This window comes from Tunturiibacter gelidiferens, from assembly GCF_013410115.1.
Classification (GTDB): Bacteria; Acidobacteriota; Terriglobia; order Terriglobales; family Acidobacteriaceae; genus Edaphobacter; species Edaphobacter gelidiferens.
On the sequence record NZ_JACCCV010000001.1, the window covers coordinates 1,263,317 to 1,320,987 of the forward strand.

The 57,671-nt window shown below is 56.9% G+C and carries 43 protein-coding genes (1 of these 43 cut by a window edge); 20 read left to right on the forward strand and 23 right to left on the reverse strand.

Annotated features, from left to right (window positions below):
- Together HDF12_RS05310 and rlmB are read right to left on the reverse strand one after the other, a co-directional pair.
- A protein-coding gene (locus tag HDF12_RS05310; RefSeq protein WP_179581548.1) for a M1 family aminopeptidase crosses the window boundary here: on the reverse strand, positions 1-1,366 show its 5' portion. It extends 581 nt beyond the left edge of the window; only the first 1,366 of its 1,947 coding nucleotides appear in the window; its start codon is at positions 1,364-1,366; its stop codon lies off the left edge, out of view.
- Entirely contained in the window at positions 1,363-2,151 is a 789-nt protein-coding gene (gene rlmB / locus HDF12_RS05315) for a 23S rRNA (guanosine(2251)-2'-O)-methyltransferase RlmB (RefSeq protein ID WP_179581549.1), read from the reverse strand. The genes HDF12_RS05310 and rlmB overlap by 4 nt, the downstream gene beginning before the upstream one ends.
- A 174-nt stretch (positions 2,152-2,325) precedes the next feature.
- Between rlmB and HDF12_RS05320 the strand changes: the two genes are divergently transcribed.
- From HDF12_RS05320 to HDF12_RS05335, 4 genes are all read left to right on the forward strand, one after another.
- Positions 2,326-2,961: an RNA polymerase sigma factor gene (locus HDF12_RS05320; RefSeq protein WP_373563845.1), complete on the forward strand. Its 636-nt coding sequence runs from the start codon at positions 2,326-2,328 to the stop codon at positions 2,959-2,961.
- Complete coding sequence (locus HDF12_RS05325; RefSeq protein WP_179581551.1) at positions 2,958-3,341, forward strand: hypothetical protein; 384 nt, start codon at positions 2,958-2,960, stop codon at positions 3,339-3,341. Before HDF12_RS05320 ends, HDF12_RS05325 begins: the two co-directional genes overlap by 4 nt.
- Before the next feature lie 68 nt (positions 3,342-3,409).
- The gene (locus HDF12_RS05330) at positions 3,410-3,886 is read left to right on the forward strand and encodes a zinc ribbon domain-containing protein (RefSeq protein ID WP_373563846.1); all 477 of its coding nucleotides are present in this window, start codon (positions 3,410-3,412) and stop codon (positions 3,884-3,886) included.
- 8 nt (positions 3,887-3,894) lie between these two features.
- Positions 3,895-4,698, forward strand: a complete 804-nt coding sequence (locus HDF12_RS05335; RefSeq protein WP_179581553.1) for a LytR/AlgR family response regulator transcription factor — start codon at positions 3,895-3,897, stop codon at positions 4,696-4,698.
- Between the two features lie 662 nt (positions 4,699-5,360).
- On the opposite strand, the gene HDF12_RS05340 is transcribed toward HDF12_RS05335, so the two are convergent.
- Positions 5,361-6,029, reverse strand: a complete 669-nt coding sequence (locus tag HDF12_RS05340; RefSeq protein WP_179581554.1) for a BON domain-containing protein — start codon at positions 6,027-6,029, stop codon at positions 5,361-5,363.
- Between the two features lie 113 nt (positions 6,030-6,142).
- Positions 6,143-6,757: an outer membrane beta-barrel protein gene (locus HDF12_RS05345; protein ID WP_179581555.1), complete on the reverse strand. Its 615-nt coding sequence runs from the start codon at positions 6,755-6,757 to the stop codon at positions 6,143-6,145.
- A 168-nt stretch (positions 6,758-6,925) separates the two neighbouring features.
- Between HDF12_RS05345 and HDF12_RS05350 the strand changes: the two genes are divergently transcribed.
- Positions 6,926-7,210: a hypothetical protein gene (locus HDF12_RS05350; RefSeq protein ID WP_179581556.1), complete on the forward strand. Its 285-nt coding sequence runs from the start codon at positions 6,926-6,928 to the stop codon at positions 7,208-7,210.
- A 20-nt stretch (positions 7,211-7,230) separates the two neighbouring features.
- Here HDF12_RS05350 and HDF12_RS05355 read toward each other — a convergent pair whose 3' ends face one another.
- The gene (locus HDF12_RS05355; RefSeq protein ID WP_179581557.1) at positions 7,231-7,722 is read right to left on the reverse strand and encodes a hypothetical protein; all 492 of its coding nucleotides are present in this window, start codon (positions 7,720-7,722) and stop codon (positions 7,231-7,233) included.
- Positions 7,723-7,849: 127 nt separating this feature from the next.
- On the opposite strand from HDF12_RS05355, the gene HDF12_RS05360 reads away from it, so the two are divergent.
- The 3 genes from HDF12_RS05360 (at position 7,850) to HDF12_RS05370 (ending at position 15,888) form a co-directional block, all read left to right on the forward strand.
- The gene (locus HDF12_RS05360) at positions 7,850-8,179 is read left to right on the forward strand and encodes an Mpo1-like protein (RefSeq protein WP_257025565.1); all 330 of its coding nucleotides are present in this window, start codon (positions 7,850-7,852) and stop codon (positions 8,177-8,179) included.
- Positions 8,180-8,749: 570 nt separating this feature from the next.
- A complete protein-coding gene (locus HDF12_RS05365; protein WP_179581558.1) occupies positions 8,750-15,319 on the forward strand; it encodes an Ig-like domain repeat protein in 6,570 nt (2,189 codons plus the stop codon).
- 38 nt (positions 15,320-15,357) lie between these two features.
- The gene (locus tag HDF12_RS05370) at positions 15,358-15,888 is read left to right on the forward strand and encodes a hypothetical protein (protein ID WP_179581559.1); all 531 of its coding nucleotides are present in this window, start codon (positions 15,358-15,360) and stop codon (positions 15,886-15,888) included.
- A 115-nt stretch (positions 15,889-16,003) separates the two neighbouring features.
- Here HDF12_RS05370 and HDF12_RS05375 read toward each other — a convergent pair whose 3' ends face one another.
- From HDF12_RS05375 to HDF12_RS05420, 10 genes are all read right to left on the reverse strand, one after another.
- Complete coding sequence (locus tag HDF12_RS05375) at positions 16,004-16,372, reverse strand: hypothetical protein (protein ID WP_257025364.1); 369 nt, start codon at positions 16,370-16,372, stop codon at positions 16,004-16,006.
- A gap of 167 nt (positions 16,373-16,539) precedes the next feature.
- A complete protein-coding gene (locus HDF12_RS05380; protein ID WP_179581561.1) occupies positions 16,540-17,166 on the reverse strand; it encodes a response regulator in 627 nt (208 codons plus the stop codon).
- Positions 17,159-20,125, reverse strand: coding sequence for a sensor histidine kinase (locus tag HDF12_RS05385; protein ID WP_179581562.1), 2,967 nt, complete (start codon positions 20,123-20,125; stop codon positions 17,159-17,161). Before HDF12_RS05385 ends, HDF12_RS05380 begins: the two co-directional genes overlap by 8 nt.
- Positions 20,126-20,217: 92 nt before the next feature.
- Entirely contained in the window at positions 20,218-20,529 is a 312-nt protein-coding gene (locus HDF12_RS22800; protein ID WP_179581563.1) for a c-type cytochrome, read from the reverse strand.
- Complete coding sequence (locus tag HDF12_RS05395) at positions 20,526-22,739, reverse strand: tetratricopeptide repeat protein (protein WP_179581564.1); 2,214 nt, start codon at positions 22,737-22,739, stop codon at positions 20,526-20,528. The genes HDF12_RS22800 and HDF12_RS05395 overlap by 4 nt, the downstream gene beginning before the upstream one ends.
- Positions 22,740-22,847: 108 nt before the next feature.
- Complete coding sequence (locus tag HDF12_RS05400; RefSeq protein ID WP_257025566.1) at positions 22,848-24,566, reverse strand: CRTAC1 family protein; 1,719 nt, start codon at positions 24,564-24,566, stop codon at positions 22,848-22,850.
- 309 nt (positions 24,567-24,875) lie between these two features.
- Positions 24,876-26,615: a CRTAC1 family protein gene (locus HDF12_RS05405; RefSeq protein WP_179581565.1), complete on the reverse strand. Its 1,740-nt coding sequence runs from the start codon at positions 26,613-26,615 to the stop codon at positions 24,876-24,878.
- On the reverse strand, positions 26,612-28,387 hold the full coding sequence (locus HDF12_RS05410; protein ID WP_373563908.1) for a CRTAC1 family protein: 1,776 nt from the start codon (positions 28,385-28,387) through the stop codon (positions 26,612-26,614). The genes HDF12_RS05405 and HDF12_RS05410 overlap by 4 nt, the downstream gene beginning before the upstream one ends.
- A 282-nt stretch (positions 28,388-28,669) precedes the next feature.
- Entirely contained in the window at positions 28,670-30,499 is a 1,830-nt protein-coding gene (locus tag HDF12_RS05415) for a tetratricopeptide repeat protein (protein WP_179581567.1), read from the reverse strand.
- A 16-nt stretch (positions 30,500-30,515) separates the two neighbouring features.
- Positions 30,516-31,154 carry a hypothetical protein gene (locus HDF12_RS05420; protein ID WP_179581568.1) on the reverse strand — a complete coding sequence of 213 codons (639 nt, stop codon included), beginning with the start codon at positions 31,152-31,154 and terminating at the stop codon, positions 30,516-30,518.
- A 33-nt stretch (positions 31,155-31,187) separates the two neighbouring features.
- On the opposite strand from HDF12_RS05420, the gene HDF12_RS05425 reads away from it, so the two are divergent.
- Positions 31,188-33,704, forward strand: coding sequence for an MGH1-like glycoside hydrolase domain-containing protein (locus HDF12_RS05425; protein WP_179581569.1), 2,517 nt, complete (start codon positions 31,188-31,190; stop codon positions 33,702-33,704).
- Positions 33,705-34,055: 351 nt separating this feature from the next.
- Here HDF12_RS05425 and HDF12_RS05430 read toward each other — a convergent pair whose 3' ends face one another.
- Positions 34,056-34,928, reverse strand: a complete 873-nt coding sequence (locus tag HDF12_RS05430; protein ID WP_179581570.1) for a GNAT family N-acetyltransferase — start codon at positions 34,926-34,928, stop codon at positions 34,056-34,058.
- Positions 34,929-35,119: 191 nt separating this feature from the next.
- Between HDF12_RS05430 and HDF12_RS05435 the strand changes: the two genes are divergently transcribed.
- On the forward strand, positions 35,120-35,926 hold the full coding sequence (locus HDF12_RS05435) for a class I SAM-dependent methyltransferase (protein ID WP_179581571.1): 807 nt from the start codon (positions 35,120-35,122) through the stop codon (positions 35,924-35,926).
- A gap of 20 nt (positions 35,927-35,946) precedes the next feature.
- Here the strand turns inward: HDF12_RS05435 and HDF12_RS05440 are convergent, their stop codons facing one another.
- The 3 genes from HDF12_RS05440 to HDF12_RS05450 all read right to left on the reverse strand — a co-directional run bounded on the left by HDF12_RS05440 (position 35,947) and on the right by HDF12_RS05450 (position 40,966).
- A complete protein-coding gene (locus HDF12_RS05440) occupies positions 35,947-37,746 on the reverse strand; it encodes an alpha-glucosidase (protein ID WP_373563847.1) in 1,800 nt (599 codons plus the stop codon).
- Between the two features lie 26 nt (positions 37,747-37,772).
- On the reverse strand, positions 37,773-39,623 hold the full coding sequence (locus HDF12_RS05445) for a glycoside hydrolase family 13 protein (protein ID WP_257025365.1): 1,851 nt from the start codon (positions 39,621-39,623) through the stop codon (positions 37,773-37,775).
- 140 nt (positions 39,624-39,763) lie between these two features.
- Positions 39,764-40,966, reverse strand: coding sequence for a GntR family transcriptional regulator (locus HDF12_RS05450; RefSeq protein WP_179581574.1), 1,203 nt, complete (start codon positions 40,964-40,966; stop codon positions 39,764-39,766).
- A gap of 521 nt (positions 40,967-41,487) precedes the next feature.
- On the opposite strand from HDF12_RS05450, the gene HDF12_RS05455 reads away from it, so the two are divergent.
- The 6 genes from HDF12_RS05455 to HDF12_RS05480 all read left to right on the forward strand — a co-directional run bounded on the left by HDF12_RS05455 (position 41,488) and on the right by HDF12_RS05480 (position 51,957).
- The gene (locus HDF12_RS05455) at positions 41,488-45,132 is read left to right on the forward strand and encodes a carboxypeptidase-like regulatory domain-containing protein (protein WP_179581575.1); all 3,645 of its coding nucleotides are present in this window, start codon (positions 41,488-41,490) and stop codon (positions 45,130-45,132) included.
- A gap of 194 nt (positions 45,133-45,326) precedes the next feature.
- Entirely contained in the window at positions 45,327-46,304 is a 978-nt protein-coding gene (locus tag HDF12_RS05460) for a tetratricopeptide repeat protein (protein WP_373563848.1), read from the forward strand.
- Between the two features lie 226 nt (positions 46,305-46,530).
- Complete coding sequence (locus tag HDF12_RS05465) at positions 46,531-48,309, forward strand: tetratricopeptide repeat protein (protein WP_179581576.1); 1,779 nt, start codon at positions 46,531-46,533, stop codon at positions 48,307-48,309.
- A 356-nt stretch (positions 48,310-48,665) separates the two neighbouring features.
- Positions 48,666-50,348, forward strand: coding sequence for a CRTAC1 family protein (locus HDF12_RS05470; protein WP_433963410.1), 1,683 nt, complete (start codon positions 48,666-48,668; stop codon positions 50,346-50,348).
- Positions 50,349-50,418: 70 nt separating this feature from the next.
- Positions 50,419-51,000 carry a YceI family protein gene (locus HDF12_RS05475; RefSeq protein ID WP_179581577.1) on the forward strand — a complete coding sequence of 194 codons (582 nt, stop codon included), beginning with the start codon at positions 50,419-50,421 and terminating at the stop codon, positions 50,998-51,000.
- A gap of 186 nt (positions 51,001-51,186) precedes the next feature.
- Positions 51,187-51,957: a hypothetical protein gene (locus HDF12_RS05480; RefSeq protein ID WP_179581578.1), complete on the forward strand. Its 771-nt coding sequence runs from the start codon at positions 51,187-51,189 to the stop codon at positions 51,955-51,957.
- A gap of 57 nt (positions 51,958-52,014) precedes the next feature.
- Here the strand turns inward: HDF12_RS05480 and HDF12_RS05485 are convergent, their stop codons facing one another.
- From HDF12_RS05485 to HDF12_RS05500, 4 genes are all read right to left on the reverse strand, one after another.
- The gene (locus tag HDF12_RS05485; RefSeq protein ID WP_179581579.1) at positions 52,015-52,191 is read right to left on the reverse strand and encodes a hypothetical protein; all 177 of its coding nucleotides are present in this window, start codon (positions 52,189-52,191) and stop codon (positions 52,015-52,017) included.
- 42 nt (positions 52,192-52,233) lie between these two features.
- The gene (locus HDF12_RS05490) at positions 52,234-52,776 is read right to left on the reverse strand and encodes a hypothetical protein (protein ID WP_179581580.1); all 543 of its coding nucleotides are present in this window, start codon (positions 52,774-52,776) and stop codon (positions 52,234-52,236) included.
- Positions 52,777-52,931: 155 nt separating this feature from the next.
- Positions 52,932-53,192, reverse strand: coding sequence for a GlsB/YeaQ/YmgE family stress response membrane protein (locus HDF12_RS05495; protein ID WP_179581581.1), 261 nt, complete (start codon positions 53,190-53,192; stop codon positions 52,932-52,934).
- 318 nt (positions 53,193-53,510) lie between these two features.
- A complete protein-coding gene (locus HDF12_RS05500; protein WP_179581582.1) occupies positions 53,511-53,852 on the reverse strand; it encodes a hypothetical protein in 342 nt (113 codons plus the stop codon).
- A 138-nt stretch (positions 53,853-53,990) separates the two neighbouring features.
- Between HDF12_RS05500 and HDF12_RS05505 the strand changes: the two genes are divergently transcribed.
- From HDF12_RS05505 to creD, 4 genes are all read left to right on the forward strand, one after another.
- Positions 53,991-54,725: an MgtC/SapB family protein gene (locus tag HDF12_RS05505; RefSeq protein ID WP_218892305.1), complete on the forward strand. Its 735-nt coding sequence runs from the start codon at positions 53,991-53,993 to the stop codon at positions 54,723-54,725.
- 82 nt (positions 54,726-54,807) lie between these two features.
- Positions 54,808-55,422, forward strand: coding sequence for a hypothetical protein (locus HDF12_RS05510; protein ID WP_179581583.1), 615 nt, complete (start codon positions 54,808-54,810; stop codon positions 55,420-55,422).
- Positions 55,412-55,801 (forward strand): winged helix-turn-helix domain-containing protein, encoded by a 390-nt coding sequence (locus tag HDF12_RS05515; RefSeq protein WP_179581584.1) that lies wholly within the window; start codon positions 55,412-55,414, stop codon positions 55,799-55,801. Before HDF12_RS05510 ends, HDF12_RS05515 begins: the two co-directional genes overlap by 11 nt.
- Before the next feature lie 126 nt (positions 55,802-55,927).
- Entirely contained in the window at positions 55,928-57,283 is a 1,356-nt protein-coding gene (gene creD / locus HDF12_RS05520; RefSeq protein ID WP_179581585.1) for a cell envelope integrity protein CreD, read from the forward strand.
- Positions 57,284-57,671: the final 388 nt, after the last annotated feature.

The following is a 57,671-nucleotide window of genomic DNA, read 5'->3' on the forward strand; positions in this document are numbered from 1 at the left end:
AGCCGGAAGAAGGCCCCGGCTCCACAAGAGACAGTGTGTTCGCCTCCTGCTGCAGTCGCTTCACCGCCGCCTCCCGCCCCTGACTCTGCTCGATCCACAACAGCGACATCCACTGCGCCACGCCTTCATCCAGCCAGACGTGTGACGAGCCGAACCATGCATGGCTCAACGAATGCACCAGCGAAGGAGCCAGCACCTCTGCTGCCGCGGCACGCATCGGCACCACCAGCAGAGCATCGTCCTCAAACGGCTGCCCGTCGTGATCGAGGATGTTGAGCACGTTCAGCGGACCGGCTCCCAGCCACTCGACCAGCAGCGGCTGCACCTTCGTCGAAGCCGCGCCATAGCTCGGCAGTGCATCGTAGTGGTCGGTCACCGCGGAGATCAGGCTGTTGTCGGTCACAGTACCCGCCCGATCGGTGATAAAGAGACTCAAGGTACGAAATCCCAACGGCCGCGCGGAGAACTCAGCCGTCGCCACCCCCGGAGACTCAGCCACCGGCAGATTCTGGTTCTCACTCACCTTCACCAACTGCTCCCGACGCCCACAGAAGAACGCAGCATCCGGCGCATCGCCGACATACTCCACCGTCAGTCGCATATGCACCGTCGCCTCAGCCTGCTGCAGCTTGTTCAGCCCGACACTCTGGAACAGCTTCGCTCCATCACCCAGAAACACCGGTGCCGCAGCCGTCGGATACCACAGAACACTGCCGAACCCGCGCAGCGCCGTCCGTTCCGCGGTGATCTGATCCCAGTCCGCATTCGCAGCCTGGTCGAGCGGCGCACCAATTCGCTCCAGCCGCTCTGCCGACTGCACCACCTCGCCCGAGTAGAAGCCCGTCAGCGCAAGACTCGCCCCCGACTCCAATGGCTGGGGCAAAGAGACCACCGCCTCGGTCGCCTTCCCCGTGTGATCGGCGTCAGTATCGATCGCATGTTGCGTGAAAGTGAGAGGCACCACGCGCCCCTCAATCTGCGCTGCAAAACTCTCCCAGCTCAGTGCCGACGAGATCTGAAACACGAGCCTCGTCAGCGGAGCCTTCCCCGAGTTCTTCACGGAGAATCTCGAATGAACCCCCAGCAGCGACTGCGCCGGAGTCAGATGAACATCCAGATCGTACGAAGTGAAGGTGAGCGAGGTGCGCTCCGCATCGCTGACCTCGACCGCCGCCTGGCTTACCGGAGGCTTCTCCTTCTTCTCAACCTCTGGCGAATCCAGATTTCGATCGAACAGAACCTTACCCTGTGGTGGCGGAGGCAAATCGGCAGGAGGAGCCTCCTGCGCCCGCGCTAAACTAACTCCAAACACAGCCGCCAGAACCAGCCGGCGACCTACAACCGAAACAACATCAAAACTCTTCAAGATCCCAATCCCTTACGTTCCTTCGAAGGCTTTCGAGCAGCTGGCGGAGCCGCAGTTTGACGGCGCTGACGCATCGCCTCAAACATCACAACCGCGCCCGCAACCGACACATTGAGCGACGACACTTGTCCCGCCATCGGAATCCTCAGCAGATGATCGCAGGTCTTCTTCACCAGGTCATGCAACCCAGCGCCTTCACGCCCCAGCACCAGAACGCAGTCGCCCTTGAAGTCATACTCTGTGTAATCCGGTGTCCCGCGCTCATCCAGTCCAAGTACCCAGACATGCTTCTGCTTCATCTGCTCCAGCGCACGAACCAGGTTCGTGACGCGAGCGATCCGCACATGCTCTGACGCTCCAGCCGAGGTCTTCGCCACCGTCGCCGTCACCGGAGCAGAACGCCGCTCCGGCAGAATCACACCATCGACGCCAGCTCCATCCGCAGTCCGCAGCAGCGCCCCAAGGTTGTGCGGATCCTCGACGCCATCCAGCGCCAGGAAGAACCTGGATTGTCCCTCCGCCTTCGGAGCCAACAGGTCCTCGATCCCCAGGAACTTACGCTCCCGAACCACCGCAAGCACGCCCTGATGCGCATCCGTTCGCGCCAGCCTGGTCAGCTGGTCCCGAGACTCGAGCGACACCCGAACTCCAGCCGTCCGGCATAGCTCGATCAGCCTCTCCAGCCGCTCATCCCGACGCTCCCTCGCCACGCTGACGTGGTCAAGCTGCCGTCCCCCCGCCCGGATAGCCTCCTCAACAGGGTGCAGGCCATAAAGAACTTCCATCCCTCAAGTCTACCGCCCCACACCAGGAGAAAAGCAGCGAGGCCTTAGAATGTCTAGAGAGTAACGGCGGGCTTGCGAATAGACTTTTAGAACCTCTTAAAGGAAATTTCTCTTTTTATGGACCGTGCGGGCAAAAAGCGAGTCTTGTTAGGCCGAAAGAACGTCTCTAGCAGTGTGCAAAATGGTTCCATCTCGCTGACGTCAACGTTCGGTGCTCAAGTCTCGAGCGAAAACGCGGCGATTGCCCAAGGTTTAAAGAAGCAGAATCCGGAACTTCTGGATGCGCTCATTGAGCTTTATCAGCACCGCCTTCTCCGCTATCTGCTCTTCCTCACAGGGAAGCGTGAAGTTGCCGAGGATCTCTTTCAGGAGACGTGGATGCGGGTTCTGCTGCGAGGGGCACAGTACAACGGCAAAGCACGGTTCGACACATGGCTCTTTACCATTGCGAGAAATCTGGTGATTGACTTGTCGCGAAAGCGGGTGATGGCCAGCCTTGACGAGATGGGTGAGGGGAAAGAAGACGAACGGCCGTTTGAGGTCGCGATGTCAGGACCTTCCCCGCTCGAGCAGTTTCAATCCCGCGAAAACTGCGCTGAAGTAGGGGAGGTTTTGCTGAAGCTAGAACCTAGCTACCGAGAGGTTCTTGTTCTTCGTTTTTATGAAGAACTTTCTTTGGAGGAGATCGCCACCGTAACTCGGGCACCTTTATCGACGGTGAAGTCCAGGCTTTATCGCGGACTGGCGGCTTTGAAGCCGGAGATGGAGCAGCTTCGATCCTCTCGTTCGTTTGCGGAGGTCGGGATATGAGCAACGCCCTCGAGACCTCTTTGCCGCAAGACGATTCTAGATTGAGTCACCGAGCAGAGTTGATAGATCTGCAGATGGGTGCTCGCGCCTCGGTGGTCAATCGGACTCATCGTGTGGTGCGGGAACGGGCGAAGACGCTCGCGGCGCGACGCAATCGCGTTCGAAGCATGTGGATTCCACTGGCCGTTTGTTCGGCCCTTTTTGTAATCATCTGCACTGCGGTCTGGAGCGCGCTTGACGCCTACGATGTATCGTCGAATGGTTTTCCGGATGCGAGTAATCAGTTTTTAGTTTTATGTTTGTGGTTTTTTCCTGTGTCGATGGCTTTGCTCGCTTTGGTGTTGTTTCGCCGTGCCCGTAAGCGCGAGGTGGCTGGATGATGAGATTTTGGAATCAGGGATCAGATCGATCGCAAGTCACCCGGGCCGGGGGTGAGGATGAGTTGAGCATGATACCGACCTGGTCGGTGGTGCTGGCCATTCTGGTGTTTGGGGCCGTGCAGTATCTGTTCCATGGAGTGTTGCCGCATCACAAACATGAGTTGCTCCCGATGCGACTGCTGATGGGTTACTCGTGGGGGACTGCGTTTGCCAGTTACGTGTTGCTGGTGGGGTATGTGAGTCGTGACGTTCGGCGGCGGCGGATGCCGGCTGGATTGTGGATGCTGATCGTGGTGGTGCTGCCGGGCGGAATCGGGGCTGTGGTGTACTTCCTGCTGCGACAGCCGATGCTGATGCCTTGTCCGCATTGCAGTACGGAGATTATCTCGAGTGTGCACTTCTGTCCGCAGTGCCAGTTCCAGCTGGCTCCTGTGTGCGGACGGTGCTTCCGCGGGGTGCAGATTACGGATGTGTACTGCACGCAGTGCGGGCATGACCTAGCCGAGGACCATGCGCCGGCGCGGTTGCGCGTATATAGTGACTAGTTGCTAGCATGTCACTGACTGCACTCATCATCGATGACGAACCACTGGCGAGGCAGGAGCTGCAGTACTTGCTGGAGCGCGCGGGCGGGGTTGAGGTTCTGGCGCAGGGAACTAACGGGATCGAAGCTGTGGAACTGATTCGGATGCATAAGCCGGATCTGGTGTTCCTTGATGTGCAGATGCCTGGCCTTGACGGTTTTGGCGTGCTGAAGAAGCTGCTGGATCGTAAGGTTCCGATGCCTCAGGTGGTGTTCGCGACTGCATTCAACCAGTATGCGGTGCGCGCGTTCGAGGTGAATGCTATCGATTATCTGCTGAAGCCCTTTGATCGAAAGCGGGTGATGCAGACGATCGAGAAGGCCCAGGCTCGACGGGTTGCTCCGCCGGAGCCGGCGGGCTTGGCGCTAGAGACGGGGGCCAAGCTGGACGCGCTGCTGCGGCTGGTCGAGGAGCAGACGCAGGCACCGAAGGCCAACTCGGGCAAGGTAATTGTTCGGGCGCAGAGCCGTTTGCTGCTGGTGGATCAGCGCGAGATCTGTTTTGCCTCGATCGAAGAGGGCACCATCAGTGTGGTGACGCGGGCGGTTGAGGGGCACTCAAACTGCAGGACGCTGGAGGAGCTGATGGACCAGCTCGATCCGGAGACGTTCTGGAGGGCGCACCGGTCGTATGTGGTGAATATTCAGCACATACGGGAGGTGGTACCGTGGTTCAAGTCCAGCTACCAGCTAAGGATGGACGATGCCCAGAAGACGGAGATTCCGGTCAGCAGAGCACAGACCAAGCGGCTTCGTGAGCTGTTCAATCTGTGAGGTGGGTACCCCCTGGGGGGTATTTCGGTGCAAGTCACCTATTTTCATATACATGACAATAGCGGGTTTCTGCAAAATTGTGTTTCTAAACGGGTTAAGGGCAAATTCGTCTTTATAAAGGACTTATGGGCGAAACGTTTTCTTCCGGAAAGATTGCGGCCAAATAATTCCTTAGGAGCGCAAGGTACGAAAGCGTTTAGCAAAAAGTCCTTCGTTTCCTCTCTGAAATAAGAAAGCCTCGGCCTCGCCGGGGCTTGTTTGAGTCGCTAGATCCATTATATCGGTTAGACATAAACTAATACGCCATGTGGATCTCCTTGTGTGAGTTTGACTTAGAGGATTACGGGGCTTGACAGGATTTTGATGGGTGAGGAGCAGGGTGTCTCGACTGCTTTCGGCTTTTGATGTGTGGAAGAGGGTTACTACAACCGCAGATCCCTGCGGGATGACAACAAAAAGGGCTGGGCTGCTGCCGGTCCTTTTGATGCTTTTGTCTTTTGAGGGGAGGGTGAACTGCAACCGCAGACCCTTCGGGATGACAACAAAAAGACAGGCAACTGCAGCGGAAAGAAAAAGTCGACGGCAGACAAAAGGAGCGGCAACGGGTTGCGGGAGCCGGATTTGGGGAACGGCTCCCGTGTCGGGAAGGGCGCGGCGTAGTTCTATTTCTCTTTTGGTTTGGAGGCGGAGCCCTGGACGATGAGGTCGTTGTCGACGCTGAAGGCGCCTGGGGCGGAGTTTGCCTGCATTCCTGCAATGGAGGAGTCCATCTGGTTGAGGACGACTCCGTATAGGGTGACGTTGCCGTTCTTCACGATGATGTGAATGGCGTGAAAGCCCATGGGCGGGGAGTTGGTGATGCCGCCAGCGGCCAGGGCGACGCCTGCTCCGGGCCCGATGGCGCGTCCAAGGTTGCCCTGATTTGCGTTGTACTTCCTGAGGGAGGGCTGGGTGTAGATGCGGTTGTAGACTTCGGCGCGGATGCGGTCGTCCATGGGCGAGTAGGGGAGGACCTCGATCTGGTTGTCGACCGCGTCTATGCCCTGGATGCCTTTGACGGCTCTTTCGGCATCACTTTTGAGTGTAGGACGGGAGGCGAAGCCTTTGAGGACGAGTGTTTTGCCGTGGATGCCGAAGGTCAGCCAGTCGAAGACTCCGAGATTGGTGAGGCCGGCTAGTTTTTTCTGCACCTGTTGAACGATGCGGACGGTGTCTTCCTGCGACCAGGTGGGGCCGGGCGTGGGCTCCTGAGCGATGACGGTTGGAGCAGAGAGGGTGAAGACGAGAGATGCAGCAAGGGCCGGAAACACGCGACGGGTTAGGCGGATCATCTGTTCTCTCCGGTTGCTATGAATTTAGACTTCCGGCAGAAAGATACGCTATGGCGAGAGTCGAGTCCAGAGGCCGGCGCCGATTTGAGCTTTGGATCGTGCCCGGAGAAAAGCTATTGGCTATGGCGATGGCGCGGGTTGAAGTCGAAGATGTAGACGGCGCCGAGCGTGATGGCCTTTGGGCGGATGCTGCCGGAGGGTACCGCGGGGGTGTCCCAGTGCTGGTACTGGAAGTCGACTTTGACGGCGAGGTGATGGGTGAGGTTGTAGTCGAGGCCGACGCCGGGGGAGAGGACGAGGGTATTGGAGTTGATGTAGCGGACGTTGCCAAAGATGTAGCCGCCCCTGAGGTAGTCGATTGCGCCGCGGCCGACGAGGAAGTTGGCGTAGGGGTGGAGACGGCCTAGGGGGTACTCGACCCTGGGGCCGACGAGGAAGTTTTTCTGACTGCTTATGGTGCCTTCATCGATGGGATAAGAGCCGCGAATCTCAGCGGCGGGCCGGAAGAGACGGAAGGAGAGAAGCGTAATGTCGGCGCCGGCGGTGATGTCGAGGTTTTTTCCACCCGCCAAGTTGGTGAAGGTGCCGGTACCTCCGACGAAGGCTGAGAGCTGAAGCTGCTGGGTAGCTGCGGGGGAACTCTGTGCGAATGCGTCAGGTGCCAGGGAGAGTGTCAGGAAGAGGAGGGTCGACAAGACGACCCGAGTCAACGTCAATTTGAACTTCATACGATCCTCTGACTTCTTCCTCTAACTTCTTGCTTGCGGTAAAGCAGTGCCGAATGCCCGGGGGCTTTGTGAGTCAGGCGGGAGAAACATCCAAGGAACTCCCCCTGAACAGAGTTATCGGCCTTTTTGCCGCAATGCTTATTTTGTCGATGTGCCATACTTTGGCTGATGGGACTATGGACTGGGCGGCTGGTTCGATTGCTGGTGGCGCTGGCTGTTGCGGCGGGGGTGCTGTGGGTGGGGGATTGGGCGGTGTTGGGGATTCGCGTCTCGCATGGGACGGCGTACCGGGTGGTGCAGGTAAAGCAGTTTCTGGCTACTCCGCTGAAGGGCAACAAGGTGGAGTATGACTATATGGGCGCGACTCCGGTGACGTGCAGCCGGTCGATCTTTCCGCAGCACGGGAACTCTGCGTGCTGGTGGCTGGAGCGGCACAGCTCGCAGTGGGAGTAAGACGCTGCGGAGTCGGGTGGCTAGACTTCGAAGAGTATCTGGATGATTTGTCTGGCCAGGTCTTCGGGCTGGTGGAAGCGTTTTGGATTGTCGGCGAAGGAGTCCTGGATGTACAGGGTGTCGTCATCCGTGACCTGAAAGGCGAAGTGGCGGGTCTTGCGATCGAGAGTGGGGTCTCCGGCGACGCCCAGGCCCTTCGCGTAGTCGAGGATGATGGTGGAGTCGTTGTGGGTGATGCGCGCGTCGAACCAAGGAAAGCGGCTGCGGGTGAGTTTAATCTCGGTGGCGCTGATGGTCTGGATGGTGGTGTCGGAGGCGGTAACGTCGCCTTGAAGGTGGCGCTTGATCTCGGTGATGTCCTGCTCGAGGCAGGCGGCGAGGCTGGTGAAGAAGGGCTTGCCCTGAGTGGTGATGATGCCGGCCTGGTGCTGGGAGCGGCCGTAAGCTTCGGCTGCGTCGTGAGACTTTTGCTTGATGTCCTGGGCGAGATTCTCGATCCACTCTTTAGCCATGCTGATGACTGCTCCTTCATCCGTTGCTTTTGCCTGAGAGGCTTGCGAAGTGGATGTTCTTAGGTTTGACGGCGATGAGGCGTGAAAAGCCGCTTGGCGACGATGTGGATGATTTTGATTGCGGGTGATGAGGAGCCGAGAGTATGGTGTCGCCATGCTTGGCGGACGAAGTTGGGAGAGTTGGATCGCGGAGTATTCGGAGAGCCATCAGCATCCGCTGAACCGGCTGACGCATACGTTTGGGATTCCGATTATTATGTTGTCGCTGCCGGTGCTGGTGGCGACGCTTGTGTGGCACCGATTGCTGTGGGTGGGGGTCGGACTGTTTTGCTTTGGGTGGCTGCTGCAGTTTGTGGGGCACGCGATTGAAGGGAAGCCGCCGGAGTTTTTGAAGGACTGGCGATTTCTGCTGGTGGGGTCGCGCTGGTGGGCAGCGAAGATGCGTGGGAACGCCTAGGCACTTCGCGGAGCTTGTGGGGAGGCTTCGAGAACCGAGGCAATGAAAAGAGGCTGACGGCTGGGTCGCGGCCTGTCGTCTTTTTGGCGTGGATATATCCTCTCGGCCGACAAAAGGTAACTAGTTGTGTGCCAAATCATAGATAAGCTGAACACGGATTGGTTACCCATTCGGCTGTGAGCAATACGCGGGACACTTGCGCGTTGGCTCGGACTGTCTCTGCTGCATAGACTTTGCGTTGGTGCGCGATTCAATGCTTCAAAAAGAAAATGAGCGCTGGACAACGGAGAGATTCTCTCGGTCGCGAGTCCTCATGCAACTTACGGGTAATATTCGGTTACTGCAGGCTGGTCTCATGATTACCAAAGGGCCATGTGTCCTGATTTGCGGTCTCGGGCGTTTTTCTCCCTATTTTGGAGCTACGTCACAACCTCCATCTCCGCCGTTGAGCTTCAGAGGTGAACCATGCTCGCTCCTGTTCGATTTGATGAAAAGTCTTCCTGCCTGCGGTTATTTTTGAGTTTCTCAACAAGTCGGCGTCGGACTTCTCTACAGTCGTCGAGGCGATGGATGCGGACGCAGTTGGCAGGGATGTTTGTTCTTCTGGCGTTGGGTGGCATCGTGACATCCGCCTATGCCTCGCCCGTGACATTGCCCGGGGTGACGGCTATTGGAAGTACCTCCGCTGTTCAGACGGTTGCTGTTGTCGTGACAGCGGGTGGCCAGCTCGGCAAGGTCAGCGCGCTTACGGGCGGAGTCCCCAATCTTGATTTTGCTATTGCGGGAGCGGGCACCTGTTTGACGGGAAGCGCGCTCGTTGTGGGTCAGACGTGCAGCTTCCCGGTGACGTTCAGTCCAAAATACCCTGGCCAGCATATAGGTGCGGTGGCTCTGTTCGATGCGTCTGGACTGCCGCTGGGAAGTACGTGGCTAGTGGCGACGGGAAGTGGACCACTTGCATTATTTGTTCCCGGCATTATCAACACGGTGGCCGGAGATGAATCATGGATCTACCGTGGAGATGGCCAGCCTGCTACGTCTTCGCCGATCTTTCTTCCGTTCGGAGTGGCGGTCGATCCGGCTGGAAATATGTTCATCGCTGATTCGAGCAATAATCGCATTCGGCGAGTAGATGCTGGCTCGCAGCTGATGTCCACGTACGCCGGAAACGGCAGCGCAGGCAATAGCGGCGATGGAGGGCCGGCTACACTGGCTTCGCTTAGCCTGCCGACCTCGGTTGCATTAGATGGTGCGGGCAATCTCTACTTTGCCGATAGCAATAATCATGCGATTCGTATGGTCACTGCGGCTACGGGAGTGATCACGACGGTGGCCGGGGTACTGGGGGTGCAGGGATACTCAGGAGACGGCGCCCTCGCGATTCATGCTCATCTGGATACGCCAGATTCGGTGGCGATCGATCCGGTGAATGGCTATCTCTACATTGCGGATAGCGGAAACAATGTGATCCGACGCGTCAATCTTTCTACCGGGATCATCTCTGCGTTTGCGGGCAACCATACGCCGGCTTACGCAGGCGATGGGGGACAGGCAGTTAGTGCGAGTCTGAACGGACCGTGGAGTGCGACGGTTGGTCCTGACGGTCAAATTTACATCGCCGATCAGAACAACCACAGCATTCGCAAGGTCGCGCTCGACGGGACGATTACGACGATTGCAGGGAATGGAACCTCTGGGTTTTCTGGCGATGGAGGGGCGGCGAGCGCTGCTGTGATGGATAGTCCGGCGGCGACGGCGATCGATGCTGCAGGCAATATTTACATTGCGGACGCAGGCAACAACAGGGTTCGTAAGGTGAACGCTGTTACAGGTGAGATCGATACTGTCGTCGGTAGCAATCTGGAGTCTTTTAGTGGCGACGGTGGTCCTGCGAACGCGGCGGGCATGTATGGTCCCTATGGAATGGCGCTCGACGGATCGGGGAATCTTTATGTCAGCGACGTGTTCCACAATCGGATACGTCTGGTCAAGAGCATCAACGCAGTCTTGAATTTTCCGACAATCCGGGTACAGCGTGTCTCGAGCACACAGGATGAGGAGCTCGAGAATGATGGAAACGCTCCGCTCAACATCTCTGATCTGAATGCCGGGGTGAACACGCAGCTGGATCCTGTCGCCACAACCTGCTCGACCAGCGTGGCGATGACTTCGGCTTTGAACTGCATCATCGGCGCGCAGTTTGCACCGACGACAATCGGTAATACGGTGACGGGAGTAATCACTGTTACGTCTGACTCGCCGAACAGTCCGCAGACGTTGACGCTGAGCGGCAAGGTGCTCACGCTCGACCCCTCGACGATTACTTTGAACACGAGCGGCTCTCCGTCTGCTACTGGAGCGCTTGTTACGTTTACCGTTGCTGTGACGAGTACCGGAGTGACGCCGACGGGCATCGTTACTTTTCTGGATGGAAGCACGACCATCGGGACCGCCACGCTGAACAGTGCGGGGGTAGCACTGTTTCCGACGCAGTCTCTCGCGAGCGGGACACACATCATTACCGCTAGCTATGCGGGCGATTCCAATACCGCGCCAGGTACTTCTTTGTCTGTGACTCAGATTGTGAAGGATGGAACATCCGTCTCGCTGACGTCGAGCCTGAATCCTTCGTCTCCTCAAGTCAGTGTGACTTTTGCTGCGCTTGTCGTGGGAACCTCGGGAATTCCAACTGGGAGTGTGACTTTTTTCGACGGGGGAGTTCGCCTGGGGACAGTCAATCTGAATGCTGCAGGTGCGGCTAGCTTTAGTACGTCGACGCTCAGCGTTGGAACCCATCACATAACAGCGAGCTACAGTGGGGATGCAAATTCAATTGCAAGTACGTCGCCCACGCTCAATCAGGTTGTGGTCGCTTCTTCGACTGCGACCACACTGATTACCAGCAACCCGGATGTCTCGTTTGGGACTGCTGTTACATTTACGGCGAGCGTGACAGGGAGCGGTTCTGTAACACCAACGGGAACGATTTCGGTTCAGGATGGCACAACGGTTCTGGGTACGCTGACTTTGGACATTCACGGCGCGGCTGCTCTTACTCTTTCTACCCTGTCCGTTGGATCGCACTCGATTCGTGCTGTGTATGGAGGCGATGCCAACAATGGCGCGAGCTCTTCTGCGGCGGTACAAGAGACCATCGAACAGATTGCCACTACGACGGCAGTTACCTCAAACGCCAGTACGGCTCCAGCCGGATCGAATATTCAACTGACTGCGACGATCACACCGGCGTCGTCGATACCCTCAAGCCCGATCACAGGAACCGTGACGTTTATGGATGGGGGGACGACACTTGGTGCGGCGACGGTCACTGGTGGTTCTGTGACGATTACCTTGAACTCGCTGGCTGTTGGACAACACTCGATTCTTGCGATCTACAGCGGGTCGTCAATCTATGCTGGAAGTATCTCCTCTACGATCGTGCAAAAGGTGCAGCAGGCGGTCACGTCGGGCACGCTGATTGCGTCTGCCAACCCTTCTATCGCGGGCAAGAGTGACGCACTCACGGTTTCGATCACGAGCAATGGAGGCGTTCCTACGGGTGTCGTGACGTTTATGGATGGCACGACGGTGCTTGGCACGGCGGCTCTGAATGCGCAGGGTGTCGCGAGCTTTACGGTGCCTTCCTTTTCCACTGGGGCTCACGCGATCACTGCCGTCTACGGAGGGGATAACAACAATCTTGGAACGACGCCTGCTCTGACTTTGATTGTTCAACAGGCGACCACCGGAGTCGTGCTTTCGACTTCAGGAAGTCCGTCAACTGCGGGGTTGCCGATCACGTTGAGTGCGACGGTTACCGGGAATGGGTCCGCTCCGACGGGCTCGGTGACCTTTTACGATGGCACGGCCGCAGTTGGTACGAGCCCGATCAACGCCGCCGGTCTGGGTACGATCTCTTTGTCTTCGCTTACCGTAGGATCTCATTCGTTGACCGCCAACTACTCTGGAGATGCGTATAACGGAACCAGCGTGTCGCCGGCGATTACGCAGGTTGTCGTGAAAGCCTCGACCACCACTGCACTGACTGCAAGCGCTTCGACGACACCGGTGGGCGCTCCGGTGACGTTCACCGCGACTGTGACTGGTAGTTCGGGAGCGTTGGGTGGAACCGTGCAGTTTATGGACGGTTCGACTGTGATCGGCAGTCCTTCACTGACGGCGAACGGAACGGCGGTGCTGAGCACCTCGACGCTGATTGTCGGACAGCACATTATCACTGCTGTTTATCTTGGTGATACGAACGATGCGAGCAGTACGTCGGCGGGCCTGACCCACATCGTTTCGCCGGTCACAGGTGTTGCCCTTGCATCGAGTCAGAATCCAGTAAGTGCCGGCGCCAATGTGACCTTTACGGCAGCCGTTGGGAGCTCGGAACCAGCGCCGACCGGAGTAGTTACCTTCCATGATGGATCTGCTACTTTAGCCGCGGTCACGCTGAATGCTGCGGGCGTTGCGGTATTCAATACGACAAGTCTGGCTCTTGGCACGCACCTGATCACCGCGTCTTACGGTGGAGATACGAACAATAATGCAGCGCTCTCGTCGACGCTGAGTCAGTTGGTGCAGCGCGCTACAACTCAGACTTCGATGGCGGTCAGCGCGGTCACCTCGACGGTGAACTCTACGGAGACCTTGACCGTCACGGTTACAGGATCGGGCGGTATACCAGGTGGGCTAGTGACGTTCCTCGACGGCACAACCGTTATCGGGACTGCGAATCTTAGCGCGAACGGATCTGCGAGCCTCTCCGTCTCGAATCTTTCTCTAGGACAACACACTCTGTCAGCCAGCTACAGCGGAGACACGAATGATGCCGCCTCGTCCTCGACACCTCAAACCATCATGGTGAACAAAGGTGCACCGAGTCTTACCCTGGTCTCAAGCAGCAACCCCTCAGTAGCCGGGCTTCCGGTTGTCTTTACTGCCAACCTGAGCGGGACTACCGTTGCTCCGACCGGCAGCGTTACGTTTACTGATGGCACGACAGTGCTTGGGTCTTCGCCAATTGCAGCGAATGGCAGCGCGAACTTCTCGACTTCCGGTCTCTCGGTGGGACAACATACGATCGTAGCGACATACATTGGCGATGCCAATAACAGTGCGGCTGCCTCTCCCGGAGTTCTCGAGACAATTCAACAGTCGACGAGCGCGGTCACGCTCAACAGCAATAAAAATCCTGCGCTTCTTGGGGACGCGGTTACATTTGCGATGACGGTGAGCGGTACTGGAGCTCAACCAACCGGCACAGTGATCCTCCGGGACGGAGCTAACAGAATCGGTACGACTGGGATCGACGCGAACGGTCTGGCTACCCTCACCGTCTCCAACTTATCGATTGGCGCGCATACGCTGATTGCGACGTATAACGGCGATGGGAGTCATCCTGGCAGCGCGTCGGGACCTCTGCTCCAGACGATTCTGCAACCTACGGCCAGTTCTCTTGTTTCGAGCAGCAATCCATCTTTGTCGGGTACTTCAGTGACGTTCACGACCGTGGTGGCGGGCGGTGGTGGCTCTCCTGTTACTGGCACTGTCGTGTTCCGTGATGGGACGGCTGTTCTCGGGACCAGCATTGTGGCGGCGTCGGGGACGTCGACATTTACAACGAATGCCCTGAGTCCCGGACAACACTCGATTGTTGCGACGTACAGCGGCGACAGCGTGAGTCAGACGAGCAGCAGTCCGGTGCTGGTCCAGACTGTGCAGAACAGTAACACGACGACGGTGCTTACTACCTCGGGCACTCCATCGGTTGCGGGCGCTCCCCTCATTCTTACCGCGCAGGTGACTGGAAAGGGTGCGGCGCCCACAGGTGCAGTTAGCTTCGAAGACGGGACCACGGTTGTCGGAACCGCTTCCGTTGGGGTCAATGGCATTGCAACTCTTACGACATCCTCTCTTGCCGCTGGTCAGCATATATTGCTCGCAATCTATCAGGGCGACAGCGATACTTTGACCAGCACCTCTAATCCCGTGTTACAGAACATCGAACAGCGCACCGTGGTCACGCTCACTGCGGTTAGCAGCCTGGGTACGATCAGCGGGACAAGCTCAGGCCCTTCTCTGATTGGCAACCCGATTACGTTTACCGTTTCGGTGACCGGCAGCAGCACGAACCCACCCACCGGGTTGGTTACGTTGTCGGATGGGTCCGCTATTTTAGGGACGTCGAGTGTTAGCAGTTTGGGGATCGCAACATTTACTATTTCGACGCTTGCACTCGGGCCGCACACGCTGGCTGCAAGTTACGCCGGAGACGCGCAAAACTTTCCGGGGACCTCTCCGGCGCTGACTGAAGTGGTGCAGCTGCATACTTCAAAGGCAACTCTGACGATCTCTTCGAGCCCGGTCGTTGAGAATAAACCCTTTACTCTGGTGGCGACATTACAAGGCGATGCCGCGGTTCCGCCATCGGGTACGGTGGTGTTCAGTTCGGGGGGCACAACGCTTGGCAGTGCGACCCTGAATGCTTCCGGCATAGCTACACTGACTACCAGTCTGGGGTTGGGGACCTACACTCCGATCGCTACCTATCAAGGTGACTCGCAGTATTTGGGTTCCGTGTCGAGTGCTGTGTCTTTGACGGTGATTCAGGCGACCAACTTCACGATTGCTTTGAATCCTCCGACGATGCAGTTGAAGACCACGCAACACAACACGATTCAGTTGACGCTGACTTCGATCCAGAACTTCACCGATGTCTTGTCGCTGGGATGTGTGGGCCTGCCGCGAGCAGCTACCTGCACGTTTACTTCGGATCAAGTGTCGCTTGATGCGAACGGCCACCAGACGATTAGCCTGACGATTGATACCGGTTCTCCGCTGACTGCGGGGAGTGTTGCAAAAGCGGACGGGCCCTCTGCCGGCGGAATTGCGCTGTGCTTTCTGCCAAGCGGGCTTATCCTTGGGCTGTCGCTTCTGCGGTCACGACGTGCGAACAAAATGCTGAGTGGACTTCTGCTCGCACTGCTCTTTACTGGAGCGATGGCGATCTCCGGCTGCGGCGGACTCGATGTGCATGGCACTCCTGCCGGGACCTACATCTTCAATGTAACTGCCATCGGCGCTAAGACGACGGCGACACAGTCTGCTCCGATGACTTTGACGGTGACCCAGTGATCGATTGGCCTGGCGGCTCACAGTGTTTTTCGAGAGTGTTGCGGGAGCTTGTCGTTCTACTTTTGCTCGCCGCTGCAACGTCGGTACTTTATGCCCAGGCGTTGCCGACCGCTACGGGACCGGGGCCACGGTGGATGGTTGGCGGGACCTACTCTTTCTTTGCGGCAGACTATGGCAAACGTGACCTCGGCGGCGGGTCTGGCTTCGTCGATTACGCTCGTTCGGAGAGGATCAGCTACGAGGCCGAAGTTCGTTTTCTTACCATCAACGAAGAGGTGGGTACGCATCAGTCGACTTTTCTTGTCGGAGGGAAATTTCCATACCGCAGACGATGGATGACCGCATACGGTAAGGTTCTTCTCGGCGATGGGCGCTTTCATTTTCCTTACGATTACGCGGACGGCAGTTACTTTGTGCTTGCTCCTGGTGGTGGGGTCGATCTGGCGCTTGGAAGAAGCCGGTACAGTGTACGGCTGGTGGATTTTGAGTATCAGTGGTGGCTTAATTTTCCGTTTGGTACGCTGCGGCCGTATGGAGCCAGCACGGGGATCGCCGTCCATTTCCATTAGACAGAAGTGAAGAAGGTCGCTCGAAGTGGCCAGATGAATAAGACCTTCTTCCCAGTATATTCAGCACTTTCCCGATAGTGGCGTCGAGGCGTCTCTCTTCGGTTTCGACGAAGTGTTATTTCGCCGGTTGCTTTTCCAGGATGTAGGGAATGGCGAAGCGGCCAATCTGAAGAATTGAGTTGTTGGAGGGGGGCCAGATGCGGAAAGATTCGACGCGCGAGCCCGTCGCTAGACGATGAGCCGTGACCGCGCCATGTTCCTCTCCGGTTGCTGCATCGTAGAACCTAACGACGAGGGCATCTTCACCACGTTGCCATCCGATGACGTAGTTGCCGGCGGCGAGTGAGATGTCTCCGAAGGTAATAGGAGATTGGACTAAGAGGAAATGAGAATATTTTCCGTCGGCGGAGTAACCGGCGGTGATGAGAACAACACCTGCGATGATTTTGCCACTTGAGTTAACGATGCCGGATGCGGTGCGCATCTCTGTTTCGATTCGCTCTTTTTCCACTGGAGCGCGTGCGGGCAAGACAGCCTGCAACTCTGATGGAGTCGCTGTTCGCCAGGAAGACTTCGGTTGAGCGACGACTAAAGATGATGGAATGAGAATAAGAAACAGAGCGAAGAGAGACGACTTCATCAGGTGGGGTGTCATTTGAGATGTACGATACCTCGTTGGAGAGCGACGGTTGCGGCGTGAGTGCGATCACTGACGCCAAGTTTGCCGAGCAGACTATTGATGTGGGACTTGACGGTAGCTTCGCTGATCTTTAGATCGGAGGCGATCTCCTTGTTTGCGCGGCCTGCCACGATGCGCTCCAGGACTCTGAGTTCGCGGTTGGTAAGGGCTTGAGTGCTCATTCTTTCGGCGAGCTTTTCGGCGATGGCGGGAGAGATGAGGGTTCTTCCGCTGTGAACTGCTTGAATGGTTGAGAGGAGTTCGTCGACGGTCATTCCTTTGAGCAGATATGCTTTTGCGCCGGCCTGGAGGGAGCGGAAGATGTCTTCGTCTCCGTCGAAGGTGGTGAGCACAATGAATCTTGCGGCGGGATTGTCAGCGCGAATCTGCAGAATGGCATCGACTCCGCCGAGGTTTGGAAGCTGCAGATCCATCAGGGTGATGTCGGGTTGTAGAGTGCGGTAGAGTCCGATCGCCTGAAGGCCGTCACTGGCCTGGCCTACCACTTCAATGTCGGGAATGATGTTGAGTAGCGCAACGAGTCCCTGACGAACGACGTGATGATCATCCACTACCAGGATACGAATACGTTCAGGCATTGATTGCTGCCTCTTTTCCTTCTGTGATGGGCGCTTCGAGCATGACTGTGGTGCCGTTTGCCGGAGAGCTTTCAATCGTTAGTTGAGCATGAATCTGAGCCGCGCGTTCGTGCATGCCCTGGATGCCAAAGTGGCCGTTTGATGAAGGAGATCTTTCCGATGTATCGAATCCGCTGCCATTGTCGGAGATGCTTAATACTAATCGAGAGGAATCGTAGCGAAGATCGGCGGAGACCTGAGTTGCATTTGCGTGGCGGGCTGCGTTTGCCAAAGACTCCTGAGCGATGCGGAAGATCTCGTCTTCAAAGGGCTGGGAGAGAGGGCGGTAAGTGCCGGTTATGTTGAGGCGGGTGTTGAGTTTTTTTTGACTCCACTGTTCAGCCAGGTGGGCGAGACGGGTGGGCAAGCTGTTTGGCGCGGTAATGGCACGCAGATTCCAGATGCTTCGGCGAGCTTCGGCGAGGCCCTCTCGGACGTAAGCCCGAGTCTGGTCGATCTGTCTGCTCGCTGCGTCAGTTTGAGAGTGGGCGAGAAACTGGGAGATGAGCTCGAGCTGCACGGAGACGCCGACGAAGCTTTGAGCTAGGGTGTCGTGAATTTCTCGTGCGACGCGAGTTCGCTCTGCGAGAACTGCCTGGAACCGTGATTGAAGAACGCGGACGCGGAGGCGGTAGAGGAGGAGCGCAGCGGCGGCGGCGAGACTAAGGATCAGCAGGAGAAACCAGAGTCTGCGATAGAAAGGAGGCTGCACAAAGAAGGCAATCTGCGCTCCGGTTTCATTCCATATGCCGTCGTTGTTGGCGGCTTGTACGCGAAAGCGATAGTGGCGCGGAGGGAGATTGGTATAGTAGGCGATGCGGCGGGAACCGGCTTCGGTCCATCGCTTATCGAAGCCATCGAGAATGTAACGATAGCGGACCTTTGCGGGAGCTAGGTAACTGAGAGCGGCGTATTCAAACGCGAAGCTGGTACGGCCAGGAGTGATGTTTTGTTCGGTGCCTGTCAGGGGAATGTCCATACCATCTGCAGTGAAGCGTTCGATGACGATCGGGGGAGGGATGAGATTTTCTACGAGGTGACTGGGATCGGTGACGGCGACGCCTTTGCGGGTGGCGAACCAGAGGAGCCCTTCCTTGGTCCTCCATGCAGCGGGATGACCCACGCCGATGGCTTCCTCGGTTGGCATGCCATCGGCGCGGCCATAAGAGACCGGATGAGGATCGCAGGTTGAAGACGAACCGCATTTGATGAGCGCTGAAACTGAGACGCGGGTGATGCCTCGACTGGAGCTTAACCAGAGGTTGCCGCGGTCGTCTTCGAGGATGGAGTCGATGGTTTGGGGCAGGTCGTCTCGCCGCAGTGGTGTAAAGCCGGCGGTGGTCATGACGCTGAGGCCAGCCCCTTTCGTTCCGATCCACAGTGTGCCGTGCGGATCTTCGGCGAGAGAGGTGATCGTGTCGCCAGAGAGTCCATCCTTTTTTGTGAAGGTTGTGATGTTGTCGCCCCGAAGGCGCGAGAGTCCATTGAGGGTGCCGATCCAAAGATCATGATCGGGGGCGTGAGATCTGAGAAGAGCGCCTACAAGATCGCTTCCGAGACCGTTCGATCGCGTTAGAGTGATGAACTGGTTGTTTTGCCAGTGAGCAAGGCCCCGACGCGTGCCGATCCAGAGTGAGCCGTCATCGTCCCTCATAAGAGACCGAATGAGATCGTCAGGTAGCCCGTCAGCAGAGGTGTAGGTCCGGATTTTCTTGCCCTTGACATAGTTCAGACCATCGGGCGTTCCGACCCACATGCTCCCGCCTTCTCCCGGAGCCAAAGCCAGGATGGTTTCGCTGACAAGGCCGGTTCGGGTGTAAAGATGTTGAATGTTACCGGCTTGCCAGCGGTCGAGGCCGTCGCTGTTGGAGCCGAGCCATATTGCACCGTCGGTTGCCTGAGTGATGGCTGTGATCGGGTGATCGGAGAGGCCGGGAATGGTGCGGAAATTTTGGCGCCTCAGGATTTGGAGGCCGCTGGTTTCTGTTCCCACCCAGAGATTACTCTCTTCATCCTGCATGAGAGAGAGGATACTGTTGGAGCCGAGGGCCGGTACGACCTGTGGATGGCTGTCGACTTTGTCAAGCATGAAGAGCCCTTTGCTGGTTCCTATCCATAGTTGCCCTTGCGAGTCGGAGAGCAACGATTGTATGCGTGAAGCTGGAAGGTCGTGGCTTATCGACAGGGTTCGGCTTTGGTCACTTCGAAGGACTGCGATGCTGGTCCCGGTGCGCAACCAGAGGCTGTGGTCGGGGAAGAATCCGATGCCTTCAATATCCTTCGCCGTAGAGGTTGAGCCTAGCGGTTGTGGGAGAACTCGGCCATGGGAATATTGAAAGATTCCAGAGTTCGATGCGATCCAGACACTGCCGTCCTGAGCGGTGACTATTGCAGATGGATCGACGGAAGAGGGAAGGGGGATGATGTAGAAACGCCTCCCGTCAAAGCTGCTGATGCCATCGGTCGTCAGGATCAGGATTAAGCCGTCGTCTGCCGCGGCTAGGTTGGTGATGCGACCGGTTGGTAATCCATTCGCGATGGTGTAGCGGTGAAACTTTCCTGACGAGTATTGGAGGAGGCCGTTGGAGGTTGCAATCCAGAGTGGGCCGGTGTGACTTTGCGCAAAGCAGCAGATGTCATCGCTGGTAATTGCGGGAGTGGTTTCGTGGTTGAAGATTTTGAAGTCGATGCCGTTGAAGCGAGCCAGGCCGCCTTCGGTCGCAATCCAAATGAAGCCGTCTGTGGATTGAAAGACCTGATGAACGCTGTTTTGAGGGAGGCCGTTCTCCGTCGACCACGATTGATGACCGAAGTTGTTAGGGACTTGGGGGCGGGCGGTGAGAGAGAGAGCTGCGATTGCGCATGACATCCAGAAGAGGGAAGAGCGAAGGACGAGATGGAGGCGCGAAAGCAAGTTCATGCGGAGGTTCGATGCGTTCGAAAGCATGATGGCCGGAGTCGCTTCACTTCGGATGATACGTCTTCCTGATCCTTAGCTTATGGTTCTTTGGGCTATTTGTCGCGACAAGAGTGCAGGTAGGCAACGAGATCGTTCACCTCGGTCTCCTTTAGAATGTCAGCGAAGGATGGCATCTCACGTCCACCCTTGAGAATTTGTGTTCGGATCTGGGTTTTATTAAGTGTGTGTCCTACTCCGGAAAGATCAGGCCCCTTGTTTCCGCCTACCTTGCGTATTGTGTGGCAGTGTTGGCAGCCATTATCCACGAAGATTGCTGATCCGCGCTGCTTCGCGGACTCGGCGGACGCTGGCCGATAGTACGAAGCTGCGAGAGCAAGGATAAACGCTGACCGCAGCAAAGTCATTGAGCAGGTGTTCCGTTGTGCGCGGGCCCGGGGGCGAGGTCGGTGTGGGTGTGCCAGGGGACGGTCTCCGATGCGACTTCGTTGTGTTTACGCAGGAACTCGAGCGCGTAGGTGCTAGCGGTGGGATCATCCTTCTGATCGGCGAACATCGCGGCTTCGTGTGAAGCTTTTTCTTTCATCCCGAGACGGCGATAGACGATGGAGAGAATGTAGTGGGCGGCGAGATCATCGGGGTCGATGGATTGGAGAGTCTCGTATTCAGCGCGGGCCTCGTCATATTTTCGCTGTTGATAGAGAGAGAAGCCTAGCTCTCTGTGAGCGTCGCGGGAGTTTGGAAATTTCGTGATGACCTCGCGAAGATCAGCGATGGCTTCGTCGACCTGGCCCTGGTTCCGTTCGACTAATGCGAGGTAATACAGCGCGCGCGAGTTGTGAGGGCTGAGTACAAGTGCTTTGTCGAGGCTGGCGCGGGAGGCTTCGTAGCGCTCCCACTGGAAGTTGGCGATGGCGATGTTGGTGAAGGCGTCGGCGTAGTCGGGGCGGAGCGTGGCGACCTGCTCGAACGCGCGGACACTCTCCGCATATTGTTGGGCGTCCAGCATGGCAATGCCGTAGTTGTTCCATCGCATCCAGAGTTTGTTGTCCTGAGGGTCGACCGCGGGGGGATTCTCGCCGAGGGTGAAGGTGCGTGTGCGCTCGGACATAGCAACGACCGGCATCTCGTAGTGCTTGCCCATTCCGAAGTCCATGAAGTGCTGATCGAATCGGCGATAGTTGACCCGTGCGGTGACGGTGAGGGGGCCGGTTGCGTCGGCGGGTACTTTGAATTGGTAGCGGACGAGCTGGGATCGGCCTGAAGCGATGGTGTTGTTGTAAGCCACAACGCGATTATCCCAGACCTGGTGGAGATCGTTGATGGTTCCTTTGGTGTTTACGAGGCGATTGGTGAAGCTGTGTGCGCGGGGGTCGAGGTCGCCATTGGGCTGGATCGCGCCGGAGTGCATCAGGGTGTGGCCGGAGGCGTCTTTGGCCTCGAATTCGACCCAGCTCTCATACATGTCGCGCTGCTCGGGTACGTGGCTGTGTGCGATGCCTTTGTTCTGAATGATGATAGCGGCGGTGAGGAGGTCCCCGGGCGAGACGGTGAAGTTGTCGCTGCCGAGAGGCGCGATGATCTTGCCACCGTTTTTCTCGAGGCCGAAGATGTCGATGTTGAAGACGCCGGCTTTGAGGAAGGCTACAGTCTTCTCCATCTGGGTGTCGTAGTTGTAAAACTTGGGAAGGACGGTGTTAGCACCGAGCCATCGGTGAGAGGCCAGCTTGCCCGCTTTCGCGCCGGAGTCGGAGGTGGTGAGATCTTCGCGGGTCATGTGGCAGGTCTGGCAGGTGGAGACCTGATCCTTTACGTAGAAGGGAAGCGGCGACTGTTTTGCGAAGGAGGAGAGCTGCCACTCGTCGGAGAGGAAGATTGCGCGCTGCCATTTGTAGTCGTTCAGTTGTTTTGGAAGAGCGGCCTTGTGACACGCCGCGCAAAAGTTGCTGGTGCGATAGAAGTCCTTCATGACGGCTTTTGAGTGGCGGTCGAGATTTGTGAGAATCTCTTTGTCGGAGACCTCGCCGTAGATGGGTTGATTGTTCTCGTCGACCAGAACGGCGGGCTGTGCCAGAACGTAGCTGCCTGTGCCGCGAGCGTCGACTTTTTGGATGGAGTGGCAGACGGAGCAGGTGATTCCGTCTTCGTCGAACTTGCGATTTACTGGTGAGCCTTTGGTTAGCGCGCCCGAGACGAGGGCGATTGGGTTGTGGCAGCCTTCGCAGTGGCGGGTGTATTCAATGCCCTTTTCCGCGGTGAGCAGGTTTGTGTTTCTGATGTACCAGGGGGCGCGAAAGGAGTTGGCGTGAGCGGACTGACGCCATTCGGCGTGCGCCTCCTGATGGCAGTGACTGCAGTATTTGGCTGTGGGGAAGGCTTTGGGGTTGATGAACTGGCCGGTGTCGGTGGTTGCATTCGACGGGAGGAAGGGCTGATCGGCGCCGAATCTGAAGTTGTAATGTTGTTTGACTGATTCGGTGTAAACCTCACGTTGCGTGGGGGTAGTGACGGCATCAGATGCGTGAGCGCCATCACTTTTCAAGGCCAGGAAAAAGGAGGCGATTGTGCCGCACAGCACGGTACAGAAGAAGATGCGACCGACCCGGCTGTAAGGCATTTTCATAGCAATCGTAAATTCTATTGAAGCGATAAGACTGTTAGCCATCGTCCTACGGGTCGGTAGAGATCTCAATCGAAAGGTTGAGTGGCGGGGAGATGGAAGCCGTTAGAATCTACTTCCTTTACCTTCTGTCAGGGTGACGATCTGGTCAACCTTGGTGACTGAGAACTTTTCTTTGGTTCCACTTGGCCAGTGAACTTCAACGGAGTCGATGGTTGCGATGTCGCCGAGGCCGAAGTGGACACGGGGGTCGTGGGTGGAGGCGAAGCTCCCTCCGGAGGTTACGTCTCCGCGTTGTTTCTGGCTTCCCGCGGTGAGATAGACCGTGGAGCCGATGGCGTCTCGAGGGCTCTTTGGACCGCCTATCAGTTTCAGTTCGATCCAATGATGATTGTCTCGCGAGACATTGCGGAGCAGTGCGGGGTGACTGTCCAAGGCGTTGATGACAACATCTAGTTTGCCGTCGTTGAAGAGGTCTCCGACGGCCATGCCACGGCCGACGTACAGACTTGTGAGTGCTGTGCCTTCGACGGCGGGTTCGAGGTCGAATTTTTTGCCGTCGATGTTACGGAAGAGGAGCGGGCGTTGCGCCCAGCTGGTTCCCCAGGTTGTGTGGTCGACCTGCGGGTAGACGTGGCCGTTCGCGATGATGAGATCCTTCCATCCATCATTGTCGAAGTCAAAGAACGCTGTGCCCCATCCCAGGAATGGAATTGTAGGTTCGGCAACTCCCATCTGGTAGCTGATGTCGGTGAAGTTGGCGTCGCCATCGTTGCGGTAGAGCGGGTTGTAGTCATCCGAAAATGTTGTGTTGTAGATATCGAGCAGGCCGTTGTTTCGATAGTCTCCAATTGCGATACCCATCGAGGCTGTTTCGCGGCCATTCTCGTTGAGCGCGTATCCGGAGGCGTAGCTTGCGTCTTCGAAGGTGCCGTCGCCTTTGTTGATGTAAAGATAATTTGGAGTCGAATCGTTTGCGACAAGAAGGTCCGGCTTGCCGTCGTTGTTGATATCGACGAAGACGGAGGAGAAACCGTAGTAGCCGTTCTTGTCGGAGACTCCGGCCTTTTCGCTCACGTCCGTGAAGGTGCCGTCGTCGTTGTTATGGAAGAGATGGTCTGGTTCTCCCTTGAGGCCTCGCGGGCCGCACATGACTTTTTCACCTCGAAACTGGCAGAAGCTATAGGAGACCTCTTTGCCGCCAGATCCGGGCTGATTCGCGAGGTCGTAGTGAACGTAGCCAGGAACGAAGAGATCCAGCCGGCCGTCGCCATCGTAGTCGCCCCAGGTGGCGCCAGTGGACCAGTTGCCAAGAGTGACTCCCGCTTTCTCGGCGACGTCAGTGAAGGTTCCGTCGTGATTGTTGTGATAGAGGCGGTTCTTGCCGAAGTTGGTGACGTAGATGTCGGGCCAGCCGTCGTTGTCGTAGTCGGCTATGGCGACGCCGATTCCCCAGCGGTCATTGGTGACGTGTGCCTTCGCGGCGACGTCGGTGAAAGTTCCGTCGTGGTTGTTGTGGAAGAGAGCAGCGTGGGGCGGCGTCGCTTTGCCACTCATTGCGTCGTAGGTTGAACCGTTGACGAGATAGATGTCGAGCCAGCCGTCGTTGTCGTAGTCGATAAGTCCGACGCCAGATCCGTTGGTTTCGATGATGAATTTTTTTTCGGGAGTTCCCATGGTGTGGGTCCATGAGGTTAGTCCGGCTTTTCCGGCGATGTCCTGAAAGATGATCGGACCGCTCTTTACAAACCCCCCGGCCGTGATGGGTCTCTTCTCTTCGTCGAGGACTGCGGGGTGGGCTCCACCGGTGTTGGCTCCCCCCATTGCTGACGCCTGGCCGCCCTCTTGAGGCTTATCAGATTGTGTGTCGGTCGAGTGGGAGTTTGGAGTCGTAGATTGCGCGAACGATGCCGCAGCATTGCAGATGAGCGTTGAGGAGAGAGCAGCGGCGGCAAACAGGGAACCGAAACGAGTTCGATGAGGAAGGGTCACTGGTGTGTCCTTGTAGTTCGAATTACGAGTTCGCAGGAGGGAGGTGCAGGTATTCATCGATTTGCCGGAAGGTTGCAGCCTCATGTTTACCATACGATCCCGTAGACGTGATTGAGAGTGTTGTTCGCACTGACGCTATTGTTAATTTGCTGATGACGAGGATCGGCCCTTTCCTTCGGTGAGGTCGAGGATGCGATCGACTGAAGTGGGAGGGTCGAAGAGTTCCATCTGACCGTTGGGCCAGCGAATTTGAATGCTCGTGAGGTGCGTTTCCTGGCCGAGACCGAAGTGGAGGCGGAGATCGCTTGAGGAGTTATAGCTGGAACCGTCGCGAACCTCGTCGACCCAGATGCGTTTTGCAGATTTCATGGTGACGCGAGCGCCAATGGCATCGCGGTTGGAGGATGTCCCGATGAGATGAAGGCCGAGCCAGTGATTCTGATTTTTCGCGAGGTTGACCAGAAGCATTGGTCGATCGCTGAGGTTGTTGATCACAGCTTCGAGACGCCCGTCGTTGAAGAGATCCGCGATTGCAAGTCCGCGGCTGGAGCGTGGATCGACGAGTCCGGGGCCGGAGGTCTTGCTGACGTCGCGGAACTTTCCGTTGCCTAGATTGTTATAGAGGAAGCGGGGTTCGCGGTAGGAGGAGCCCAGTTTGGCGGAGTCCACCTCAGGATAGACATGGCCGTTCGCAATAAGAAGGTCTGGCCATCCGTCGTTGTCGACGTCGGCGAACATAGCTCCCCAGCCTAGAGCCTCGGTGTTGATGCCGAGTCCAGCGGCGAAGGTCATGTCGGTATAAGTGCCGTCGCCATTGTTGCGATAGAGGGTGGAGGTGTCGTCGGAGAAGTTGGTTTTGAAGAGGTCGAGTCTGCCGTCGCCGTCATAGTCGGCTGCCGTGGATCCCATGCCGGCCTGTTCGCGACCGTCTTCGTTGAAGGCTACACCGGCGTCGGCGGCAGTGTCCTTGAAGGTTCCGTCGTGGTTGTTTCGATAGAGGATGGCAGGAGTGGAGTCGCAGGCGACGTAGAGGTCGGGCCAGCCGTCGTCGTCGTAGTCGAGCGTGGTGATGGAGAAGCAGTAGTGGCCTTGTGTGCGCTCGAACCCACTGGGCTTGCTGACGTCTTCAAACTTTCCTCCGCCGAGGTTGTGGTAGAGGATGTTCGGTGCGCTCTCGAGACCGCGCGGGCCGCACATGACGGGCACTCCCTTCCAGATGCATCCTGAGGTTTGGCCGGGTGTTGGGGTGCGAGCGAGGTCGAAGTGCACGTAGTTGGCGACGGCCAGGTCCAGCTTGCCGTCGCGATCGTAGTCGATGAAGGCACAGCCGGTGCCCCACTCCTTGCCTGTACCGGCGACGCCTGCCTGCTCCGCTACCTCCTTGAATGTTCCATTGCCCTGGTTGTGGAAGAGGCGGTTTTTGCCGTAGCCGGTGACGTAGATGTCGTCGAATCCATCGTTGTCGTAGTCTCCAACGCATGCTCCCTGCCCCCATCCAGTGGAGACGAGGCCTGCCTTTACGGTGACGTCGGTGAAGGTTCCGTCGTGATTGTTGTGGAAGAGGTGGTTGGTGGGTTTTGCTTGTCCGGCTGCGGTGGTTGTGCCAGGTAAGTTGGTGCCGTTGACAAGGAAGATGTCCGGCCATCCGTCACGGTCGTAGTCGAGGATGGCAACTCCTGAGCCTGTGGCTTCGATGATGTAGCGTTTAGATTCGACGCTCCCGTTCACGTCGCGAACGGTGATACCGGCCTTGAGTGCGACATCTACAAACCAGGCTGGCGGCGGATGATCGGGTGTTGGAAGGTAGGGCTGCTGCTCTCCGAAGGCCGTCGTCACCAGGAGCAGGACGACGGCGGTTCGAAGAAGGAATCGAATCTTCATGGCTTTGGGGTCGTAGCTGGATTGATCAATGCTTTGGACTGCGGTGAGGTGCCCATGGCAATCGTCTTCAGAATCTTTCCACCTTCCTGAATGACGTAAAGATGGTTTGCTGCGAGGTCGATAAGTTTGTCTGTCGTGCCGGATGGCCACTTGATTTCGACTGAATCTGCTTTGACAGAGTGGTCGAGGCCGAAGTGGATGCGTAGATCGTTCTGCGAGTAGTAGCTGCCGCCGCTTCGAACTTCGTCGATCTGAATAAAGGGTTTGGCGTTGTCTGGTGTTGGAGTTGTGACGCTGATCTTCGCGCCGATGCCAGAGCGATTCGACTTGGTGCCGACGGTGCGGATCTTGATCCAGTTGCGGCCCGTCGTCGATTCGCAGCGGAGCAGCTGGGGGAGGCTGTTGATGCAGTTGACGACGACGTCCACTACGCCGTCGTTGTCGTAGTCGCCGAACGCGCAACCTCTGCCGGGGGCGGGTGTTGTGATGCCGGGTCCTCCTTGCGCGGTCACCTCTTCGAACTGTCCGTTGCGCAGATTGCGGTAGAGGTACTTGTGTTCGGCGTAAGGCGCGTCGATGGCGGTTCCGTCGACCTCAGGATAGACGTGTCCGTTACAGATGAAGATGTCAGGCCAGCCGTCGTTGTCCATGTCGAAGAAGCCGACGCCCCAACCGAGGTAGCGGGTGTTGACGCCTAGTCCAGACATGTAGGTATGGTCGTCGAAGTTCCCGTCGCCGAGATTGACGTACAGCGAATCGGTGTCGCCGGCGAAGTTTGTTTTGACAATGTCGAAGCGGCCGTCGCGATTGAAATCGCCAATAGATACGCCCATACCGGCCTGCGGCTTGCCGTCAGGAGAGTATGCGATGCCTGCCTCGATGGCTACATCTTTGAAGGTGCCGTCTTTTTGGTTTTGGTAGAAGGTGGCGGCGGTGGAGTCGTTGGCGACGTAGATGTCGGGCCAGCCGTCGCCGTCGATGTCGGAGACAGCTACGGAGAGTCCGTAGGTGCCGATGGTGTCCCACATGCCGGCTTTTTGTGAGACGTCGGTGAAGGTGCCGTCGCCGTTGTTGCGATAGAGAATGTTCTTGCCGCCCTGGAGACCGGGTGGGCCACAGGCTACTTGAATTCCCTTGTAGGCGCAGCCGGCGGCTTCGGGGAGGGGTGCTGTCTTGATGTCGAAGTCGATGTAGTTCGCGACAAAGAGGTCGAGATGGCCGTCGCGATCGTAATCGATAAAGGCACAGCCGGAGTTCCAGCGCGTCTTAGATTGGAGGAGGCCAGCCTTCTCTGTAACGTCGGTGAAGGTGCCGTTGCCATTGTTGCGATAGAGAACATTCTGCCCGTAGTAGCTGACGAAGAGGTCGTTCCATCCGTCGTTGTTGTAGTCACCGACACAACAGCCCTGTCCCCATCCGGCGCGACCGACCCCGGCTTTGAGGGTGACGTCAGTGAAGGTGCCGTCACGATTGTTCTTGAAGAGACGGGAGATGGGTTCCTGACCTTTGGGGAAGCCTTCCAGTCGAGTGCCGTTGACAAGGAAGATATCGATCCAGTCATCGTGATCGTAGTCGTAGAAGGCTACGCCGCAGCCGGTGGTTTCAAGCAGATATCGATTTTTGTGTTCGCCGCCGTATATCGTTTTTGCGTTGAGTCCGGACTGACGTGCGACGTCGATGAAGCTGATGCCGAGAGGAGTGCCTGCGACGGGGGAGGGGAGTCCTTTAGGGGCGGCACGGGGTACGGCGTCGTAAGTGGGGCGCGATCCCATCTGTTGGGAGGGCTGAGAGGTCTGAGGCGCGGCCAGAGCCAGAACGTCGTCAAGCGAAAGAACCAGAGCAGTGGTGGAAAGCGATGTAAGAAAGTTACGGCGAGACCAATTCAAATGGACGCTCCTAAGGCAATGGCCAGGCACTGGCGTTCGACGCTCTCTTCGCCGTGGTAATTGTAATCACAAAATTGGAACGGGTTGAAAGAGTCTTGAAATCGGTACACGGTGCAGCGAAGCCTAGCCTCCAGAGAAAAAGGCTCAGTTGCATCTGTGGTACCGGCTCTATGGATGAGCGGAAGGAACCTCACCAGCGGAGGAAGTATTCGCGAGAAGCTTCTTGGCTTTCTGCCGCTCAAGCGCAGCATCGGCGCTTCGTCCCTGTCTGTCGAGAGCGTCGGCCAACGCGGAGTGTGCCTCGCTGTAGTTTGGGTCTGCTTCGACTGCGGTTTGCAATTGAAATATCGCATCCGCGGTCTTGCCTTGCTTGAGGAGTGCTCTGCCGCTATCTAGGGCAAAGTTGGCACGTTGTCGACTGACAGCGATACGGCTGAGGGCTGCGGCTTTCTTGCGTTCTGCGGCAGCGCCTTCAGAGTCTCCCTGCTGGCTGAGGATGGCGGCGAGGCTGATGTGTGGACTAGGCTGGTTGGGTAGAAGATCGATGGCGCGTCGCAAGGCTGATGCGGCCTTTTCGTGATCGTTATTGTTTTTGTAGACATTGCCAAGGAGCGCCCATGCCTCACCGTTGTTGGGGCGTAGCGCGGTGGCCTTCTCGAGTTCGGCCTGAGATTCTGCGAAACGTCCGAGCTGCATGTAGAGTACGCCGAGCGTGTAGGGCGGATCAGGCAACGTGGGATCGAGTTGCTCCGCGCGAAGGAACTCCGCGACCGCTGCGGTTGGATCGTCTTTCAACTTCAGGGCCAGTCCAAGATCGTAGTGGAGATGTGAGTTGTCAGGTTCGATCAGGAGACCTGCACGAAACTGCTCGATGGCGTGGTTGAGATCGCTCTGTTGAAGATACGCAACGCCGAGGTCTTGGCGCAGGGTCGGATTTTTCTCATCCAGTGCAAGGGCTCGCAGGTAGAAGATGATGGCTCCCTTTGCGTCGCCTGTCTGTACGAGAGCGAGTCCGAGGTTCGTGAGTACGGCAGAGTCCTGGGGTCGTGCGGCGGCGACCTGTTGAAAGAGAGGTATAGCTTCACGAGGATTGTCATTCGCTTGCAGGGTGAGGGCGAGTTCGTATTTGATATCCGTCGACGCAGGATCAACGGCCATCGCATGTCGCAGTACCGTGATGGCCGCGTCTTCCTGATCGCTTGCAAGTAAGGCACGACCAAGTTGCAGTGCGTACTCGACATTTTCTTTGGACAGGTTATTCGCTTTGGTAAGCTCGCTGACCGCGTTTGCGAGGTCCCCTTGATTTAGAAAGACGGAGCCAAGGTGATAGTGCGCGGCTGCGAGTGATGGCTCTAGTGAGATAGCACGTTGAAACTGGACCGTGGCGTCACTATAGGTCTGTTGTTGTGCGAGGATCGTGCCTAGACTATCGTGCAGAGCCGCGTTGTCAGGCGAATTGTAGAGAGCCGACTCCAGCTGCTTTTGCGCGGTGGCTGGCTCTCCCGTTGCCGCGAGGGCGGCGGCGTAGGCGATGGAGGCTTGGGGCGTCAGCGCCTGTGACGCATCGCTCTTTGCTCCGTCGAGGAGTTGAAACATCTGCATTGATTTCTGATATTCGCGAAGCTGAGAGTAGGTGATCGCCAAGTTGAGTGAGGCATCAGAGTTCTGCGGATCGAGTTTGTGGGCCAGTTCGAGTTGGTCCACCGCGTATGCGAGATTTCCCTCAGCAAGTAGTACAGTTCCGAAGGCACTGTGGCCGGCGGCAACCTCGGGTGCAAGTTTTACGACTTTCGCAAATTGGATGTGTGCTGAAAGTAGGTCGTTCTGACGATATGCTGCGGAGCCGGCACGAAACGCTTCTTCGGCTTCCTTTACTCTGTCGGGTGGGGCGGTCTGTGAAGAAGCTGCCGGCGTGGTGGCGGTTTGTGCCCGCGCTAGCGGAATGATCGTTGCGAGGACGCTGCACAGCAGAAGCGAAGGTGTCTGGAGGAGTTGCATCTCAGCCCGATTGTAATCATGGATGGAGGGGAGTGGGGTTGCTGGTCTGAGCTGGGGCCTGCGCAAAGACGGCATAGTCGCGGCCGATGTAGAGTCGGTATCCGGTGCTGTCGGGCCCTGGCAAGATTTGCAGAGGAGTTGGACGGCGGAGGGTGGCGTCTTTGGCGGAGGGGACGGAGAAGAGATCGTGGCCTCCGATGTCCATGACGACGAAGGTACTGCCAGCCACGAAGCCGCAGCCATATGCTCCTGGCTGGAGCTGATGACCTTGGATGTCGATGGATGCCTCAGTGATTAGATAGGCCTGATATTTCTCCTGGACCGAACTTGAGTAGCCTGCCGTATCCACCAAGGCGACTAGGAGAAGCGCGTCCTTCGTGAATTGCACTCCCCCAGAGTTTCTGGCTTGAATGGGCGCGCTCTGACCTCGAAAAAAGACCGTGGCAGGCAGGAACTGCGCTGCTTCTGTGGCGGTCAGAACTCTCGTTCCGATCACAGGGGTCGAATCGTTCTGATATGGGCCAAGGGCTGGAGGCGCTGCGTGTAAAGAAGGAGCTGCGATGCTAAACAGCAGGATGGAGCGCAACGATTTACGGAGCATGAGCGGCATCTTATCAGTCGCGTCGGACTTCGTCGTGAGAGAGCGTGCCAGCATGTAGACTGGTGATCTTTTGGAGAGGGAGACACCATGCGGGCTGCTTTTTCTTTGGTCGCAATGCTTGGCGGGATCGCGGCCGCCCAGACTGGGGCTTTGCGGCCGGTCGATGCTTTTCCGGTGAACGAAGACGGGCTAGCGATTCAACGTCATGTTGAAGCAGGAAAGCCATTTACTGTGGCGGGATCGCGCGGCGTCATGCCTGGACAGCAGGAGGGGACGTTTGAGGCTTGGATACTGCCAGTGAAGTTGCTGAGCCACTTCGCGATTCGAGCTGATGTGGAGGGCTATTCGGTACCGATCGACCTGAATGCAGACGCTGCTGAGATCGGGGTGTTCCCCGATCACACGGTGATTACGTATTCGCATATAGCCTTCACGGTAAAGCAGATTATGTTTGCGCAGGACGATGCAGAGGATGGTACAGGTGCGGTTGTGATGTTTCAGATCGATTCGACGCGGCCGATGGATCTGACCTTCAGCTTTACGCCGGAGATGCGGCCTATGTGGCCACAGCGTAGCCAGGGGGTTCCATCTGCGGAGTGGGTGAGACGACAGGATGGCGGGTTTTATGTGCTTCATACGGACTTTCCTGACCTGGCGGGGGCTGTGGCGATGCCGAACACGCAGCCGGGGATTCTCGCTCCGTATCAGGAGAAGCCCAAGTTCTATCCGCTGGAGCTGAAGCTTCATTACGACCCCAAGCGAGATACGAATCACTACTTTCCGCTATTGATGGCGATGGGAAATACCGTCGAGACGGCTACCAACGGCATGCTGCAAGGGAAGCTGGAGCGATTGAATGCGGAGTTGCCGCAGATCTATGCGAAGCACGCGGAGCGATACCGGCAGATGGGAGACAGGCTGACGGCGATTCGCACTCCGGATGCCGGGTTGAACGATGACTTCGGTTGGGCTGAGATGTCGATTGAGCAGTTGAGGGCGAAGGCGCAGCCTGGCGGCGAGATCGGGTTGGTCGCGGGATATTACTCGTCCGGAGACTCGGCGAGGCCCGGCTTTGGCTGGTACTTTGGGCGTGACAGCTTGTATACGCTTTATGCGGTGAATGGCTTTGGCGACTTTGGGTTGAGTCGCGATGAGCTTGAGTTCCTGATGAAGCGGCAGCGTGATGATGGGAAGATCATGCACGAGTATCCGCAGACCGCGGCTTACTTTGACTGGAAGGATTTCTCTTACGCTTATGCTGCGGCTGATTCGACGCCGCTGTTTCTGACGGCGATGCTGGACTATGTGCAGAGCAGCGGAGATGTCAGTTTTCTCCGTGAACATCGGGAGGTTGTTGAAAAAGCGTGGCGTTTTGAGACGACGCATGACTCCGATGGTGATGGCATCTATGACAACTCGCAGGGTACCGGGTGGGTGGAGAGCTGGCCGGGTGGGATGCCGCATCAGGAGGTTTACCTCGCGCTGCTGGATCAGCAGGCTTCGGTTGCGATGTCGAAGCTGGCTCGTTTGCTGGGGGATCAGGCGACGGCTGACTCCGCCGCAGCGCGGGGTGTTGAGTTGGCGAAGAAGATTGAGGCGGAGTATTACGATTCGGCGCGGCAGGCTTATGCCTTCAGCCGGAACGCTGATGGGACTCTTGATCGTACAGCTACGGTTTATCCGGCGATTGCGTGGTGGAATGGTGGTGAAGGGCTGGCTCATCCAGGGGCGAGCTTTCGACGGTGGGCTTCGCATGATTTTTCTACCGACTGGGGTCTGAGGGATGTGGCGGAGAGCGATCCTTTCTACGATCCGATCAGCTATCACCAGGGATCGGTCTGGCCTTTGTTTACCGGGTGGGCGTCGGTGGCGGAGTATCGTGCGGGACATCCGCTGGCCGGGTATGCGCACCTGATGCAGAATGCCGATCTGACTACGGCGCAGGACCTAGGCGCGGTGACGGAGTTGCTGTCGGGTGCGTTCTTTCAACCTTTCGGGAGGAGTACGAGTCATCAACTCTGGTCTTCGGCGATGGTGATTACTCCGGCGTTGCGTGGTTTGTTTGGTATTGAGGTGGATGGGCTCTCGAGTTCGCTTCATCTTGATCCGCATCTGCCTGCGGATTGGGATCATGCTGCGGTGGATCGGCTTCATGTTGGTGGATCTGTTTGCTCGCTGGAGTACCAGCGTGAGGCGCGCGGCCTGGTGGTGAAGGTGAGTACGCTCTCTGGTCCTGCGGTTCGGCTGGCCAGCGCGGTGAAGGGTTCGCGGGTTTCGGCTGATGGTTCGTCTGTGGTCTTTGCGTTGCCGGCGATTGAGGTTGCCGTGCCGCATGGGTTGCCACTGCCGGGAGCGCGGACGTCGCAGATGAAGGTGCTGAGTGAGGTCTCCGAGGCGCACTCGTTGAAGCTGGAGCTGGAGGCTGATGCGGGGACGGTTGTCGAGCTGACGGTGCGGCGTAATGAGGCCAAGCTGGGGCTCCATGTTGAGGGTGGGACGATCGTGGATGCTGCCGCAGGTAGGGGTGCCGGGTTGGAGAAGCTGATTGTGAAGTTTCCCCAGGGTACTGGCTACCAGCAGAGTGCTGTGACCTTGAGCTGGTGAGGGGTACCCCCTGGGGGGTATCTCCGTGGAAGTCATTTATTCTGAGTCGGATATGAAATTTTGGATTTGCAAAATCGTCATACCAAAAGGGTTATCGGTAAATTCGTCTTTCTAAAGGGTTTTATGGGTTAATTTATGGGTTAAAACGAAAGAACCCGCTGTGGGAGCGGGATCTTTCGCTGTATCTATCTAAGTATAGCTTTTGGGGTGGAACTAATGCGCCACGCGTAAGTACTTGCGTTGGATGTAGTTGAGTGCTTCAGGGGCTTGACAAGTTTTTAGCCCGTCCCCACGGCGATTCTTTCAGTGCTGCCAGGGTTCTCGATGGGTCGCGCCGGTGCTGGGTGGAAGTTAGAACAGGATGGACGGCAACCACGCGCCGGCAGGATCGTTATACAGCCCAGTGCTCATTAGCGTCATGGGCTGAACAACGCGGAGACCATTCTGCAGGCACCACCGCAGCAACGCGCTGTTGCGAGAGGGGAGAAGGATTCCGGGGCCGGCGAAGGAATCCGCCGAAGCGAGTAGCGCCTGCATATCCAGATTTGTCTCCGACGTGGAGTGGCCAAAGAAGGCGAGATGGGTGGTGTATCCGGTAACGCGGCCTGCTCGTTCGACAACCAGCGCCGTGCCTCCTGAGATGGCCTGTTTCAGGTCGACAGCACGGTCGAAGCCATGAACGCGGCGAGAAAGCGAGTTGCAGGCATCTTCGTCCGCCGGGGTAGCGGGCCGCACCTGGCATCCGGGAACGCTGCGTTGGCGAGTCTGTCCCTGCATGCAGCAGAGCGGCTCGCGGACGTCGAAGCCGCAGGAGGTATAGAGGGAGAGGGAGCGATTGTGAAAGGCCGCCTGGACCAACCGTACTCCGGCGGCTCCGCGATCACGGGCGCGATCCATCACGGCCTGCATCAGCAGACGGCCGACACCCCTATTCTGTGCTCCAGGATGAATCGTGATGGGTCCGACGCCGCGGATGATGGAGCCCTCGTCAAGGACGTTGCTGCCGACGACCTGGCCGTTGATCTCTGCCACAACGCAATAACAATCAGGGTCTGAAAACATCGAGGAGATGGCACGTATCGCCATCTCAGGTGTTGGGAAGTCGGGTGGAAAACCGTGAGCAGAGCTGATGGCGGTGAAGGCGTCATAATCGATCTGCCCGCAGGTTGCGGCATCCTCGGCTGTGGCAGACCTGATAACGACAGACGTATCTTTCGATGGCATCGTGAAAACGCCCCCTGTTTGGTGCGAGAAGTCTACCAGCGCAGCATCCAGCGTACACGCAAGCAGGAGCAAGCTCAGCTGTACATAATCAGGCTCGTTGACTTCACGTGCTTTTGAAAATTCCAAAGTAGATTGCTAGTCTGTTAGCCAATTTATCCGCCAATAGAAAGAGGTTGAGGAGGATCTCTAACGTGTCACAGAAAGTGGATCTCTATGACAGTGCGTATGGAAATTATGTGTCGGATACGTACCGGCGGGTGCGCATCGAGACCTACGGCGAAGATTTTGGGCAAACAAGCTGGGTCACGACGGAGGAGTCCAACGAAATCCCCCAACTGCTGGACCTGAGATCCAATTCGTTCGTGCTGGAAGTGGGGTTCGGTTCGGGTGGCTATGCGTTGCACCTTGCGGAAAAGGTGGGCTGCCGCCTGGTTGGGTTAGATATTAATGCTCTTGGAGTTCGCAATGCGAACGAACTTGCGCTGGCAAGAGGCCTTGATTCACTAGCCCGTTTTGAGCAGTGTGACGCTTCCAAAGATCTGCCTTTTGACGACGATAGTTTTGACGCGGTGTTCTCGAATGACGTTTTGTGCCATCTTCCAAGACGTCCCGAGGTGCTGGGTGAGATGTTTCGCATACTGAAGCCCGGCGGACGGATGCTATTCAGTGACGCTCTGGTAGTGGGCGGATTGCTTTCCATCGAAGAGATCGCCACACGCAGCTCGATTGGCTTTTATGTGTACAGTCCGCCAGGAGAGAATGAACGACTTATCGAGCGAGCGGGGTTTCGCCGGATCCGCGTCACCGACACAACCGTAAGTGCTTCCCGGGTGGCGAAACAGTGGCATGATGCACGGGAGAAAAACAAAGAGAAGCTGGTCGCGGCGGAAGGCGATATCAACTTCGAGGGGCTGCAGCGGTTCCTGTCCTGCGTACATACCTTAACTGGCGAAAGGCGCCTACTGAGGTATTTGTACTTTGCGAAGAAGGACTCGTGAGATGAGATTTCGGCCAGTGTTTACTGAGCTTCTGCGATCCAGGTGGCGTAAGGGGCGAGGGTGATTGGCTTGGTCAGCGGTGCGTGGTTGAGAGAGGGGTCGTTGGTTTCGAGTGTGGCGGTTGCGCCTTTGGTTAGGCCGAGGGCGGCGTAGTCGTACTTGAGGGTTTGGGGTTTGTCGGAGAAGTTGAGGGCTACCACGACAGAGGGTTTGCCGGCGGGGCCCTTGCGCAGGTAGGAGACTACGTTTTCGTTTGGGTTGAGCATCTGCATGCTGCCTTCGTAGAGGGCAGCGTTGGTGCGGCGGAGTTCGATGAGGCGTTTGTACCAGCTGAGCATGGACTCGTGGTCGGGAGATTCGAGGGCGACGTTGATGGTTTTGTAGTCGGGAGCGACGGGAAGCCAGGTGGTGGCGGCGGTGCTGAAGCCTGCGTTCTGTGTGTCGTTCCACTGCATGGGGGTTCGTTCGCCGTCGCGGCCTTTCTGTTTTGGCCAGCCGGTGATGCCTTCGGGGTCTCTAACGTCTTCGATGCGAGTGGGAGTTGTGGTGACCATGCCGATCTCGTCGCCGTAGTACATCTGTGGCGTGGCGCGAGAGGTGAGGAGGAGGGCAGCCATCATGCGGGCGATGCGTGCCTTCATGGCGGGGTCGGTGACGCCTGGACTGTAGCGGTCCCAGATGCGGTCCTGGTCATGATTGCCGAAGAAGAAGTAGGGCTGGCCGTGAGCGGGATTGTTCTCGACCTCTTTGAGGAGTTCGCGGAACTTGGGTGCGGAGAGCTCGTTGACGTCGGCGACTTGAAAGTCCATGGGGAGCTGGACCTCATCGTTGTTGGCGCCGTACATCTTGGAGAGCTCGAGGATGTTGGGTTCGTCGGCTTCGCTGATGAGCACGGGATTGCCGGGGTACTCGTCGACGACTTTGCGCATCTCGCGGAGCATGTCGTGAACTTCGGGGAGATTGTCGGTGTACTTGTGGACGATGTTGGGATCGCCGAAGGCGTTGGTGCCAGGCAGGATGGGGTCGTCGTGGAGATCGGGATCTTCGAAGAGGCGTGAGACGGCGTCGATGCGGAAGCCGTTGACGCCCTTATTCATCCAGAAGCGGAGGACGTCCATCATGGCTTTGACGACTTCGGGGTTGCGCCAGTTGAGGTCGGGCTGCTGGACGTAGAAGTGATGGTAGTAGAACTGCTTCGTGGTGGCGTCGTACTCCCATGCGGAGTGGCCGAACCAGCTCTGCCAGTTGTTTGGGGGGATGGGTTTGCCGTCGGCGGTGAAGCCCTTGGGGTCGCGCCAGATGTACCAGTCGCGTTTGGGATTGGTGCGGGAGGAGCGCGACTCTTTGAACCAGGCACTCTGGTCGGAGGTGTGGTTGGGGACGTAGTCCATGATGACGCGGATGTTGCGGCGCTTGGCTTCGGCGGTCATGTGCTCGAAGTCGGCCATGGTGCCGTATTGGGGGTCGATGGCGACGTAGTCGGCGATGTCGTAGCCGAAGTCAATCTGGGGCGAGGGGTACATGGGCGTGATCCAGATGGCGTCGATGCCGAGTTGCTTGATGTAGTCGAGGCGAGAGGTGATGCCTTTGATGTCGCCGATGCCGTCGCCGTCGGTGTCCTGAAAGCTGCGGGGGTAGATCTCGTAGATGACGCCGTGCTTCCACCATGGGTCGGCTGCCGTGTTTTTTTGATCTGCTGCGGGGGGGGCGTGTTGAGCGGTGCTCTGCGCATGTGCGCTCGGTATGAGAGCACCGAGCGCAAGGGCTGCATAGAGGAGATAGTTCGTGATGCTTGAGGTGCGAAACCGCGGTTCGTTCACTAGCGACCCCTTTTGCCGTGCTGGTGTTATTTGTTGGAGCCGATCTGTCCAATCCATGAGGCATACGGCGGCAGTGTGATGTTTTGCAGGCTGGTGGTTTGTTTGAGACCGGGTGCATTGGTGAGGAGCGTGTTTACGGTATTGCCGGAGACCTTCGCTTTGCTGGGATCGAGTGAGATTGTCTGGGGTTGATCGGTGAAGTTGAGTGCCACGATGATTGCAGGATGGCCAGCGACACCTTCGCGAACGTAGGAGAGGACCGACGGGTTTGACTCATCGAGCATCACCTGTTTTCCATCGCGGAGTGTGGGGTTATCCCTGCGCATCGAAATTAACTGCTTGTGCCAGTTGAGGAGCGAGTCGGGTTCGAGCTCTTCCGCCTTCACGTTGATGGTTGAGTAGTTGGATGGGACGGGCAGCCATGTGGTGGATGATTCGCTGAATCCGGCGTTTTTTGAGTCGTCCCATTGCATGGGTGTGCGCTCTCCGTCGCGGCCCTTCTCTTTGGGCCAGCCGGTGACCCCGATGGGATCCTTTACGTCTTCTTTGCGCGTGGGCGTGGAGGTGACCATGCCTAGCTCTTCGCCGTAGTACATGAGAGCTGTGTCGCGTGAGGTGAGAAGCACGGCGGCGAGAAGCCTTGCGATGGCCTGATCGTGGGTGCCGTCGCTGTAGCGATTCCAGCTGCGGACGTTGTCGTGATTATCGAAGACGAAGAGCGGTTGAGAGCCATTGAGCTGGGTCTCGGCTTCGTTGATGAGTTTGCGAAAACGTGTGGCGTCGAGCTTGTCGTGGTCGCCGTGGAACCCGAGGAGCATATCCATGGGGAGTTGCAGCTCATCGTGCTTCGCACCGCCGTACCACTCATTGAGCGCGGCGGTGTCGGGGAGATAGGTCTCGCCGATGAGGACGCGGTTGCCGGGGTATTTTTCTACCATGGCGCGCATGCGACGGATGACACCGTGGACCTCGGAGAGATTGCTGGTGTAGATGTCTTTGAGGTTGGGATCACCCTGGGCATTTATGCCGCCGGCTTCGGGCTCGTTGCGGAGTTGGGGGTCTTCGAAGAGTGTGGGGATGGCGTCGAGGCGGAAGCCTGCCACGCCGCGGTCGAGCCAGAAGCGCATGGCGTCGAAGCAGGCTTTTTCGACGGCGGGGTTGCGCCAGTTGAGGTCGGGCTGCTGCTTGTAGAACTTGTGATAGTAGAACTGGTGAACTGCCGGGACCCACTCCCAAGCGGAGCCACCGAAGCCGGAGATCCAGTTATTGGGCGGTACGCGGCCTTCGTGTTCGAAGCGCTTTTGATAGGCGGTGACGTTGGGGCCGTTGGCGGGGACGCCGTCGTTCCAGACGTACCAGTCATGCTTGGGGTTGGTGCGGGAGCTGGCGGAGTCGATGAACCACTGGTGTTTGTCTGAGGTGTGGTTGAGGACCATGTCCAGGACGACGCGAATGTTGCGCTGTTTGCCCTCGGCGATGAGGTGGTCCATATCGGCCAGAGTGCCGTACTGTGGGTCTACGGCCTGGTAGTCGGAGATGTCATAGCCGAAGTCGACCTGGGGCGAGGGGTACATAGGCGCGATCCAGATGGCGTCGATGCCGAGGCTTTTGAGGTAGTCGAGCCGCTGGGTGATACCGTTGAGATCGCCGATGCCATCGCCGTTGGAGTCCTGAAAGCTGCGGGGATAGATCTCGTAGAGGACGGCATGCTTCCACCAGGGGCCGTCGTTGTGCGCGGCAGCGGTTGCGGTCGATGGCTGCGGTGTCTGACCTAGTGCGATGCTTCCGGAGGTCCAGAGCGCGCTGGTGGCAAGGATTGCGAGGAGAGGCAGCCAGCTTGAAGATGATGCGTTGCGATGGCGTAACTTGGTGGTCAAAACAGCCTCCGGGGAGTTCGCAACACTATAGCATTTGGGATGCGGGTCGCGACCGATCGACATGGCATTTTGGGTGTGGGCTGTGGAGCGGAAAATTTCGCGGCATGGGTTGAGCGCACCGGGTTTAATTGGCGGCAGATCTATGAAAGTTTGTGGTTGGGTGAGGGATGGGTTCCGCAAGAGCTGCGAAGAACGGTTTTCGTCTGCAAGAGGATGTCGCGTGTGGGGAGATCGGGTTTCTCCAGCCGCTGGAGCATTGTTGCAATGGCCATGGCGCCGATGTCGGCACAGTTCTGATGCTGTGTGGTGAGTGGCACGGGCAGGAGGCTCGCGTATTTTACGTCGTCGATTCCGACGATGCGGATCTCGTCCGGGACGCGTATTCCACGAGCGGCGAGGCCCTGCATGATGCGGGCCGCGGTGATGTCGTTGGCGCAGACGATTGCGTCGGGGTGGCAGTCTTTGAGCAGAGTCTGGAGGAATTGAGGATCTTCCGGATCGCCGAGGCGTACGAGGTCCTGTTGCGGGTGGATTCCGCGAGAGAGGAGAGCCTCTCGATAGCCGGCGATTCTTCCGTGAACGGTGGAGGCAGAGAGGCGCCTGGCGACAAAGACGATGCGTCTTGCTCCATGAAGGAGCAGATGCTGCGTGATGAGGAAGCCGGCACTGCGATTGTCGATGCCGACGAGGTCATATTTTGAACGCAAGGGATAGGGCGCGAAGCACCGGTCGAGCAACACGACGGGAATGCCTGCGCGATCGAACGCAGAGGCGATGCGTCGGTTGACGATGTCTTTTTCCGGAGTGAATTCGAGCGGCGCGAAGAAGACTCCGGAGACTTTTTGCGCGATGTACTTGTGGCAGAGCTGCTCGGCCTCTTTCTGCTGCTGGGCTAACTCGCCCATGGAGTGTCCCCACAAGAGAGAGTGGGGTTTGGAGAGAGGCGACCGCATCATGCCGTTGCAGATTGGCTCGAAGATCTCGGTTCTCCCGAGATCGGGAATCAGTAGACCGAATACATGATCGGTCGATGCGATGGGAGCGAGCACGTGGGTGCCTGAACCTGGTCGTCGCGATACGAGGCCCTGCAACTGGAGTTCATGGACGGCTTTGGCCACCGTGATACGTGAGGTGTTGTAGCGCTTTCCGAGTTCTGCTTCGCTTGGGAGGCGATCACCGCGACGAAGCGTCCCCGCTTTGATTGCGGAATGCAGATCTTCAAGGACCTGCCGGTACTTTGGCGTGACGGGGTGAGCAGACTCTTTCCTGCTGCCGAAGCTTACTTGTGAGTCGGCGACTGTCGGTGGTCTGGTCTCGATTCGGCGGCCCTGATCGTTCTTCATGTAATCCATTCCGAGAGGGTTCGGTCTGAGGATCTGTCGATAATGTATAGACAAATCGTTCATGAGACGAATGCGAGCTTGATTTGGTGATCGGGAGGTGGTCAACCTTTCGGTTGATATTTAGCTGCACCTCGAGGCCCATTTGATTTTCGCCGATGCGGGATAAGTTGTTATTTATCTGCTATTTGACAGTAGATTCCTCATGGCTGGGTGGGATGGATCTCGCTAATAGGTCTGACCACTTTACCCATTTTTGCCCCGTCCGTCCCTTGAGGGTTGCTTTGTCAACAACTTGCAAATATTTACCGATCAAACTCGTTGACATCTTCTAGAGCTGTCGGGTATTTTTCGTTGCGATTCAAAGGGCCAACTGTTTCGGATTTGTACGCAGGCGATGTTTACCTGGTGTCCGTTAAAGATTTATGCCGCTAGCGACTTTGAAGTGATGTTCGGCAGCAGTTAAAAGATGATTGATGATTGCCAACAGTAAGCAAACGTGAAGCACTTTTTGGAGGTTTGAGATGAGATTTGTGACGCGCGTAACAGTCGGGTTGCTCTTTGCCGTGTGTGCTCTGGCGTCTTCGCCGATTGCATATGGCCAAGCGGTTTATGGTTCGATCTTTGGATCGACCCTCGACACCACGGGTGCGGCCGTTCCAGGCGCGACGATAACCGTGATCGACGATGCGAAAGGAACGTCGGTCAACGTGCAGTCGAACGCGAGCGGCGAATTTACTGTTGAACATCTCATCCCAGACCTTTACGACGTGAAGGTGAGCGCGCCGGGTTTCAAGGGGTTTGAGCAGAAGGGCATTCGGGTCACTGCAGACACCTCTATCAAGGTGGAGGCGGCTCTGACGGTCGGAGGATCCGATCAAACCATTGAAGTGGACGCAGACGCGATTCCCCAGTTAAAGACGGACCGCGCGGACGTATCCACGACATTCGGGGCGAAGGAGATCACAGACCTTCCTATTCCGGACAGGAACTTTACGAATTTGCAGCTGCTGTTGCCAGGGGCACAACTGCTTGGGTGGAGCCATGCGGCGAGTGAAAATCCGCAGGGTTCGAAGCAGATCGAAGTGGATGGCCAGGCGTTTGCGGGAGTCGCGTTCCAGTTGGATGGAACCGACAATCAAGACCCGATCTTAGGAATTATTGTGGTCAACCCCAACTCCGACTCGCTGTCCGAGACGAAGATTACGACACAGAACTTCGACGCTGAGTTTGGCAAGGCAGTGTCTTCGGTAGTGACGGCGCAGACGAAGTCGGGGTCTAACAGCTGGCATGGATCGGCATTCGACTACCGCGAGAGTAACGCGAACCTTGCCCGCGAGCCGTTCTCACAAGGTCCATCCCAGCTTTCGGCGACGAACCCGTTCCCGCAGGGATTGAAGAATCAGTTTGGCGGATCGATTGGTGGAAAGATCATCAAGGATAAGTTGTTCTTCTTTGGAGACTACCAAGGAGTTAGGCAGAAGGTTGGTATAGCGAACGTGCAGACTGTTCCGACGGCGCACCTCGTCTCGACCTGCATTGGCTCGGCCACAACCGTAACTGGACAGCCCGGATGCGATTTCAGTGAATATACTCCGGCAGTCGGACAGCTCTACCACCAGGTAAACGGCCAGTCCGTTGCGTTCGCGAACAACGTTATCCCGGCATCGGACCTGTCGGTGCCGGCAGTGAACTTCTTCAAGCTTCTAGCGCCTTACGCTCCGAATACGGCCGGCTCTCCGGTAGGTGGAATCACTGGTATCAAGAACAACTATGCGGGTAGCGGGACCGGCGGCTTCAACAGCGATCAGTGGGATGTTCGAGGTGATTGGACGGCCAACGATCGGATACATGTCTTCGGACGCTTCAGCCGCTTCACGGATACACTTACCGGTAAGACGATCTTTGGCGCTGCTGGAGGATCGGGGTTTGGCCTGGGTGGTTATGGTGGCACCTCGCAGGGAGCAAACGACAGCGCAGCGGCGGGCGTAGATATTGCCGTCAATTCGAAGTTGGTTACCGACGTTCGCCTTGGCTACTTCCGGTACAACATTGGGACATCGAAGTATGACGCGGGTACAAATCTGGCTACGAACATTGGAGCGCCGGGTTTGAATCTGGGAGATCCCATCACGAGTGGTTCACCGTCGTTTCAGCTAACGGAAGTCGGCAGCTTTGGACCACCGAACAACAGCCAAACTCAGGGACCGCAATACGGTGCCGGGTTGAACGTGGACCGTTGCAACTGCCCGCTGATCGAGCGCGAGGACCAGTTCCAGCTTGCGAACAACTGGACCAAGACGATAGGCAACCACAGCGTGAAGTTCGGCATGGACCTGCGTTATGCACGCAACCTGAGAGTGCCAAGCGACAACGACCGCACGGGTCTTCTTTTCTTCGGTACTGGTCCATCGTCGAACGGGGGTAACGGATCGACCGGACTGGGGTTTGCATCGTTCGCACTCGGCAGCCCAACTGAGTTTGAGCGATATGTGAGTACAACGACAAATGCCAAGGAGTTTCAGAAGCGGGACTTCTTCTACGCCCAGGATACGTGGCGAGTTACTTCGAAGCTCACGGTCAACCTGGGCTTACGCTATGAGCTGTACTTCCCAGAGAGTGTGAACGCCAAGGGAAATGGAGCGCTTCTGAACCCCACCACCGGTTACCTCCAGGTGGCAGGTTATGGCAACATTGGCAGCAACATGAACTACAACCGCCCGGGTAACGCCTATAACCCACGCATCGGCGTTGCGTATCAGGCGACTCCTTTGACTGTAATCCGGGCAGGATACGGACGCAGCTTCGACATCGGTGTATTCGGTTCGATCTTCGGTCACGCGGCAACGCAGAACCTTCCAGTGCTGCAGAACCAGGCCATCACGGCCAGCGGTACGGCTTCTACGTTCGACCTAGCAGTGGGACCACCTTTGGCGACGCCGGTCGCAGTACCAGCGAGCGGTCTTCTGCCAAATCCGGGTTATCAGGTGACTTCGCGCGCGCGGCCAACGACCCTTCGCCTGCCAACTCTCGATGCCTGGAATTTGAGTGTGCAACAGTCGTTCTCACCCACATTGTCGATGACGGTCGCCTATGTCGGCAATAAAGGAACTCATACCTTCGGCGACATTTCGGGTAATACGACCAACCCGAACGAGGCCGCAATCGCTTTACCCTCAAATCAGAGCTTCAACGGTGAGGCACTGCACTGGGATCCGACGCTGCCCAATCTTCCGGGTGGTGTGAGTCAGTATGTCAATGGTGTTGGCCCGGGTGGCGCTGTCAACAACCAGAACCTGCTGCGGCGGTATTACGGCGGTAAGCTGGCGGCCTGCGCCGATCCGAACTATTCGCAACCGACCGGGCAAGGCCTCGCTCCGGGCGCTTGCGGATGGAGTAACGATGTAACGGATTTCTCGGACAATCTCGATACTCACTACAACGCGCTGCAGGTAACGGTGGCAAAGACTTATGCCCACGGTATTTCGCTCAATGCAAACTATGCCTGGCAGCAAGCACTTAGCGACTCGGTAAACTATTCGTCCTGGGACAAGCATATCGTTGCGGGCCGCGACGGCGCGCTGCGTCAGCAGCAGATTATCGTTTACGGGTTGTTCGAGTTACCGTTTGGCAGGAACAAGCTGTTGCTCTCGAACGCGAACCGAGTGGTCAATCAGATCGTGAGCGGGATCCAGATCAGTCCGGTGATCAACTACTCCAGCGGCTTGCCGTTCACCTTGACATATTCGACCTGCAGCCAGCAGGTTCCGTCAGATGCGCCCTGTCGAGTGAACGGCGATACTCGCCGTTTCCACTCCCAGGAGACGGGAATCCCGGGTAATAACCTGTTGTTTTACCAGACTTATAATATCGATAGTGGCAACGGGCCTTTCTCGCGACCGGGTCTCGACCAGATCGGCAATGTGGGACGGAACACGGTCTTCGGGCCGCATTTCTTCAACGCTGATCTGTCGATTCAGAAGAACTTCCTTATTCGTGAGAAGCTAACCTTTCAGCTGCGAGCGGATGGCTTCAACGCCTTCAACCATATCAACTGGGGCACACCTGGCGGCAATGTGGACCAGGGAGGCTCGATTACGAACGGACCCTTCCCGAACAACTCGGCCAATCCGAGGCAGTTGCAGTTCTCTGGGCGTTTCCAGTTCTAGACCTAGCAGGGATTTAAAAAAGGGGGAGCTACGGCTCTCCCTTTTGTTTCGGTTACACTCGGTCCAGATCTTCTATGCGTCACGTGCTTAAAGTAGTGCTATCGGGCTGCCTGTCTTTCTTTGCGGCACAATCCCTGCCATTTGGACTTGCACAGAGTCCGACACAAACTTTACCTGCAGCACCGGATCCACTGGTGTCCTCACCGGGCGCTGCCGCTGTTGAGGCTACACCAAGTCTGACGCAGCTGCGCGCGATGATCGATCGTGGGCTGGCAGTAGATGCTCTGAAGCAACTGGATGTGCTGGCTGCGCAACAGCCGGTGCCGACGGGCGTCAATCGGTTGCGCGGTCTTGCTCTGTACTCGACCAATGACTTTACGGATGCGGACGTTGCGTTCGCGAGTGCCTTGAAGCAGGATCCTCATGATGAAGAGTCGGCGCAGTTGCGAGGGCTGACGTTGTTTCGGATGGGGAGACCAGCGGCTGCGATCCCATTTCTTGAATCTGCTTCTAACTGGACGTCGCAGACCAGAGTGGACCCCAACTATGTGCTCGCTCTTTGTTACATCGATACCAACCAGTACGACAATGCACGCCGGGCGTTTGCGACGCAGTATGGTTTCGCAGCTGATTCGGCTCCGGCCTATCTTCTGGCTGCGCGAATGCTGCTGCGTCGGGACTATCTGATCGTGGCGCAGCAGTTCGCTACAAAGGCGCTGGAACTGGAGCCGCAGTTACCGCTTGCGCATTCCCTGCTTGGCGAAGTTGCGCTGGCTGGGGAGCACCTGGATACGGCGATTGCGGAGTTTGAGAAGGAACGGCTTCGTAATCCGCTCGATGGGAGCATCTATGACAGGCTGGGTGACGCTTATAGCCGAGCCGGGGACTATACGAAGGCGCAGCAATCGCTCCAGCGTGCGTTGCTGCTCGAACCGACCACGACGGGACCGTATATTTTGCTGGGGAAGGTTTTGCTGAAGCGGCAAGATCCGGCGAGCGCGGTGATGTACCTGGAACGGGCCGAAAAGATGGACTCTAGTAACTACATCACACACAGTCTGCTGGGACAGGCGTACCGGTCGCTAGGAAGGGCAGAGGACGCGAGTCGAGAGACCGAGGTCTCGCACAAGATACAGGCTGCGAACGAACCTAAGCTCGAGACACTTCATTGAAGTTGGAGCATTCTTGTCAAGAACAATGCCGAGGCGGGTTTCGACGCGGACGGGTCTTCGTCTCTCGCACGCGTTGGTCCTGATCCTCTGCATGGTGGGTAGGAGGCGAGTCTGGTCCATCAATACGGAGCCGCTCGGCGTTCGAAGATCATCCGATCAGGTAGTTCGGCATTGGCGAAGGACAGGGGAGTCTTCGAACAGATAAGATCGGGGTCGCTACAATCCCATGGATAAGCTTCCACAAGACGGGCTCTTTGTCGCGAAGGCGATGTTAATTGGCTGGATGGCTCTCTCGAAGGTTGCGTTCTCGCAGGAACCGTCGGCGGCGTTGAAGAAGGCAGATGCAGCGTATCGGGCAGGGCAGGCTGCCTTGGCTCAAAAGGATTTGAGTGCAGCACAGGCCGACTTCGAGCAGGTGGTCCAGTTGGCTCCGCAGGCTGAGCAGGGGCACAGCGCGCTCGGAGCAGTTTTAGTAAGTCGCGGACAGGTGAAGGAAGGTATTCACGAACTTGAAAGAGCGCTTGCGATAAAAAGCAGTGACAGCACCGCGCAGATGAATCTCGCGATGGCGTATGAGCAGATCGGTTCGCCAGAGAAGGCGATTCCGTTATTTTCCAGATGGGAGGTGGAGGCGCGCCTCGAGAAGCGCCCGCTGCCTTCGTATGTACTCGCCGGATATGCACGTTCTCTTGCAGCGAATCATCAGATCGGTCTTGCTGTCACAAAGATGAAAGCTGCGCTTACGACAGATTCACAGAACGCGGGGCTGCACGACGAGCTTGGTTCGCTGCATGCGCAGCAGAAGGATTGGGCGCATGCACGAGGGGAGTTTGCGAAGGCCATTCAACTGAATCCGAATTTAGCGGTTGCGCATCTGCATCTTGGCCTGGTGATGCAGGCCCAGGGTGACAAGGACGGGATGTCCGAGTTGATGCAGGCAGCGCAACTGGCTCCGCAGGATGCGATGATTGCTCTTGAGTTTGGCAAAGCGCTTGTGGCAGAGGGGAAGGACGAACAGGCGATTCCGGTCTTCCAACAGGCGCTGGAGTTGGAGCCAAACTCCATCGCAGCTTCGTATCAACTTGCTCTCGCTCTACAGCGATCGAACAGGGCACCAGAAGCGATTGTGCTGCTGAGAAAAGTAGTTGCCGCCGAGCCGAACAATGCCGAAGCCATGACTAATCTCGGGATGGCGCTTTGCCAGGCGCAAGAGGCTAAAGATGCTTTGCCGGTGCTGGAGCGCTCCGTTGCGCTTGCCCCGGAGAGTGTGACGGCGCATCAGAACCTTGCGGCGGCCTACGTTCAATTGAGCCAGTTTGGCGATGCGGTGGTGGAACTGCGTCGGGCGCTCAAACTGGAGCCTGACGCGCCTCAACTGCACTACAACCTGGGTCTTGCGTTCAAGCTGCAGGATGATGCGGTGGGCGCTATCCCGGAGTTAGAGACTGCGCAGAGGCTTGATCCGTCGGCGCCTGAGGCTCCTTATCTTCTGGGCGTGCTCTACATGCAAACCGGACGGTATGAGGATGCGGCGCGTGAGATGAATGTCTCGCTGAAACTTCGTCCTGAGAATGGAGACGGATGGGCGACGCTGGGTAGTGTCTACGACAAGTTGAACAAATTGCCCGAAGCTACGTCGGCTCTGCGGGAGGCCATCCGGCAACTTCCAGGTCAGCCTGATCCGCACCTGACGCTCGCGGCTGTGCTCGTCAAGCAAAATCAGCCGGGAGAGGCCTCAGCGGAACGCAGGAAAGCAGCTGAGCTTATGCGGAGCAACATGAACCGTCAGCGCGCGGAGGTTGCTACGAATGCGGGGAACTCTGCGCTGAGAAACAACGACGTGGCGAGCTCTATTACACAGTTTCAAGATGCATTGAGCTACGACGCGAATTACGCGGAGGCACATCTTGGTCTTGCGGCGGCACTGGACAGGCAGGGTAAGACCGCAGAGGCGGCGGCGGAGCGTCAGAAGGCTGAGGCAGTGAAGACATTGGGAAATCCCTAATCGCAAGCCAGGAAATCGGCACAGAGCAGATATCAATAGCGACGAACAGCTTGTGTACAGTGGATTGAAGTGTTCGCTATAATTCAGCGCACAGAGGAAGGGATGACTCACTGAGTCTCACCTTTCATGGGATCCGGGCAACCTTGAGAACAAAATTCACTGACTTGAATCGCCGTAAATTTATTCGATCTCTCAGTCGCACTGCTCTCGTGCTGCCGTTCGCAGATATTCTGGCACTGGCTTCGCCGTTGCAGCAGCAGGCTGCGCCCCCGCCCAAAGGCATTGGCCCGCAGGAACGCAGCTATGATGCGAAGGCCGCACCGCCTCCGCCTGGAGAGAAGTCTCCGATAGAGGATATGCCGCTGGGCGTGAGTTTTCTCGACGTTGCGAAGGAAGCCGGTCTTACAAGCAAAACTATCTATGGAGGGGAAGCAAAGAATAAGTATCTGCTGGAGACAACCGGTTGTGGATTGGCCTTTTATGACTACGACAATGACGGCTGGCTTGACCTGTTCCTCGTTAATGGGTGGCGACTGGAGGGTTTTCCGGCGGGGCAGGAGCCGCGATGCCATCTCTTCAAGAACAATCGAGATGGAACCTTCACTGACGTGACGGCTGGCTCCGGCCTGGAGCACAAGACAGGCTGGGGGCAAGCCTGCTGCGTGGGGGACTACAACAACGACGGCAACGATGATTTGTTTGTAACTTACTACGGTCAGAATGCGCTGTACCGCAATAACGGTAATGGAAAGTTTACGGACGTGACACAGCAGGTGGGCCTTATACAGCCTGGACCGAAGGTGCGTTGGAATACGGGATGCACGTTTGTCGATTACAACCGCGACGGGCACCTAGATCTGTTCGTGGCCAATTACGTCGATTTCGATCTGAAGACAGCGCCTTTGCCGGAAGATGGGCCTTGTACATATAAGGGCATCCTCGTAGCTTGCGGTCCGCCAGGATTGGCTGGCGGCAGGAATATTCTGTATCACAACAATGGCGATGGGACTTTCAGCGACGTGAGCGAGAAGTCCGGGATGTGGACGGCCGTGGGGACCTATGGGCTTAGTGTTGCCGCGTCGGATCTGGACAACGACGGGTGGCCGGATATCTATGTTGCGAATGATTCGGCGCCAGCCACGCTCTATTTAAATCAGAAGGACGGAACGTTTCGCGATATCGCGATCGAGGCGGGAGCGGCGCTTTCGGCCGAGGCTAAACCACAGGCGGGGATGGGCGTTTCGATCGGGGACTATAACCACAGCGGCAGCTTCGACATTGTGAAGACTAATTTTTCTGGCGATACTGATTCGCTTTACACCAACATGGGGGATGCGACGTTTGAAGACCATACTTATCCCAGCGGATTGGGCGAGAATACGCGGCTGCTTGGATGGGGCGTCGGCTTCTTTGATATGGATAACGATGGGTGGCTCGATATCCTGATGTCGAATGGCCATGTTTATCCGGAGGTGGACAAGTCAAAGGCCGATCTAAAGTACGCAGAACATAAATATCTATACCGCAATCTGCGTAATGGCCGATTCCAGGATGTTACGAATAAAGGTGGCCCTGGGATACTTGAGGATGCACCCGCTCGTGGATGTGCGTTTGGCGATTACGATAACGATGGTGATTTGGATATCGTTGTGAACTGTATTAACGCGGGGCCACAGCTTCTGCGCTGCGATTCGACACTAAATCGTAACTGGATCAAGATCAAATTAGTGGGAGTGAAGTCGAACCGTTCGGGAATTGGGAGCAGGGTGATTGTTACTGCCACAACGACACCTGATGCGACCAAGCCGTCGAGACAGCTTGATGAACTACGGAGCGGGGGGAGCTATTTTTCGCAAAACGATATGCGGATGCACTTCGGTCTGGATCAAGCCAAGAAGGTAGAGCTGGTGGAGATACGGTGGCTTAGCGGGCAAATAGATCAACTCAAGAATCTTGAGGTGAACCAGCTGTATGTTGTGCAGGAAGGTGGAAAGATCCTGAAGGCGGGCCCGCTGAAGGTGGCGACACGTAAGGGCTAGGGTTTGCGCTTTGCTTTTTACTTTGCTTTTTATTTGACATGGCAGCGGGGAAAGTTGACACTCAAGCTCCATGCGACTAGCCCTTCTCACTCTTTTGACGTTTGCCTTGCTGCCGCTGCCCACCCATGCGCAGGTTCCCGTTTTTAAGACAACGCCCGAGGACAGCAGTATCAAGTTTTACGTGAAGGCCTCGGTCGCTCTCGTGGGGGATTTCGACAAGTGGAAGGCGTCTCTGACCTTTTCGTCTCGAGATGTGACTACCGCTGTTCTGGATATCCAAATTCAAGCGGCTACGGTAAATACTGGAAGCGGGATGAAGGATAAGAAGCTGAAGAGTGCGGATTTTTTCGATGTTGAGCAGGCACCCTACATTACATTTCGTTCGACGAAGATTGTGCAGACTGGCCCTGAATCGTTCGACGTGCTGGGAGACTTCTCCATACGAGGTGTCTCGAAACCAGAGACGCTAAAGCTGACGGTTTCAGGCAAGGGGACGGGACGGGGCGTCATCAAAGGGATGATGGCATTTGATCGCAAAGAGTATGGGATGACGAGTGGGATTCCCTTTGTGAAGATCGCAGACCGGGTTGAAGTGGATGTTGATCTGAAGGTAGAACAGGTCAGCGGACCACGGTTGGTCTATAAAGAATAGCCGCTTGCATCGAGCCCTGCTCTGCTTACGGAGAGCCTGCTAGTCCAATGTGATTTTCTGTACTTGACCCTTAGCAGGGTGGCTATGCGGAACCTTGGCGAGGTGGAACTGTTCGCGGACGACGAATCGTGAATGAATGGATGTGGCCGAGTTGGGCGGCCATAGATAGTCGTGACGGAGATTGCGATGTTCAACATTCGTTCGATGTTTTCAGCGGCGCTGCTGGTGGAAGCGGTTTTGCTGGTTGCTTTGCCGGGGCACGGATTGCAACAGGGGCAGGGGAAAGACAGTATGGCTGGGATGGACATGAGCGGCGGCAAGATGGGCGACATGGCTGACATGAAGAGCATGGGGCCCAGCATGGCCGCCATGGCTGGCCACATGAGCATCACGCCGGTGTGGCCAAAGCAGCCTGGCGACGAGGTGAAGGCGCGGGAAGTGGTGGCCGAAGCGAAGGCGACGATGGAGCGGTACAAGGACTACCGGAAGGCTCTGGCGGATGGATACGTCATTGCTAATCCTAAGCTTGAGCAGCCGCAGTATCACTTTAACAATGAGGCCAACGCCCGGGCGTCCGATCTACACTTCGATCCGAGCAAGCCGACTTCGTTGCTTTACCGGCACACTGAGTACAAGCAGTACAGGCTGGAGGGGGTGATGTATACGGCGCGGCCGAACGCAACGGAGGAGGAGCTGAATGAGCGGATTCCGCTCAGTGTGGCGCGGTGGCATGAGCACACCAACTTCTGCGAGGCTCCAGCAGACCGTGTGAAAGACTATCAAGCTGCTCATCCAAAGTTCGGCATGTTTGGATCGATCCACACTAAAGATGCCTGCGAGGCTGAGGGCGGAATCTTCCATCCCTATATGTTCACCTGGATGATCCACGTCTTTCCGTATGAGGACGACTTCAAAGATGTCTTCTCGATGAATGACGACGTGGCTCATGTGCATTGATCGAGTCTGGAAACAATGATGAGACCAATGAGGATCGTTCTTCAGGCGTGGTGAATGCTATTCATTGGCGATCATCTCGCGAACGTCGGCCAAGTGCTGCTTGAGCTGGGAGATCTTGTGGGGCCAGGAGCCTTCGGGGTCGGGATAGGGCTCCCCAGCGGCGTATCTGCGTTCGGCCTCGGCGAGGCCCTGGGTGATGTGGGCCAGGCGGTCCTGTAGGGTGGGGCCATTCATGATGAGAAGCCTATCACTTTGACTGACTGAATATGGGAGGGTCTATCTGGAGAGGACCAGGGATTTGAGGTGGCTTCCGTCGTAGTAGAACTGGTTTGCGGGGCCCACTAGTTTTTCGTAGACGAACGATTCCCGCGAGATGGTCACTTTTTTGGAGCCGTATAGGTCCTGGTAGCCACCGGGGCGGAGTTTCCAGACGACCATTGGGGCTGGGATCTGGGTGGGAGGGACGACGGCTATGGTGATGGGGTTGTCCTTCTTGAGGTAGACGAGAGTGAGCTTTTCGAGCTGGTTGTTCTGCTCGCTTCCCTGTGTGGGGTCACGCTGGATGAGTGCCACGAGGTAGGAGGTCTTGCCTTTGGGGTAGAAGTTTCCGGAGGTTACTCCAGGGCATTCGCCGGGATGATTGCCCTTCCATCTTTGAGGGTCGGTGCCTGCGAGGTCCTGCGGCTGCAGGATGGTCCAGTTGTCCTGCTCGACCGCGGAACGGATGGATGCGGGGAGGTTGTTCAGGCAGTCCTCTGCATGAACGTGCGCAGCGAAGCAGATATTGATTGCGAGGAGGATGCCTTTCCATTGGCTCATGGTATTAGCTTCGTATGCCATGAGGGGTTTAGCGATACGACCTTTAGGGGAGTGAGACGATTGCGCGCGCTTCGAACGAATGCCCACATCTCCGGATTGAGAAGTGGGCACGCGGGTAGATGGGATGCTTGGAAGTATCCGTTCGAACAGTTGGCTTATAAGTTTCGAGCTCTGTTGCCCGTGACGAGGCGAAGGAGCAAGGTGAGAAGGACTGCGCCGACGATGGCGACGATGACAGTGTAGATAAGGCCGCCGGATCCTGAATAGCCGAGCTTCTGCATGATGAAGCCGCCTACGATGGCTCCGATGATGCCGATGACGATGTCGCCAATTGCGCCATAGCCGCTGCCCTTCATGAGCTTTCCGGTGAGGAAACCAGCGATGAGGCCAACAATGATCCACCAGATGATAAACATTTCGTACTCTCCTGAGAGTTGAGATAGGGGCCCGCGCAGCTGTTTTGGAGTGGCGTTCGGATCGATACCTGCAGCTCACATCCGGGGGTGCAATCTATCAGAGGGCATTTGCGTCCTCGCGAGTTGTTTGTATTCAGTATTTTGTGTCTAGATTCGGTTAAATTTCAGGGAAGGTTGTCAGTATAGGGGGCCAGGGAAACCGCTCGCCAGACGTAGCGCATGAGGGCGCTCTGGTCGAGGCGCTCGAAAAGTTACGATACGTCGTGGTAGACCTCCATAGATGCAGATCAGGATGGGCCGTTGAGATCTGGGTATTTTTTAAGGGGCTGGAGAGATTTCGGCGCGGACGATCTTGCAGTCTACTTTTTTGTTGTCTGGGGTTTTGATATTGGCTTTGTTTTTGTCGATCTCGTAGTGAATGGGCCCGCCTACGACGAAGTCGGTGGCATTCATGGAATGGCTGGGGTCGGTGCGGCAGGTGTAGGTCTTTCCCTGGGCGTCGAAGGAGAGGTCATAGCCTTGATGCTTATGCTCCTTGTCCTTGGTGCCGTAGGGTTGGGAGTCTTTGAGGGTGGAGTCTCCCTTGATTTTGTCAGCGAAGGATGGGAGTGTTGTGAGGGCGGCGATCGCGAGGATCGCAGTTGAAGCTGCTTTTCGCATGGTTCACCTCACGGCAATTGTAACCGTGGGGAAGCGCGCAGGCGGTTGGTATTTTTGCGAGATCGGCCACCAATCACTGTACGCGCTTCCGCCGGGGTGAATGTGCGACGCTATACGGGAGAGGCCAATAGGTAATCTATGATGAATCCCTGGCTCCATTGGTGGACGGATTCGACGTCAATCCTGGAACAGCCGACGTTTCCACGTCTAGTGGTGGCGTTAATTCTGGGCGCCTGCATTGGAGCGGAACGACAGTGGCGTCAGCGTGCGGCTGGTTTGCGGACCAATACGCTGGTCTGCTTTGGATCCGCGGCTTTCGTCGATCTGGGGTTGACGATCGCTCCGGGAACGACACAGGTGATCGCATATGTAGTTTCCGGCGTGGGCTTTTTGGGTGCGGGGGCGATCATGAAAGACGGCGGAAATGTGCGTGGATTGAATACTGCCGCCACGTTATGGTGTTCGGCCGCCGTAGGTGCATGTGCGGGTGCGGGTGAATTGCTCGATGCGGTATTTGTGGCGGCTCTGCTAATAGCAATTAATTCGGTGTTGCGTCCGCTCTCCCGCTATATCGATCAACGGTCTTTGTCGGTGTTGGAGACTCACACGTTTTATCGATTGAGGCTCTTCTGCGAGACGGAGCATCAGGGGGAGGCTCTGTATCAATTGACCCGCGAGATCGCTGCGCGCTCGCTGGTACTGCGAAAGACACTCTCGGAGAAGGTTGAAGATACGGAAAACTCAGTGATCCAGGTCATTCTCGAATCGCAGACGCATGACGCCACTCTTCTGGATGAAATTGTTGAAGAGCTGCGGACATTTCCTTGGACCCAATCGGTGGAATGGACCGAGACTGGTAGCGAGGCAGAGTAGATCCGAGTTTGCGCGGGAATGCCCCAGCAATTGACACGCACCTTGTCATCTGGTCTACTTTGCGATGTAAAGTGAAATCCCTATGAGTGATCTCCATAAGGCGCTTGGTGACATCAGCAACATACGCAGGCAGATGGCCCAAAGTACGCAGTTTCGGGGTTATGGGCCTGCAACGCTCGCAGCTACGGGAGTAATCGCACTTCTGGCGGCGTCAATGCAATCGGTGTTGCTGCCGGACCCGGCCAACCACGTCTCGGCATACGCGGGTATCTGGATCTCCACTGCTGTGCTATCAGCTGCATTGGCCGGAGTGCAGATGTATACCCGAACCCGCCGCATGTATTCTGGTCTATCCGATGAGATGATCTGTATGGCGGTCGAACAGTTCCTCCCTGCAGTTGGCGCGGGAGTACTGGTCACCATTGCTCTCGTACGCTTTGTCCCTACAGTCGTCTGGATGCTTCCCGGACTCTGGCAGGTGATCTTCAGCCTGGGCATCTTTTCGTCCTGTCGTTTTCTACCGCGCCCAATGATCGCCGCAGGGGCCTGGTACCTGCTCACGGGGCTGGTCTGCATTTCTTTCGGAGATAGCCGCGCACTTGCTCCGTGGACCATGGGTCTTGCCTATGGAGCGGGGCAGTTGCTGGTGGCCGGCATTCTGTTCGTTGCCACCCCGGAGGGTGCGGATGAAAACTAAAGCTCCATCGAGCGAAGGGCGCTTCGCCTATGAAGGCCTTGATCGAGTGATTCATGAGCGAGCCCGTCTCAGCGTTCTGACGTCTCTGATTACAAATCCCAAAGGCCTGATCTTCAATGATTTGAAGCAGCTTTGCTCGCTGACCGACGGCAATCTGAGTCGGCATCTGCGAGTTCTGGAGACAGAAGGGATGGTTGAGATTGTGAAAGGCCATGACCACAACCGTCCACAAACCATCTGCCGCATCACGCCTGAAGGCCGACAGCGTTATCTTGAATACCTTTCGACGCTCGAACGTGTAGTGAAGGACGCGGCGAAGGGAAGCAAACAAGAGGCTTCCCCCAACCAGTTGCGCGGTCTGACTCCTTCCAGGTCCTAAACCTTTTTTTCGGAGGTTACTTTACGATGCAAAGTATCCTAGCTACAACCTTTCACTTTGCATTGCAAAGTTGATTCACGAACATATTGACGTATTGAAGACACACGGATTTCCAAAGGAGATGAGATGAACCTCAAGTTGGCGTTGAAGCTGCTGGTCATTGGTGTGGTGACGGGTGCGATCTTGATTGCCTTGGCGATGGTGAATGGTACGATCACCGATCGACAGAAATACCGGGATGATGCGGTGAAGAGTATCGAGGCGAGCTATGCAGGGCCGCAGACGGTGATCGGGCCTGTACTGGTTAGGCCGTATACACAGACGACTGTGACGATGGAGGATGGTGAGAAGGGAGTCAAGAAGAGAGTGGAGCATGTCACTACGCTGACGGCAACGTCGTTTCCCCATGTGCTGGACGTACGCGGAAGGTTGACGCCGACGGAGCGACGGCATGGGCTGTATATGGTCACGGTATATGAGTTTGCAGGGCATCTGAAGGGGACGGTGGAGATCGCACAGCCGCAGACGACGGGAACCGTAGAGTGGGGTGAGCCATACCTCGCGATGTCCGTTGAGGACGTGCGCGGGATTGTGGGTACGCCGACGGTAGTGGTCAATGGGACGCCAGAGACGATGCTCCAAGGAGCTGAGTCAACAATGGGTTGGCAGCCGAATCTACGGGTGCCTCTGCGCGGCATGAAGGAGCTGAATGGGCATTTGGAGTTTGCGATCGACATAGATCTGGCAGGGACGGAACAGCTGAGCGTGGCACCGGTTGGCGATTCGAATCATGTGGAACTGAGTTCGACGTGGCGTTCTCCATTATTTGCCGGGCGCTTTCTGCCGCGGACACGAGAGGTGGGCGAAAACGGGTTTTCGGCGGCGTGGGATGTTTCTTCGTTGGCGACAGGAACGCAGGTTCAGATGGAGTCGAACCCGGTGAAGCCGATCGATCTGATGAATGTGAGTCTGTTGACGCCGATTGATCCGTACAAATTAAGCGATCGGGCGACGAAGTATGGAATTTTATTTGTGGTGCTAACGTTCGGCGGGTTTTTCCTGTTCGAGATGATGAAAGAGCTGCCGATTCACCCGGTGCAGTATCTGCTGGTTGGGTTTGGGCTAGCGATCTTCTTTTTGCTGCTGGTCAGCTTCTCGGAACATATGGCGTTTGCGTTGTCCTACCTGATTGCCAGCGCGGCTTGTATCGGGTTGCTGACGTTCTATCTGTCGTATGTCCTGCGAAGCGTGACGCGTGGGGTCGGCTTTGGAGCGATGCTGACGGCCCTTTATGCGGCAGTCTACGGACTGCTCATCAGCGAGGACAACGCGCTCATCCTGGGATCCCTGATGTTGTTCGCAGTGCTGGCCGTTGTGATGGTGGTGACGCGGAAGGTGGATTGGTACAAAGGTGGATCGGATTTGATGAAGGCCGCCGTGGCACCACCACCACCGCGTCCGACGCAAGGGTTGGGACTGTAGAGTCAAAAACGAATGGGCCTTAGCGGCAGGGGGAGTAATTCAGCTTGAGACCACGATATGAGCAGTCCAACGAGATACAGACAGACTTTTGGAAAGGAATTTTAGTCCCTGGCGTGAAACCATCTCCGAGCGATTCGATTCTGGCTGGTCCTTTTTATGGCAGGTCTGTTTCTCAGCGGAGTCACGGCCTTTCCGTTACAAACCGAACTCCGTTGGCTATTGTCTATTCTCGAGACCCCGCCCGTACGACGAATCGCTGAAGCCACTCATCTGCTCCCTTGGATCGCTCGCGTGCACCACGCTCTCTCTGAAACAAATACGCAGTATCCATTCCTTGCATATGGACGGACTGGTCACGTTCGTTGGCAGGGGCTTTCTCTCGTCGGTG

Bases quoted from the DNA above. Each gene is read 5' to 3' on its own strand.
- HDF12_RS05505 (WP_218892305.1), top strand. From the start codon at position 53,991: ATGATGAATCCCTGGCTCCATTGGTGGACGGATTCGACGTCAATCCTG.
- HDF12_RS05470 (WP_433963410.1), top strand. From the start codon at position 48,666: ATGCCGCTGGGCGTGAGTTTTCTCGACGTTGCGAAGGAAGCCGGTCTT.
- HDF12_RS05430 (WP_179581570.1), bottom strand. From the start codon at position 34,928: ATGCCATCGAAAGATACGTCTGTCGTTATCAGGTCTGCCACAGCCGAG.
- HDF12_RS05475 (WP_179581577.1), top strand. From the start codon at position 50,419: ATGCGACTAGCCCTTCTCACTCTTTTGACGTTTGCCTTGCTGCCGCTG.
- HDF12_RS05410 (WP_373563908.1), bottom strand. From the start codon at position 28,387: ATGGGATCGCGCCCCACTTACGACGCCGTACCCCGTGCCGCCCCTAAA.
- rlmB (WP_179581549.1), bottom strand. From the start codon at position 2,151: ATGGAAGTTCTTTATGGCCTGCACCCTGTTGAGGAGGCTATCCGGGCG.
- HDF12_RS05385 (WP_179581562.1), bottom strand. From the start codon at position 20,125: ATGAACTTGCTTTCGCGCCTCCATCTCGTCCTTCGCTCTTCCCTCTTC.
- HDF12_RS05365 (WP_179581558.1), top strand. From the start codon at position 8,750: ATGCGGACGCAGTTGGCAGGGATGTTTGTTCTTCTGGCGTTGGGTGGC.
- HDF12_RS05375 (WP_257025364.1), bottom strand. From the start codon at position 16,372: ATGCGCACCGCATCCGGCATCGTTAACTCAAGTGGCAAAATCATCGCA.
- HDF12_RS05485 (WP_179581579.1), bottom strand. From the start codon at position 52,191: ATGAATGGCCCCACCCTACAGGACCGCCTGGCCCACATCACCCAGGGC.
- HDF12_RS05400 (WP_257025566.1), bottom strand. From the start codon at position 24,566: ATGGGGGGAGCCAACACCGGTGGAGCCCACCCCGCAGTCCTCGACGAA.
- HDF12_RS05480 (WP_179581578.1), top strand. From the start codon at position 51,187: ATGTTCAACATTCGTTCGATGTTTTCAGCGGCGCTGCTGGTGGAAGCG.
- HDF12_RS05330 (WP_373563846.1), top strand. From the start codon at position 3,410: ATGATACCGACCTGGTCGGTGGTGCTGGCCATTCTGGTGTTTGGGGCC.
- creD (WP_179581585.1), top strand. From the start codon at position 55,928: ATGAACCTCAAGTTGGCGTTGAAGCTGCTGGTCATTGGTGTGGTGACG.
- HDF12_RS05380 (WP_179581561.1), bottom strand. From the start codon at position 17,166: ATGCCTGAACGTATTCGTATCCTGGTAGTGGATGATCATCACGTCGTT.
- HDF12_RS05395 (WP_179581564.1), bottom strand. From the start codon at position 22,739: ATGCCTTACAGCCGGGTCGGTCGCATCTTCTTCTGTACCGTGCTGTGC.
- HDF12_RS05425 (WP_179581569.1), top strand. From the start codon at position 31,188: ATGCGGGCTGCTTTTTCTTTGGTCGCAATGCTTGGCGGGATCGCGGCC.
- HDF12_RS05340 (WP_179581554.1), bottom strand. From the start codon at position 6,029: ATGATCCGCCTAACCCGTCGCGTGTTTCCGGCCCTTGCTGCATCTCTC.
- HDF12_RS05450 (WP_179581574.1), bottom strand. From the start codon at position 40,966: ATGAAGAACGATCAGGGCCGCCGAATCGAGACCAGACCACCGACAGTC.
- HDF12_RS05420 (WP_179581568.1), bottom strand. From the start codon at position 31,154: ATGCTGGCACGCTCTCTCACGACGAAGTCCGACGCGACTGATAAGATG.
- HDF12_RS05465 (WP_179581576.1), top strand. From the start codon at position 46,531: ATGGATAAGCTTCCACAAGACGGGCTCTTTGTCGCGAAGGCGATGTTA.
- HDF12_RS05515 (WP_179581584.1), top strand. From the start codon at position 55,412: ATGAAAACTAAAGCTCCATCGAGCGAAGGGCGCTTCGCCTATGAAGGC.
- HDF12_RS05360 (WP_257025565.1), top strand. From the start codon at position 7,850: ATGAGGAGCCGAGAGTATGGTGTCGCCATGCTTGGCGGACGAAGTTGG.
- HDF12_RS22800 (WP_179581563.1), bottom strand. From the start codon at position 20,529: ATGACTTTGCTGCGGTCAGCGTTTATCCTTGCTCTCGCAGCTTCGTAC.
- HDF12_RS05510 (WP_179581583.1), top strand. From the start codon at position 54,808: ATGAGTGATCTCCATAAGGCGCTTGGTGACATCAGCAACATACGCAGG.
- HDF12_RS05335 (WP_179581553.1), top strand. From the start codon at position 3,895: ATGTCACTGACTGCACTCATCATCGATGACGAACCACTGGCGAGGCAG.
- HDF12_RS05325 (WP_179581551.1), top strand. From the start codon at position 2,958: ATGAGCAACGCCCTCGAGACCTCTTTGCCGCAAGACGATTCTAGATTG.
- HDF12_RS05455 (WP_179581575.1), top strand. From the start codon at position 41,488: ATGAGATTTGTGACGCGCGTAACAGTCGGGTTGCTCTTTGCCGTGTGT.
- HDF12_RS05500 (WP_179581582.1), bottom strand. From the start codon at position 53,852: ATGCGAAAAGCAGCTTCAACTGCGATCCTCGCGATCGCCGCCCTCACA.
- HDF12_RS05350 (WP_179581556.1), top strand. From the start codon at position 6,926: ATGGGACTATGGACTGGGCGGCTGGTTCGATTGCTGGTGGCGCTGGCT.
- HDF12_RS05355 (WP_179581557.1), bottom strand. From the start codon at position 7,722: ATGGCTAAAGAGTGGATCGAGAATCTCGCCCAGGACATCAAGCAAAAG.
- HDF12_RS05345 (WP_179581555.1), bottom strand. From the start codon at position 6,757: ATGAAGTTCAAATTGACGTTGACTCGGGTCGTCTTGTCGACCCTCCTC.
- HDF12_RS05415 (WP_179581567.1), bottom strand. From the start codon at position 30,499: ATGCAACTCCTCCAGACACCTTCGCTTCTGCTGTGCAGCGTCCTCGCA.
- HDF12_RS05490 (WP_179581580.1), bottom strand. From the start codon at position 52,776: ATGAGCCAATGGAAAGGCATCCTCCTCGCAATCAATATCTGCTTCGCT.
- HDF12_RS05405 (WP_179581565.1), bottom strand. From the start codon at position 26,615: ATGAAGATTCGATTCCTTCTTCGAACCGCCGTCGTCCTGCTCCTGGTG.
- HDF12_RS05495 (WP_179581581.1), bottom strand. From the start codon at position 53,192: ATGTTTATCATCTGGTGGATCATTGTTGGCCTCATCGCTGGTTTCCTC.